At 43.8% G+C, this 57,671-nt stretch carries 55 protein-coding genes and 5 tRNA genes; 36 read left to right on the forward strand and 24 right to left on the reverse strand.

All coding sequences use genetic code 11. The features are described from left to right. Positions 1-13: 13 nt before the first annotated feature. Positions 14-184: a transposase gene (locus B050_RS23040; RefSeq protein ID WP_083923254.1), complete on the reverse strand. Its 171-nt coding sequence runs from the start codon at positions 182-184 to the stop codon at positions 14-16. Between the two features lie 410 nt (positions 185-594). After that, a complete protein-coding gene (gene xerD / locus B050_RS0104540; RefSeq protein ID WP_018472706.1) occupies positions 595-1,506 on the reverse strand; it encodes a site-specific tyrosine recombinase XerD in 912 nt (303 codons plus the stop codon). A gap of 233 nt (positions 1,507-1,739) precedes the next feature. On the opposite strand from xerD, the gene aroQ reads away from it, so the two are divergent. The 5 genes from aroQ (at position 1,740) to B050_RS0104565 (ending at position 5,113) form a co-directional block, all read left to right on the forward strand. Continuing rightward, complete coding sequence (aroQ, locus tag B050_RS0104545) at positions 1,740-2,165, forward strand: type II 3-dehydroquinate dehydratase (protein WP_018472707.1); 426 nt, start codon at positions 1,740-1,742, stop codon at positions 2,163-2,165. Between the two features lie 7 nt (positions 2,166-2,172). Continuing rightward, positions 2,173-3,228, forward strand: coding sequence for an aminotransferase class V-fold PLP-dependent enzyme (locus tag B050_RS0104550; protein WP_018472708.1), 1,056 nt, complete (start codon positions 2,173-2,175; stop codon positions 3,226-3,228). 58 nt (positions 3,229-3,286) lie between these two features. After that, entirely contained in the window at positions 3,287-3,865 is a 579-nt protein-coding gene (locus B050_RS0104555) for a MarC family protein (protein WP_018472709.1), read from the forward strand. Between the two features lie 67 nt (positions 3,866-3,932). Further along, positions 3,933-4,388: a ribonuclease HI gene (gene rnhA, locus B050_RS0104560; protein ID WP_018472710.1), complete on the forward strand. Its 456-nt coding sequence runs from the start codon at positions 3,933-3,935 to the stop codon at positions 4,386-4,388. Between the two features lie 5 nt (positions 4,389-4,393). Next, positions 4,394-5,113 (forward strand): tRNA1(Val) (adenine(37)-N6)-methyltransferase, encoded by a 720-nt coding sequence (locus tag B050_RS0104565; protein WP_018472711.1) that lies wholly within the window; start codon positions 4,394-4,396, stop codon positions 5,111-5,113. 188 nt (positions 5,114-5,301) lie between these two features. On the opposite strand, the gene B050_RS0104570 is transcribed toward B050_RS0104565, so the two are convergent. Beyond that, a complete protein-coding gene (locus B050_RS0104570; protein ID WP_018472712.1) occupies positions 5,302-6,642 on the reverse strand; it encodes a saccharopine dehydrogenase C-terminal domain-containing protein in 1,341 nt (446 codons plus the stop codon). A 402-nt stretch (positions 6,643-7,044) separates the two neighbouring features. Between B050_RS0104570 and B050_RS0104580 the strand changes: the two genes are divergently transcribed. Next, the gene (locus B050_RS0104580) at positions 7,045-7,527 is read left to right on the forward strand and encodes a cytidine deaminase (RefSeq protein WP_018472714.1); all 483 of its coding nucleotides are present in this window, start codon (positions 7,045-7,047) and stop codon (positions 7,525-7,527) included. A gap of 201 nt (positions 7,528-7,728) precedes the next feature. On the opposite strand, the gene B050_RS0104585 is transcribed toward B050_RS0104580, so the two are convergent. The 5 genes from B050_RS0104585 to B050_RS0104605 form a co-directional block, all read right to left on the reverse strand. Beyond that, positions 7,729-8,523, reverse strand: a complete 795-nt coding sequence (locus tag B050_RS0104585) for a hypothetical protein (RefSeq protein ID WP_157492573.1) — start codon at positions 8,521-8,523, stop codon at positions 7,729-7,731. Between the two features lie 354 nt (positions 8,524-8,877). Continuing rightward, positions 8,878-9,645 carry a ThuA domain-containing protein gene (locus B050_RS0104590; RefSeq protein WP_018472716.1) on the reverse strand — a complete coding sequence of 256 codons (768 nt, stop codon included), beginning with the start codon at positions 9,643-9,645 and terminating at the stop codon, positions 8,878-8,880. Positions 9,646-9,674: 29 nt separating this feature from the next. Next, positions 9,675-10,436, reverse strand: a complete 762-nt coding sequence (locus B050_RS0104595; protein WP_018472717.1) for a M15 family metallopeptidase — start codon at positions 10,434-10,436, stop codon at positions 9,675-9,677. Between the two features lie 2 nt (positions 10,437-10,438). Beyond that, positions 10,439-11,194, reverse strand: a complete 756-nt coding sequence (locus B050_RS0104600) for an SDR family NAD(P)-dependent oxidoreductase (RefSeq protein WP_018472718.1) — start codon at positions 11,192-11,194, stop codon at positions 10,439-10,441. 203 nt (positions 11,195-11,397) lie between these two features. After that, positions 11,398-13,761, reverse strand: a complete 2,364-nt coding sequence (locus B050_RS0104605) for a glycoside hydrolase family 95 protein (RefSeq protein WP_026235632.1) — start codon at positions 13,759-13,761, stop codon at positions 11,398-11,400. Between the two features lie 288 nt (positions 13,762-14,049). On the opposite strand from B050_RS0104605, the gene B050_RS0104610 reads away from it, so the two are divergent. The 8 genes from B050_RS0104610 (at position 14,050) to B050_RS0104650 (ending at position 23,717) form a co-directional block, all read left to right on the forward strand. Continuing rightward, positions 14,050-15,105: a quinone-dependent dihydroorotate dehydrogenase gene (locus B050_RS0104610; RefSeq protein ID WP_018472720.1), complete on the forward strand. Its 1,056-nt coding sequence runs from the start codon at positions 14,050-14,052 to the stop codon at positions 15,103-15,105. Positions 15,106-15,213: 108 nt separating this feature from the next. Continuing rightward, complete coding sequence (locus tag B050_RS0104615) at positions 15,214-17,718, forward strand: FtsK/SpoIIIE family DNA translocase (protein WP_018472721.1); 2,505 nt, start codon at positions 15,214-15,216, stop codon at positions 17,716-17,718. Between the two features lie 34 nt (positions 17,719-17,752). Next, entirely contained in the window at positions 17,753-18,406 is a 654-nt protein-coding gene (locus B050_RS0104620) for a LolA family protein (protein WP_018472722.1), read from the forward strand. A gap of 275 nt (positions 18,407-18,681) precedes the next feature. Continuing rightward, a complete protein-coding gene (gene pyrF / locus B050_RS0104630; RefSeq protein WP_018472724.1) occupies positions 18,682-19,500 on the forward strand; it encodes an orotidine-5'-phosphate decarboxylase in 819 nt (272 codons plus the stop codon). 327 nt (positions 19,501-19,827) lie between these two features. Then, positions 19,828-21,123 (forward strand): DUF2851 family protein, encoded by a 1,296-nt coding sequence (locus tag B050_RS0104635; protein WP_018472725.1) that lies wholly within the window; start codon positions 19,828-19,830, stop codon positions 21,121-21,123. A 55-nt stretch (positions 21,124-21,178) separates the two neighbouring features. After that, positions 21,179-21,817, forward strand: coding sequence for an acetyltransferase (locus B050_RS0104640; RefSeq protein WP_018472726.1), 639 nt, complete (start codon positions 21,179-21,181; stop codon positions 21,815-21,817). 60 nt (positions 21,818-21,877) lie between these two features. After that, positions 21,878-22,861 (forward strand): oxygen-dependent tRNA uridine(34) hydroxylase TrhO, encoded by a 984-nt coding sequence (gene trhO, locus B050_RS0104645; protein WP_018472727.1) that lies wholly within the window; start codon positions 21,878-21,880, stop codon positions 22,859-22,861. Beyond that, entirely contained in the window at positions 22,854-23,717 is an 864-nt protein-coding gene (locus B050_RS0104650; RefSeq protein WP_018472728.1) for a nucleoside phosphorylase, read from the forward strand. Before trhO ends, B050_RS0104650 begins: the two co-directional genes overlap by 8 nt. 197 nt (positions 23,718-23,914) lie before the next feature. On the opposite strand, the gene B050_RS0104660 is transcribed toward B050_RS0104650, so the two are convergent. From B050_RS0104660 to ubiE, 5 genes are all read right to left on the reverse strand, one after another. After that, on the reverse strand, positions 23,915-24,946 hold the full coding sequence (locus B050_RS0104660) for a flavin-containing monooxygenase (protein ID WP_018472729.1): 1,032 nt from the start codon (positions 24,944-24,946) through the stop codon (positions 23,915-23,917). Between the two features lie 2 nt (positions 24,947-24,948). Beyond that, complete coding sequence (locus B050_RS0104665) at positions 24,949-26,853, reverse strand: ABC-F family ATP-binding cassette domain-containing protein (protein ID WP_018472730.1); 1,905 nt, start codon at positions 26,851-26,853, stop codon at positions 24,949-24,951. A 148-nt stretch (positions 26,854-27,001) separates the two neighbouring features. Further along, entirely contained in the window at positions 27,002-27,316 is a 315-nt protein-coding gene (locus B050_RS0104670; protein WP_018472731.1) for a hypothetical protein, read from the reverse strand. A gap of 89 nt (positions 27,317-27,405) precedes the next feature. Then, positions 27,406-28,194, reverse strand: a complete 789-nt coding sequence (gene porT, locus B050_RS0104675; protein ID WP_018472732.1) for a type IX secretion/gliding motility protein PorT/SprT — start codon at positions 28,192-28,194, stop codon at positions 27,406-27,408. Next, complete coding sequence (gene ubiE, locus B050_RS0104680; RefSeq protein ID WP_018472733.1) at positions 28,143-28,865, reverse strand: bifunctional demethylmenaquinone methyltransferase/2-methoxy-6-polyprenyl-1,4-benzoquinol methylase UbiE; 723 nt, start codon at positions 28,863-28,865, stop codon at positions 28,143-28,145. Before ubiE ends, porT begins: the two co-directional genes overlap by 52 nt. Before the next feature lie 125 nt (positions 28,866-28,990). On the opposite strand from ubiE, the gene yihA reads away from it, so the two are divergent. The 3 genes from yihA (at position 28,991) to B050_RS0104695 (ending at position 30,466) form a co-directional block, all read left to right on the forward strand. Then, the gene (gene yihA / locus B050_RS0104685) at positions 28,991-29,596 is read left to right on the forward strand and encodes a ribosome biogenesis GTP-binding protein YihA/YsxC (RefSeq protein ID WP_018472734.1); all 606 of its coding nucleotides are present in this window, start codon (positions 28,991-28,993) and stop codon (positions 29,594-29,596) included. Positions 29,597-29,656: 60 nt separating this feature from the next. Then, complete coding sequence (locus tag B050_RS0104690) at positions 29,657-30,085, forward strand: DUF5606 family protein (RefSeq protein ID WP_018472735.1); 429 nt, start codon at positions 29,657-29,659, stop codon at positions 30,083-30,085. Between the two features lie 81 nt (positions 30,086-30,166). Continuing rightward, a complete protein-coding gene (locus tag B050_RS0104695) occupies positions 30,167-30,466 on the forward strand; it encodes a hypothetical protein (protein WP_026235634.1) in 300 nt (99 codons plus the stop codon). A 219-nt stretch (positions 30,467-30,685) separates the two neighbouring features. Here B050_RS0104695 and fbp read toward each other — a convergent pair whose 3' ends face one another. Beyond that, on the reverse strand, positions 30,686-31,714 hold the full coding sequence (fbp, locus tag B050_RS0104700; RefSeq protein ID WP_018472737.1) for a class 1 fructose-bisphosphatase: 1,029 nt from the start codon (positions 31,712-31,714) through the stop codon (positions 30,686-30,688). Between the two features lie 58 nt (positions 31,715-31,772). Here fbp and B050_RS0104705 point away from each other — a divergent pair, with 58 nt between their 5' ends. Continuing rightward, on the forward strand, positions 31,773-33,044 hold the full coding sequence (locus B050_RS0104705; protein WP_018472738.1) for an aspartate kinase: 1,272 nt from the start codon (positions 31,773-31,775) through the stop codon (positions 33,042-33,044). Between the two features lie 195 nt (positions 33,045-33,239). Here the strand turns inward: B050_RS0104705 and B050_RS0104710 are convergent, their stop codons facing one another. The 3 genes from B050_RS0104710 to B050_RS0104720 are packed head-to-tail and all read right to left on the reverse strand — an operon-like array spanning position 33,240 to position 35,582. Beyond that, positions 33,240-34,112, reverse strand: coding sequence for a fructosamine kinase family protein (locus tag B050_RS0104710; RefSeq protein ID WP_018472739.1), 873 nt, complete (start codon positions 34,110-34,112; stop codon positions 33,240-33,242). Then, on the reverse strand, positions 34,105-34,590 hold the full coding sequence (locus tag B050_RS0104715; protein WP_018472740.1) for a low molecular weight protein-tyrosine-phosphatase: 486 nt from the start codon (positions 34,588-34,590) through the stop codon (positions 34,105-34,107). The genes B050_RS0104710 and B050_RS0104715 overlap by 8 nt, the downstream gene beginning before the upstream one ends. A gap of 2 nt (positions 34,591-34,592) precedes the next feature. Further along, a complete protein-coding gene (locus tag B050_RS0104720) occupies positions 34,593-35,582 on the reverse strand; it encodes a DUF6588 family protein (RefSeq protein WP_157492577.1) in 990 nt (329 codons plus the stop codon). Positions 35,583-35,731: 149 nt separating this feature from the next. On the opposite strand from B050_RS0104720, the gene B050_RS0104725 reads away from it, so the two are divergent. Both B050_RS0104725 and B050_RS0104730 read left to right on the forward strand, forming a co-directional pair. Further along, complete coding sequence (locus B050_RS0104725; RefSeq protein ID WP_018472742.1) at positions 35,732-36,145, forward strand: Fur family transcriptional regulator; 414 nt, start codon at positions 35,732-35,734, stop codon at positions 36,143-36,145. A 46-nt stretch (positions 36,146-36,191) separates the two neighbouring features. Next, entirely contained in the window at positions 36,192-36,821 is a 630-nt protein-coding gene (locus tag B050_RS0104730) for a peroxiredoxin (RefSeq protein WP_018472743.1), read from the forward strand. Positions 36,822-37,051: 230 nt separating this feature from the next. Here B050_RS0104730 and B050_RS0104740 read toward each other — a convergent pair whose 3' ends face one another. Continuing rightward, positions 37,052-38,437, reverse strand: a complete 1,386-nt coding sequence (locus B050_RS0104740; RefSeq protein ID WP_018472745.1) for a hypothetical protein — start codon at positions 38,435-38,437, stop codon at positions 37,052-37,054. Next, complete coding sequence (locus tag B050_RS0104745; RefSeq protein ID WP_018472746.1) at positions 38,437-39,165, reverse strand: ATP-binding cassette domain-containing protein; 729 nt, start codon at positions 39,163-39,165, stop codon at positions 38,437-38,439. Before B050_RS0104745 ends, B050_RS0104740 begins: the two co-directional genes overlap by 1 nt. A 388-nt stretch (positions 39,166-39,553) precedes the next feature. On the opposite strand from B050_RS0104745, the gene B050_RS0104750 reads away from it, so the two are divergent. From B050_RS0104750 to B050_RS0104775, 6 genes are all read left to right on the forward strand, one after another. Next, entirely contained in the window at positions 39,554-40,066 is a 513-nt protein-coding gene (locus B050_RS0104750; RefSeq protein WP_018472747.1) for a hypothetical protein, read from the forward strand. 72 nt (positions 40,067-40,138) lie between these two features. Beyond that, positions 40,139-41,392: a 3-deoxy-D-manno-octulosonic acid transferase gene (locus B050_RS0104755; RefSeq protein WP_018472748.1), complete on the forward strand. Its 1,254-nt coding sequence runs from the start codon at positions 40,139-40,141 to the stop codon at positions 41,390-41,392. Continuing rightward, positions 41,389-42,312, forward strand: coding sequence for a ribosome small subunit-dependent GTPase A (rsgA, locus tag B050_RS0104760; protein ID WP_026235635.1), 924 nt, complete (start codon positions 41,389-41,391; stop codon positions 42,310-42,312). Before B050_RS0104755 ends, rsgA begins: the two co-directional genes overlap by 4 nt. A gap of 87 nt (positions 42,313-42,399) precedes the next feature. After that, positions 42,400-42,903, forward strand: a complete 504-nt coding sequence (locus tag B050_RS0104765; RefSeq protein WP_018472750.1) for a phosphoribosyltransferase family protein — start codon at positions 42,400-42,402, stop codon at positions 42,901-42,903. A 50-nt stretch (positions 42,904-42,953) separates the two neighbouring features. Further along, positions 42,954-43,775, forward strand: a complete 822-nt coding sequence (gene panB, locus B050_RS0104770; RefSeq protein WP_026235636.1) for a 3-methyl-2-oxobutanoate hydroxymethyltransferase — start codon at positions 42,954-42,956, stop codon at positions 43,773-43,775. Between the two features lie 400 nt (positions 43,776-44,175). Beyond that, complete coding sequence (locus tag B050_RS0104775; protein WP_018472752.1) at positions 44,176-46,419, forward strand: NADP-dependent isocitrate dehydrogenase; 2,244 nt, start codon at positions 44,176-44,178, stop codon at positions 46,417-46,419. Positions 46,420-46,730: 311 nt separating this feature from the next. Here the strand turns inward: B050_RS0104775 and B050_RS0104780 are convergent, their stop codons facing one another. From B050_RS0104780 to B050_RS0104795, 4 genes are all read right to left on the reverse strand, one after another. Beyond that, complete coding sequence (locus tag B050_RS0104780; RefSeq protein WP_026235638.1) at positions 46,731-47,480, reverse strand: 3-keto-disaccharide hydrolase; 750 nt, start codon at positions 47,478-47,480, stop codon at positions 46,731-46,733. 56 nt (positions 47,481-47,536) lie between these two features. Beyond that, positions 47,537-47,956: a c-type cytochrome gene (locus B050_RS0104785; RefSeq protein ID WP_018472754.1), complete on the reverse strand. Its 420-nt coding sequence runs from the start codon at positions 47,954-47,956 to the stop codon at positions 47,537-47,539. Positions 47,957-47,979: 23 nt separating this feature from the next. Continuing rightward, a complete protein-coding gene (locus B050_RS0104790; protein ID WP_018472755.1) occupies positions 47,980-49,032 on the reverse strand; it encodes a sugar phosphate isomerase/epimerase family protein in 1,053 nt (350 codons plus the stop codon). Positions 49,033-49,190: 158 nt separating this feature from the next. Then, positions 49,191-50,357 (reverse strand): Gfo/Idh/MocA family protein, encoded by a 1,167-nt coding sequence (locus B050_RS0104795; RefSeq protein ID WP_026235639.1) that lies wholly within the window; start codon positions 50,355-50,357, stop codon positions 49,191-49,193. A gap of 310 nt (positions 50,358-50,667) precedes the next feature. On the opposite strand from B050_RS0104795, the gene B050_RS0104800 reads away from it, so the two are divergent. The 5 genes from B050_RS0104800 (at position 50,668) to B050_RS0104820 (ending at position 56,043) form a co-directional block, all read left to right on the forward strand. Then, positions 50,668-51,906 (forward strand): nucleoside permease, encoded by a 1,239-nt coding sequence (locus B050_RS0104800; RefSeq protein WP_018472757.1) that lies wholly within the window; start codon positions 50,668-50,670, stop codon positions 51,904-51,906. A gap of 39 nt (positions 51,907-51,945) precedes the next feature. Continuing rightward, positions 51,946-52,779 (forward strand): hydroxypyruvate isomerase family protein, encoded by an 834-nt coding sequence (locus tag B050_RS0104805; RefSeq protein ID WP_018472758.1) that lies wholly within the window; start codon positions 51,946-51,948, stop codon positions 52,777-52,779. 38 nt (positions 52,780-52,817) lie between these two features. Then, positions 52,818-54,497 carry a GMC oxidoreductase gene (locus B050_RS0104810; protein WP_018472759.1) on the forward strand — a complete coding sequence of 560 codons (1,680 nt, stop codon included), beginning with the start codon at positions 52,818-52,820 and terminating at the stop codon, positions 54,495-54,497. Between the two features lie 19 nt (positions 54,498-54,516). Further along, on the forward strand, positions 54,517-55,068 hold the full coding sequence (locus B050_RS0104815) for a gluconate 2-dehydrogenase subunit 3 family protein (protein WP_026235641.1): 552 nt from the start codon (positions 54,517-54,519) through the stop codon (positions 55,066-55,068). 66 nt (positions 55,069-55,134) lie between these two features. Further along, positions 55,135-56,043 carry a sugar phosphate isomerase/epimerase family protein gene (locus tag B050_RS0104820; RefSeq protein WP_018472761.1) on the forward strand — a complete coding sequence of 303 codons (909 nt, stop codon included), beginning with the start codon at positions 55,135-55,137 and terminating at the stop codon, positions 56,041-56,043. An 82-nt stretch (positions 56,044-56,125) separates the two neighbouring features. Here B050_RS0104820 and B050_RS0104825 read toward each other — a convergent pair whose 3' ends face one another. Next, positions 56,126-56,647, reverse strand: coding sequence for an SH3 domain-containing protein (locus B050_RS0104825; protein ID WP_229802446.1), 522 nt, complete (start codon positions 56,645-56,647; stop codon positions 56,126-56,128). A 322-nt stretch (positions 56,648-56,969) separates the two neighbouring features. On the opposite strand from B050_RS0104825, the gene B050_RS0104830 reads away from it, so the two are divergent. The 5 genes from B050_RS0104830 to B050_RS0104850 all read left to right on the forward strand — a co-directional run bounded on the left by B050_RS0104830 (position 56,970) and on the right by B050_RS0104850 (position 57,664). Further along, positions 56,970-57,042, forward strand: a tRNA-Lys gene (locus tag B050_RS0104830). A 96-nt stretch (positions 57,043-57,138) separates the two neighbouring features. Further along, positions 57,139-57,213: transfer RNA gene (locus tag B050_RS0104835), tRNA-Pro, on the forward strand. 28 nt (positions 57,214-57,241) lie between these two features. Continuing rightward, positions 57,242-57,315 (forward strand) — tRNA-Arg (locus tag B050_RS0104840). 33 nt (positions 57,316-57,348) lie between these two features. Next, positions 57,349-57,421, forward strand: a tRNA-Lys gene (locus B050_RS0104845). 170 nt (positions 57,422-57,591) lie between these two features. Next, positions 57,592-57,664: transfer RNA gene (locus B050_RS0104850), tRNA-Lys, on the forward strand. Positions 57,665-57,671: the final 7 nt, after the last annotated feature.

Below are 57,671 nucleotides of genomic sequence, written 5' to 3' on the forward strand. Positions count from 1 at the left end.
GGGGGCAATTATTTCAAGCATAAATTTTTGACAATCTAAATAGGAAGAATTCGATATTCGTGACGCCTCTGAATTGTGCTCTGAAAGCTTTAATTTTTGCATTGAATGACTCCGCCGAAGCATTGGTACTACGGTTGTCACTAAAAGCTAAGGATAGAGGTAAAGTGATATTGATGGATACCAGACTACCGCTTTCTTGGAATAAAAGTGGCTTTTCCTATTGGGTTATTAAATTGGATTGCCTATTCCAAACATCTCATTTTGCCTGAATGTTGTAAGTGCTAAACTTCCTATTATAAAAACAAGGCAAATAAACCTGCAAAGATGTAGGAGAAAATACGAGATTCCTTTCTCAAGTCTATACTCAGAAATTCACCCTTCAACCAAAGTGTATTACCTGTTTTTGAAATAGCTTTAATATCCTGAATAGGTACCGTATTTTAGGGTGATTGGTTTTGCGCTAGCGTACCCCCTCCTTTTTCTGATCTTATACCTCCTACTTTATTTTTTAGAACTATTAGACCTTTTTATAAGAGGTGCCACGTGCTTATCAATAGAAGAGGTGCTTTTCCCTTTGAACTTCTGATTCCTACCTCACTCTTGACTACGTGGATGGAAATCCGTCAAAACTTGTCTTAGGTATTCACGGTCCAGGTGCGTATAGATCTCCGTGGTGGTAATGCTTTCATGCCCCAGCATCTCCTGAACCGCCCTCAAATCTGCTCCTCCCTCAATTAGATGGGTCGCGAAACTATGGCGGAAGGTATGGGGACTTACATTCTTAGGAATACCTGCCTCAGCAACTAGCTTTTTGATAATGGTGAATATCATCACTCGGCTAAGCTTTTTCCCTCTGCGGTTTAAGAAAACAATCTCCTCATGACCCGCTGCAATCTTCTGCTTTGACCGGATTTCTTTCAGATAAATAGCTACATATCTCAAAGCTTCCCTTCCCACAGGCACCAGCCTTTCCTTATTCCCTTTGCCAATAACCCGCAGAAAACCAATTTCCTCATATATCTGACCCAATTTTAGATCCACCAATTCACTCACCCGCAAACCACTACTGTATAGCATTTCCAACATGGCCCTATTCCTATGCCCCTCAGGAGTCCCCAATTTTATCGCCTCCAAAAGAGTATTGATTTCATCATAGCTAAGTGTGTCAGGGAGCTTTCTTCCAAGCCTTGGGGCCTCTAGCAAAATCGATGGATCTTCAGTCATCTTGTCCTCATAAACCATAAACCGGTAAAAAGCTTTTATGCCGGAAATGATCCTTGCCTGGGTATAATCAGAGATGCTGAGTCCATAGAGCTCATTTACAAATTCCCGCAGGTGAGGAAGCTGAATCTCCTCCGGACTCAATTGTGGAAAGGTCTTCTCACAGTATCTGGCAAGCTTGTCCATATCTTGCGAGTAGGCGATGATAGAATTGTCACTTAAGGACCTTTCTATTTTTAAGTAGTGCCGAAATTGCCTCGTATATGAAGTCCATTTGCTAACCATTATCTATTGCTTTGCTCATTATAATTATACCTGCTTCGCATAGCCTAATTTCATTATGATGATGGGCTGGATTTGGCCGACTCGTCCTTGATATAAGTCCGGCCAACCTTATTCATGCTATTGAAAGCGTTATCAAATATAAAATTAAAGGAGTGCAAATGTATCTAAATCTATTTTTCAATGATTAACTTTGAGGAAAATTTTGACACCTTAATTTTAAACCATTTAAAATTTTGAAAATACTTATTATCAATGGCCCAAACCTAAACCTTTTAGGGAAAAGAGAGCCTGAAATATATGGGAGCCAATCTTTTGAGGATTATTTTGAAACCTTGCAGACCAGCTTTCCCTCTGTAGAGCTTACTTATTTCCAGAGCAATATTGAAGGAGAATTGGTGGGTAAGATTCATGAAGTTGGATTTGATAATGATGGAATTCTTCTGAATGCAGGAGCATATACTCATACTTCTGTGGCTATATCGGATGCCATAGCAGGTGTGACCAGCCCTGTTATGGAGATTCATATTTCCAATATTTATAAGCGGGAGGAGTTTCGACATAAAAGTATCATCTCCAAAGAGTGTATTGGCATGATCTCTGGCTTAGGATTGAAAGGTTATGAATTGGGCCTACAGTATTTTCTATCTAATAAACCATAACAACACCATGATTACATTTGCACCAGGACCTTCAAAAGTATTTGACCAGGTAGGTCAATACCTTCAAGATGCTTTTCAGACAGGTATATTAAGCGCCAATCACCGAAGTGCTGCTTTTATGAATTTATATCAGGAGACAGAAACTTTATTTAAGGAAAAGCTCCATGTTCCTGAGGATTATAAATTATTATTTACCTCTTCTGCAACGGAGAACTGGGAGATCATCGCTCAGTCTATAGTGGAGAGCTCTAGTTTTCATATTTATTCAGGCTCTTTTGGGAAGAAGTGGTATACTTTCGCGCAGCACCTAAACGAGGCGACGGGTTCTCATAAATTGGGAACGGAAGATGCCTTAGATGTTGCAGGTTTGGAGATCGACGGCAAGCACGACTTGATCGCTATAACCCAAAATGAAACTTCCAATGCCACAGAAGTGAGTCAGGAATTGTTAGGGGCACTTGGGGAAAAATATCCAGATAAGATGATTGCGGTAGATACCACAAGCTCTATGGGCGGGATTGCACTGGATTTTTCTCTGGCTGATATATGGTTTGCATCTGTACAGAAGTGCTTTGGACTGCCTGCAGGTCTTGGAGTGCTCATCCTATCACCAAAAGCTATCGCTAAATGCGAAAGTAAGGGTGAGTCAGGAAGATATAATAGCCTTAGCTTTATGCTTGAAAATGCTAAAATTTATCAGACTCATTATACTCCAAACGTTCTAGGAGTGTACCTGTTAAAAAGAAGCATGGAAGATCATCCCGAAATACAAGTGACCGATGCATTGGTGCGTAAGCGTATGAAGGAGCTAGAAACAGTAATTGCTCAATCCAAAAAACTGACCATGCTGGTTCAAAATTCCGAGACGCGGAGCAAAACCGTAATGGGAATTGCAGGCGAAGAGCTGTTCATCAAAGAATTTAAAAAAGCTGCCGAACAAGCAGGGATGCAAATGGGAAGTGGTTATGGCCCTCTGAAGCCTACTAGCTTTCGTATTGCTAATTTCCCAGCCATCACTGAGCAAGAGTTTGAAAACCTATTGAAATTCCTTAAAGAATATTAATTTAAAAAACGAGATTAATCAAAATTTAAATTTTATATTTGCGAAAAAAATTTAGAGAATGTTTGATTTCAAGGAAATTTTATCTGTTTCATTAATCTTGTTTTCGGTGATCGATATATTGGGTTCTATCCCAATAGTAATCAACCTGAGAAGGAAGGCAGGCCATATTCAATCCGAAAAAGCTACCATCGTAGCGGGGATACTTATGGTGCTGTTTTTATTGCTGGGCAAGAATATCCTCAATCTCTTTGGGATAGGGGTGGCTGATTTTGCGATAGCTGGGGCGCTTATCATATTTGCTCTTGGAGCTGAGATGATCCTAGGCATCGAGATTTTCAAGCCAGATCCTGAGGCGGATGCTTCAAGTACTTCTATTGTGCCGATTGCTTTTCCATTGATCGCGGGAGCGGGGACAATGACGACTATCCTGACCCTGAAGGCCGAGTTTAGCCAAGCTAATATTGCCGTGGGGATTTTGATAAACCTTGTCGTGGTATATGCCGTGCTGAAAAGTACCACATGGCTGGAAAGGAAATTGGGAAAAACAGGTCTGGATGTCCTGCGAAGGATATTTGGGATCATTCTACTTTCCATCGCCATTAAAATATTTAAAACTAACCTGTTGGAGAATTTCTAATCCATATAAGGTGTGAAAACTTAAAATGTCAGCTAGTAATAGCTGACATTTTTTTTACTTTTGAATTATGATTTTAATATATACAGACGGCGCCGCTAAAGGTAACCCTGGAAATGGCGGTTATGGAACCATCATGAAATACCGCCAGCACGAAAAGGAATTATCGGAGGGCTTTAGGTTGACCACCAATAATAGGATGGAGCTGCTGGCAGTAATCAGGGGGCTCGAAGCCATAAAAGTGGAAGGTATTCCCGTTAAAATTTACTCTGACAGCAAATACGTTGTGGACTCCATTACCAAAGGCTGGATTTGGAATTGGCAGAAGAAAGGATTTAAGGATAAGAAGAATGTGGATCTTTGGAAAAAGTATATCCCCTTACACAATAAATACAAACCGCAATTTCAATGGGTAAAAGGGCATGCTGGCCATCCGGAGAATGAGCGTTGCGACGAATTGGCGGTGGCCGCGGCTGAGTCGGGTCAGCTGAAAGTGGATCAAGCCTACGAAAATGAAAATAGGTAATCCGAATGGGAAGAGGGTACTTTGAGTTCAAACAATTCACCGTCCACCAGGACCAGTGTGCGATGAAGGTAAATACCGACGGGGTGATTCTCGCTGCCTTGGTGGAAAATTCATGTACCGATACTTGCTTGGATATAGGAACTGGAACAGGGCTTATCGCCTTGATGATGGCTCAGCGGTTTAGCCAAGCCAAGATTACCGCGGTGGAGATCGATGGTTCAGCCGCCAAGCAAGCCTCGGAGAATTTTGCCAATAGTCCCTGGTCCGGGCGACTGGAACTCACAAATAGTTCTTTCCAGGAATTTAAAGAGTCTGAACAAAATCGCTACGACCTCATCGTATCCAATCCCCCCTATTTCCCCGACCATAATAAATCCACAGATAGCCAGAGAAATCTAGCTTTGCATAATGATGCTTTATCCTTCGGGGATTTGGTGAAGGGAGTCGCAAAATTACTGAAGCCTGAAGGTGCATTTTGGCTGATCTTGCCCCCCCGACAAATGCAGGATTTAGAAAAGATCGCCAATTTTTTCGACTTGTTTTCCACTGCCGAATTCCTTCTAAGCGATAGGCCAGAAACTAAGGTGCTTCGAAGTATAAGGCGATTTGAAGCGCGGGAAGCTCCATGTGACCATCTGCCTCAGGCCATAAGTATTAAAAATACAGACCATTCCTATAGCGAATTTTATGCTAGGGTATTAAAGGATTTTCTATTGATTTTTTGAAAAGTGGATTTTTAGGAGCTGATCTTATCAGTTCGATACGGATGATTTTTGGTTCAAATTGATTTTTATTTGAACCTAAACCTAAAGTATTTTTAAAAATAGAACTAAGGTTTAATTATAGGAGGGTAAATTGAGTTTCCTCAGCTTGATCGATTTCTATTGTCGCGGGCATCTTCATTCTCCTATGCTTATTCAAGAGGGTATCGTTCTTCTTTAAAGACAATCCCTTCATTTTCCAGTGCTTTCAATATTGGGGTATAGATATAGGGATGGACGGGCAGCAGCATACCTTTGCCCTTGATGGTGCCTTCCATGAATAAATCAACGGCAATAGCCAAGGGCAAGCCAACGGTTTTGGACATGGCAGTTTTGCCGTCTTGATCCCCATGAATGACCATGCTGGAGATTATTTTTTCTTGGTGAAGGTCTGGGTGAGTAATTTCAAATTGATGCTGCAAGACCACCATATCACAGTCCAAGGGGCCAAGTTTCCATTTCTCTTCAAGTATGGCCTGTAATATTTCGGCAGGACTGCCACTGGTACTTGGCAGCGGAGCATGACTGAAAAGCCCTAGCCATTCTAATTTTGAAAGGCTTTCCACTGAGATTTCTGGAAACATCATCTTCAGCTTATCTTCCACCTTGTGAAAAGGATCATAAGGCAAGAAGGTATTCAGAAACATCCTGTAAGTATAATCCCCAGGAAGGTCCACTTGGAAGGAATTGTCAGTCATTCCTAGCTGCACCAGTACATCCCAACTTTTGCAGAAGCCGGCTCGGCGAAGGGTTCCTCTGATGAGGGTGGGGATTTCCTTTATCCCATAGATCTCGCGGTATTGCAGAGAGTCACGATTGGGGTAGGCGTCAAAATCGCCCACATCCCTGAAGGTCACACGCTCAGTGCGCCGAAATAGCATAGGATAAGGGATATATTTGATCTTACCATTTCGGATAAATCTCGAAACACCTTGTCCGGCCAGCACGACATTTCGCGGATTCCAGGTGAACTTATATCGCCAGGGATTATCCATCTCGAAGGCGGGTGAAAGAAGCCCACCACAGAAACTCTTAAAAAGCGTGATTTTTTGATCTTTTGCCTGGCAATCATGGATGATCTTCATCGCTGACATATGGTCAATGCCCGGGTCCACCCCACATTCGTTCAGAAAAAAAAGCCCTGAGCTTTCCACATCCACCGCTATCGCTACCATCTCCGGGGTTTGGTAGGAAGCGGAGAAAAAGTGTTTTTTGAGCCTTAGGCATTGCTTAGCCACTATATGGTGAAGAAATGCAGGAACCATCGATACGACCAGGTCCGCCCGGCTTATGGTTTCTATCAATGCCTCTTCATTTGATATATCCAGGGCAATGCTGCTTCCAAAAGGGTGCTGATGAACCCTTTGCTCGGCCATATTGATGTCAGAGTCAGCCACTATTACCCTTCGATCCTTTTGTTGACTCTGCTTAAGAAGGTAGTCGATCAAGACCTGAGTGGATTTTCCTGCACCTATGACTAATATCGTTTTCATGATTACCTGGGTATGACTCTTTTTTTGATCGAGCCTAAGCCAATTTAAGAAGTTAATCCTGAATTTCTAATTTACCACCATCCATAGGCGAAAGTAAATTAAACTTGACTTGGCAATTTATTTCTTAAGCAGCCAGCCAAATTGGCTTTAGATTAAGCTAATAGCCTCATGAAAGAAGGCTAAGTAGGCATTTCCTAGTCCTTAATTGGGCTTATAGCTGAATTTCTCTCAATAGATTTGCCTACAGCATAGCCCTGGGACTTGGTGTGTTTCGTGAGTGGGCATTTTTGATTTTGAAAGAAAGTCAATGCTTCTTTTACCCATGAGGAGGCATTGAAGAGGGATAATATTATTTCATAGTATATATCAATTTTCACTACATTGTCCCAAACATCTATAGGTATGAAGAGAATAATAGAGCAATCAGTCATTTTGGAGGTATTGGAGCTTGAAGACCTCGGAAAAGAAGAGGTGAAAATGATGGAAAAAGCCTTGGCTTATTTAGAAAATGCCTATGCACCTTATTCGAGCTTCTTTGTGGCTGCGTCGGTATTATTGGACAATGGTGAAATTCTCACTTCTACCAACCAAGAGAACGCTTCGTTTCCTGTGGGGGTATGTGCAGAGCGGTCTGTCCTTACCTATGCCGGGGCCAATTTCCCCGGAGTGAAGCCACTAAAAATAGGAATTGTAGCGAAACGCCGAGGGGAGGGTGGATTTGCGACGGTGAGCCCATGTGGTCTATGCCGACAGACGATTAGTGAATACGAACAGCGCTACCAAACTGAGATTGAAATCCTCATGCAAACCCCCGATGGGAATTTTCTCAAAGCTGCGAATATAAGTCAGCTTCTGCCCTTTAAATTTACGGACCTCAATAGCTAATTCTTGTTCGCAATTCTTTCTGCTTCCTAGTAAAAATGTCACGCTTAGCCACTTCTGAACGGTGGTGACGGGGAAGGACTATTCCAGAAAATATAGCACCGCAGGCAATGCTATTAAACGCATTATAACTGATTTTCTAACTGCATTTGCCACATCCTGACATAGTACTTGGCATAATAATTTGAGAAAATGGCTATTTGCCTAGTTTATAGTAGGGAGTTTTGAGCTAAGCTGGCTGATGAAGTAACTATCGGGGTAGTTGGCAAGTCCTTCTTTATAGTATTTTTTAGCAAGGTCATATTTCTCCGCCTTTATATAGAGTTTGATTAGGAGTTCATAAGATTCTTCCTTTCCCCAGGAGGGCAAATAGGGCTTTTCTGAAGTTTGATCGGCTAGAGAAATGGCTTTCAGCAGGTACTGTTCGGCACTTTTGCCGCCGCCATATTTCTCAGGAGTATAGTAATCATTGCTCGCATACACATAGTAAGCTCTTTGGTTAGTGGAATCCTGCTCCAGTGCCTGTTTCAAATTGCTTTTGATGTCCATTGCTAGGAATATCACTTTTAAACTTTTGAACTGAATACTGAAGCCTTGCATCATGGCAAGAAGGGCATTATCTTCTGAGTTACGCCTCTCCAGATCTTCCATCCAGTCTATTCCCTTGTCAATTTCCCTTTCCGCTTTTTCTTCATCCCCATTTTTAAGATGGAATACTGAAATATAAAATTGAAGATAAGCACGCCAATAAATGATGATCGGTGGGTCTTCAGTGGCATCTAGCGCTATTAGTTGATGGCTTAATTTCATAAGCTCCTCCTTATCCCGAGCATTCATACTATGGACAAATGCCTGGTAGATTTTTTCTTGAATTCCATCCAGTGATGGTTTGGGCGGGGCTTGCTGGGCCTGCTCGTTTTCCCTCAATTTCTTTGCAAAAGGGGAAGTATTTCCCTTGAAGGACACAAGAACTAAGAAAATAAGGAATAACCGTAACATAGTGTGGCAGTTTTAATTTTCAACGAATAGTCGATTCATAGGCTTTAAAAATATAATATGGATGCCTTATTTCAAGGTGATTTTACGCTCGATTATCTTCATTTTTGCATTTACCCCTCTTCCTAATGAATCGGTCGGGCTAAAATCAATGGGCCCATAGCTAACAATCAAACCTATCGGTCGAGGGGATAGTAAATAGAAATGCCATATTGCATGAGCATCATTCCTTTTGAGGATTAATTGATTTCCAGTGAAGAATTGAGTGAAAATAAAAAAATGTTATGACCTCTTAAGGTCATAACATTTTAAAGATCCCATTGGAAGGGAGGCTCCGGGGCTCGTAAATTTAAGGTTTTATTGGATGGGGTAGCCCATAGCTGCCCACCAGATTCCACCGTAAAGGTGTTTAAGGAAATCGGCATCTTCGTAGGCGCCATCCACATGACCTAGTGCGGTATAGAATATTCTTCCTCCGTCATATTCATGATACCAAGCCATAGGGTGTACGTCTCCCATTCCCATGGATTGCCCATTTTTGCTTCCTGGATCATAGGTTTTTTCATTAAGTTGAATTAAGATATTCACGTCCTCATTGAAGTTTTTGAAGGCATACCATTCATCTGTCCACAACCATTTTTTTGGAAGGTGATAGGTGGAAGGGTGGTTTGAGTCCACCACGTCGAGGATGGCTGACTGCTGATGCGGGTGATGCATAAATTGCCCACCGATTAGCTTAGTGTACCACTCCCAGTTATACTCGGTATCGGTGGCGCTATGGATTCCCACTACGCCCTTTCCGCTTTGCACGAATCGTTTAAAGGCTTCTTTTTGTTCATCATTTAGGATGTCTCCGGTGGTACTTGCAAGGATGATGACATCAAATTTCTCCAATTTTTTGTCAGTAAACATCGTAGCATCCTCGGAGGTGTACACACTAAAGACATTGTCCTTACTCAGATCCTGGATAGCTCTCACCGAGGTGGCGATAGACTGGTGCCTGAAGCCCTGGGTTTTGCTAAATACTAGCGCGTTAAACTGCTGCGCCATGGTGTCGGTGAAGGTTCCTAAGAATAATAGGGCGATGATAAATCCTTTTAGGATCAATTGGTTCTTTAGGTTCATGATAGTTTATGATAATATTTAAGTTAAGGTTATTCCACAATTTTAAATTTTTCCTTGGCTACTTTTAGGCTGAACGCATTGAAATGCCACCATTCCGATCCGATTGGGCTAAAGCCTGCAGCGGTCATGGCCTCTCTGAGAATCAGACGGCGGTCAAGGTGATCCTGGGAAATTTTCCCCTCACGGAGCATTTGCTGCTCTCGATCTGGGTAAGCAGGGTAGCCAAAGTAATCATAATGTGTTCCTAAATCTAAGGCTTTTCCACTGGCGGCATCAGCCAAGGTTAAATCCACTGCCACGCCATAGTTATGCAGGCTTCCCCGCTGAGGATTGGCTACATACAGCGGTTTGAGGCTGTCGGGTTTGTCTAGACTGTCCCATAGAATCTGCTGCACACTTCGCGGTCTCACCCCATCATAAACTAAAAAAGTCAATTCAGGATGGTTTTTTTGTAGCTGCACTAGTGCCTTTTGAAGCATATTGGTCACTTCTGGTTGAAGATAGCAGTTTTCTAAGTCGCCATAGACATCCTGCTGGAAGAAGTTGTCTGTGGTACTATATTTCAGTTCGACGAAAACCGCTGGGATTTCTGTTTTAATATTCGCCAGGCCAGCGTCGATAAGACTTTGTTCCAATGGCGAGGGTGCCTTTTCTGGGGTGACGGGAGTTTTCGTTTCCTGTATCTCAGACTGTGGCATAGTCGGGGCGTTTTTTGCTATAGTTTCGGTATTATTTTTATTGCCGCAGGCAAATAGATTTACCAAAAGAAGAATAAAAAAGGTGTATTTCATGCCTATTTATCTTTATATACCGTGGTACTATTAGCTTGAGCACCAGCCAATACCGTGATGTCTGTCATGACAACGTGGGCGGGTCTGGAGACCGCAAAGCCGATGATTTCGGCAATATCCTGAGCTTTTAAGGCTTCAAATCCCTGATAAACTTTTGAGGCTCGCTCTTCATCGCCTTTGAATCGCACGAGGCTAAATTCAGTCTCCACCAGTCCTGGGTGGATGCCTGTCACACGGATATTATGCTGAGTGAGGTCCAGCCTCATGCCTTTGGTAATGGCATCCACGGCATGTTTTGATGCGCAATAGACATTGCCATTGGCATAGACTTCTTTTGCAGCTATGCTGCCAATATTAATTATATGACCCGTTTTTCGCTCAATCATCTGAGGCATGATAAACTTGGATACATAAAGTAAACCCTTTACATTGATGTCGATCATCGCATCCCAATCTTCAATTTTTCCCTGATCAATAGCATCCAGGCCATGGGCATTTCCTGCATTGTTGACCAGTATATCGATGGCTTTCCACTCCGGGGCTAGGGACGTGATGGCCGCATGAACGGCGTCCTTATCCCGGACATCAAACACCAAATAGTGGTATTTCACCATAGCTGAGATTTCCGCTTTCAATTCCTGCAGCCTGTCCTCTCTTCTGCCGGTGGCTATGATATTATATCCCTGACGGGCAAGTTCGATGGCGGTGGCCTTCCCAATTCCCGAAGTAGCACCAGTTATCAATGCAATTTTATTCATCGGGGTAATTTAGGAGGAAAGTCCAAAACTTGAAAGTTTTGGACTGCTAAATCTATTCATCGATTCATATTTTGCCCGGCAGGAATATATTAAATGGCTTAGATAAGCAGGTAGCAGTATCAATACACTGCTCAGTAAACAACACCATGATAAAATTTCCCTAAATTCTAACCATTATCATCATTTCATCCTTTCTTTTAGCCCTAAAGGTCGATGGTTTTGGTTTCTGATTTTTTGAGGTTGATGGTATGCATTTCTCCCAAATAGAGGACTTTTATGCTTTGGTCTGCTGGTGATTTAAAACGGATTTGTTTTGCCTGGCCATTTTCCCAGGAGATATCGATGATGATATTTCCTCTCGCCACCAGACCTTTGATAGCCCCGTTTTTCCAGCTTGGAGGCAGGGCAGGTAGGATTCTTATGAACCCTTCATGAGATTGGAGGAGAAGCTCGGCCAGCCCCGCGGTATAGCCGAAGTTCCCGTCAATCTGAAAAGGAGGGTGCTCATTGAATAGGTTGTTGCCAGTGGAGATTTGCAATAGCTTATATAAATTGTCCTCCGCAGAAGTGGCATCGAGAAGGCGGGCGTTGAAATTGATCATCCATGCCCGGCTCCAGCCTGTGCCGGCACCACCATGCTGAAGGCGGTAATCAATGGTCTTTTGAGCGCCCTCAAATTCGGCTTTATTGTTTTCTGTGATATCATCTCCCGGGTGCAAGGCATATAAATGGGACATATGACGATGGCCTTTTTCTGGCTCATCATAGGGCTCATTCCATTCCAATATTCGGCCGTCAGGCCCTAAGGATACTCCAGAGAATAGATTGTCAAGTCTCTCTTGGACTTCTGCGGTAAACTCATCGTCAATCCCCAACACATGTGCTGCTGCAAGAGTGTTTTGAAATACGTCACTAATGATCTGATGTCCCATAGCGGAGCCATAAGAAAGTGCTGCAGGCTTGCCGTCAGCTGCATAGTAGGAGTTTTCCGGGGATGACTCGGGACTGGAGATATACTTCCCTGTTTTTGCGTCCTTCTGTAGCCAGTCCACATAGAAGGATGCGATTTCTTTTAATGCTGGGTAAGCGCGATTTTCAAGGAAGGTGGTGTCAGCGGTGAACTGATAATGCTCCCAATAATGTCTGGAAATCCATCCACCACCGTGAATCCAGGCTCCCCAATACGCCCTTTTGGCCCGCATCCATGGCGCCGCCCATAGATCACTGGTATGATGAATAACGGAGCCACGACTGATGCCATATTGCTGCCTTGCAGTGATTTTTCCTCGCTCGATCATCCTATCGATAAGGTCAAATAGTGGAAGCTCCATCTCCTGAAGTTGAGTAGGGCCTGCCGGCCAATAATTCATCTGCAAATTGATATTCAAATGATAATCAGCATTCCATGGCGCCACTATATCCTTATTCCACAGCCCTTGTAGATTGGCTGGATTGGTACCTGGACGGGAGGAGCTAATGAGTAAATACCGACCATAGTGGAAAAGTTTGGCAGCTAAGTCAGCATCTTTATGGCCTTCCTTTAGTCTCTGAAGCCTCTTGTCGATGGGTAGGCGATTTAGCTCTGTATCCCCCAGCACCAGCTCCGTTCTATTATAATACCTTGAGAAATCTTGAATATGGCTTTTTAATAATTGATCGTAGGTCTTGAAACTTAATTGATCCAGCTGGACCTGATTTCTATAGTCGATATCAGTTTGGTGAAAAGAGGTGTTAGCGATAAGCAATAGAGTGAGCGTACGAGCCCCCTTGATGTGCAGAGTTCCCTGATCAGAAGAGGTCTTTCCATCGGTTTCATGCACTTTTACTATTGTTTTGAATTTCACACCATAGTCCAGGGGCCTTGATTCGCTGTCCTTTTTGGCTCCATATTGGGTGATTTCCCCAGTCATCATTATTTGATCTGAAGCGTCACTGTGGACTTTTACGGTTTGGTGGCCTTCATCCAATGGCCTTTCCATATCAATGGCAAGGCTGAAACCTTCGGGAAGGTCGGTGCTGAGGTGGATCACCATGACATCATCAGGAGCAGAGGCAAATACCGTCTGCTCAAAGGAATGACCGCCCACTTGGTAGCTAACCTTCGATACACCTGTGGACATGTCCAGTTGTCTTTGGTAATTGGTGATCTCTTTGGTATGATCAAAATTGAGATAAAGATCCCCCATAGTCTGGTGAGATCGTATGACATCTCTATAGGAAAAGAATTCGATGATCTTCTCATCGGCCTCATGGACCTGGCCATTGAGGATCAGCTCTCTTAGCTTGGCGAGGTCCTGAGCATTGCCGCGACCCTCGCCCCAGTCTGCCGCTCCTGGCCATAGGGAGTCCTCGTTTAGCTGGATATGTTCGGTGGAAGGCTGGCCAAAAACCATTCCTCCCAATCGGCCATTCCCCACTGGAAGGGCGTCTTTCCATACCTCTGCGGGATTCTCATACCATAATATATGCTGAAGTGGATCCTTATTGGATTGGGCCATGGTATCCTGGCTTTGACCAAAGCTAAAGATCGTGAGGCAAATAAAAAGGAAACAAAATTGTATTTTCATGAATTGAGGCGTTTGAGAATTGACTATTAAATTGTGTCAGCTATATAATACGAAACTATAAAAGTAACGATTCCTTATTTATACAGCGCTCAAATTGTTCTCCTATTCATTGCCAAATATCTATATTATGTTTGCAGAACACTTTATATTCTAAAAGTGAAGATAAGTTCTTGGCAGAAAGGGCTTGCTTAGCGGCATTCATAAATAATTCGTGAACTGTCGGGGAAATAAGGTGTAGCTTTCGTCTAATTCAATTAATTTAGCGGTCAAACTAATCTAGAATATCAAGTGTACAAGTCCCTCCTAAAGCCATATTTGTTCAAGAAAAGTGCTGAAGAAGCCCATCATTTCACATTTTCCCTGACTAAGACCACGTTTAATTTGCCTCTGGTAAAGTCTGTGATCAAGGGGATGTATGGATTTCAGGACCCTTCATTGGAGCGGGAAGTGTTTGGGTTGAAGTTTCCAAATCCCGTTGGATTGGCGGCAGGCTTTGATAAGGACGCGAGGTTGATTGACGAGATGGCGATGTTAGGGTTTGGTTTTATAGAGATTGGGACGCTGACACCTAAGCCTCAGGAGGGAAATCCCCAGCCTAGATTATTCAGGCTTCCGGAAGATGAGTCTTTAGTAAATAGGATGGGATTTAATAATGGTGGAGTAGAGGAAGCCGTCCAGCGGTTGAGGAAATTAAAATCGCATGTGCTGATAGGAGGGAATATTGGCAAAAATAAAGTCACCCCAAATGAGCAGGCTGTCGAAGATTACCTGTATTGTCTGGATGCATTGCACCCTTATGTAGATTATTTTGTGGTCAATGTAAGTTCTCCAAACACTCCAAACCTTAGGGATTTGCAAGAAAAGGAGCCACTCAAAAAGCTATTGCTTGCGATCGTGGAGCGGAATAAAACCAAGCCGCATCCTAAACCAATAGTATTGAAAATCGCCCCAGACCTTACCGACGGGCAGCTCGATGATATTATAGCTATTGTCCAGGAAACCAAAATAGCGGGGGTGATAGCCACCAATACCACCATAGATCGCTCTAAGCTCAGCACGCCAGCCGAGGAAGTGGAGAAGATCGGCGCTGGAGGACTGTCAGGCAGAGTGCTCAGCAGCCGCAGCACCGAGGTGATCAGGTATTTATCAGAGAAATCGGGTAGATCTTTCCCTATTATTGGAGTAGGAGGGATATTCACCGCCCAAGACGCCATTGACAAACTGGAGGCTGGAGCCTCATTGGTGCAAGTATATTCTGGGATGATCTATGAAGGGCCGGGAATAGTAAAGAATATCAAAAAGGGATTGGTAAAATACTTCCAATCCAAAAAAGCCACTTCATGATCTCTTAGCGGGGGATTTTGGAGGATAGGCCAGGAACACCATTGTGGCTGGAGGAGTCATCCTCAGCCGATATTATATATATTGACATCAGGGACATATTAAAGCATTATGGCTTCTAATACTTATAAGACGAATTCATTTAGACCTAAAGATTCTAAGGAGAAGGCTAAAAAGAAAAAAACTTCCTTTAATTTTTCATTTGCAGCGCTCAAAGACAAAAAGATTGGATTGTCCTTGGGCATTTTGCTGATGATGATTGGTTTGTTTTTGTTTTTTGCATTCCTTGGATATTTATTTTCGGGTCCGGCAGACCAAAGTGTGATCTCTGCGGATCCAGATGTTCCACTGCGTCAGAATGCTGCTGAGGCGAGAAACTGGCTGGGATTTGCTGGAGCCTATGTATCTTATTTCCTGATTTTCCGTTGGTTTGGAATTGCAGCTTTTTTGATCCCCCCATTTTTATTTATTATGGGATTCCGTTGGGCATTTAAGAAGACACTAGTCCCGCTGGTACAATATTCTGCCTTTGGGGTTTTCTTTATCTTTTGGTTGGGCTTGCTGCTTGGTTATATAGTGCATATCGTGGATGGCCTCCGCTATCTGCAATTTCTCTCAGGAGGATTTGGCTACGAGCTAGCGGTATTGAGTGATGATTTTCTGGGTTGGGGTACTTTTATTTTGATCTTGGGTTCATTCCTGATATTTGTAGTTTTCTTCTTTAATATCACACAGATCGACTGGCTTAAGAGCGAAAATGTGGTGGAGGGACCTGAGGATCTACTCGACGAGGAGGAGCCAGTCATTAGCAGCAAGATAAAATCCACCGTGGGTTCCCGGACTAAGCCCGAGCCCGTAGTCAAGGACCTGGAAGAAGAGCCGGGGCTTTTTGATGAGGAGGAAGATGAGCAAGAGGATGATGATGAGGGCCAAAGCTGGACCATCAAAGATAAGGAGCCAGAAAAGAAAAAGGCTTCCAAGGAGCCTACCTTTAATATAGAGGATATTCCGCTGCCCGAGGAGCCAGCAGAGCAGCCTGAGGCGCAAAAGAAATTTACCGTCGCGGCGGCCGCTGGAGAGGAAAAGGAAGTGAGCGAAGTTCAGAATCTCGACCCTTATGATCCTACCTTGGATCTGGCCAGCTATCAATATCCAAGTATCGACTTGCTAAATGAATATGATCAGCAGAAGGTTACCGTGTCTCGACAGGAGTTGGAGGAGAATAAAAATAAGATTGTAGAGACCTTAGTCAATTTCAAAATAGGGATTCAGGAAATTAAAGCCACGATCGGGCCGACAGTCACGCTATATGAAATTGTGCCTGATCCAGGGGTGAAAATCTCCAAGATCAAGAACCTTGAGGATGATATTGCCCTTAGCTTGGCGGCATTGGGGATACGGATTATCGCTCCTATTCCGGGTAAAGGCACCATCGGTATAGAAGTGCCAAATAAAAACCGTGAGCTCGTGGCTGCACGATCTGTGCTGGGTACAGAGAAATTCATGAAAAGCGATAAGGATTTGCCTGTGGCTCTGGGCAAGACTATCTCTAACGAGGTGTTTGTATTTGACTTGGCCAAGATGCCTCACTTACTGATGGCAGGAGCCACCGGCCAAGGGAAGTCGGTGGGACTGAATGTCATCCTAGCCTCTTTGGTTTATAAAAAACACCCTTCCCAGTTGAAGTTTGTATTGGTGGATCCAAAGAAGGTGGAATTGACCTTGTTTAATAAGATCGAAAGACATTTTCTTGCCAAGCTTCCCAATGCTGAGGATGCTATCATTACGGATACTAAGAAGGTTATTTATACGCTAAACTCCCTTTGTATCGAGATGGACAATAGGTATGATCTTTTAAAAGATGCTGGCTGTAGAAATCTTAAGGAGTACAATGCCAAGTTTGTTGCACGGAAATTGAATCCGGAAAAGGGCCATAAGTTCATGCCATATATTGTATTGGTGATAGATGAATTGGCAGATCTGATGATGACGGCTGGCAAGGAGATTGAGGCGCCTATTGCAAGGCTGGCGCAGCTGGCTCGGGCGATCGGGATTCACCTGGTGGTAGCCACCCAGCGTCCTTCCGTGAATGTAATTACGGGTATTATCAAAGCCAATTTCCCTGCAAGGTTGTCCTTTAGGGTTACTTCCAAGGTGGATAGCCGTACGATTCTGGATGCAGGAGGTGCTGAGCAGCTGATTGGGATGGGGGATATGCTCCTTTCTCAGGGCTCTGAGGTGATCCGTATTCAGTGTGCCTTCCTGGATACTCCGGAGGTGGAGCGGGTATGTGAATGGATCGGCGAGCAGCGAGGTTATAGTGATGCGTATTTATTGCCTGAATTTGAAGGCGAGGATGGAGATAGTGGCGTGGGCGAGATAGATCTTTCGGATCGTGACCCGTTATTTGAGGATGCGGCAAGATTGATCGTGATGCACCAGCAGGGAAGTACTTCCCTTATTCAGCGTAAACTAAAGCTGGGTTATAACCGTGCAGGGAGAATTATCGATCAGCTGGAAGCCGCCGGAGTCGTAGGATCTTTTGAAGGAAGTAAAGCGAGGGAAGTATTGATACACGATGAAGTAAGTTTGGAACAGTTATTGAATAGCCTATAGCGAGGCTCAAAAAGCTGCTAAACAATTAATTGCCATGTTAAGAAAAATCATTTTATTAAGTATATTATTCCTTGGAGGGCTGTCAGTAAGTATGGCCCAAAAGGAACAAAGTGCCAAAGTTTTACTCGACCAGGTTAGTGAACGATATAGGTCACTGGACGGCCTACAAGCCAGTTTTGAATACCATTATTATAATGACTTGGATGGCGCTAGCCAGAGTAGTCAGGGTGAGGTGGCCGTGAGAGGTGAGCAATATAAGCTCGTTCTTCCTGATCAGGAAATCTATAATAATGGAAAGACCGTATGGACTTATATCAAATCTGGAGACTTCAAAGAAGTAACCGTGAACACCGTTAGTAGAGGAGAAGATGAACTTACCCCTTCTAGTATTTATAATCTTTATAAAAAAGGCTATAATTACAAAATTCTTGGCGAATCCACCAAAAATGGAAAAGCCGTGCAAGAGGTGCTATTAACTGCTGAAAAGGCCCAAGCTCAATTTCAGAAAATTAAACTTTTCATCGATAAATCAACCAAGGATTTGACCGCATGGGAAGTGTCTGACTCCGACGGTGGAGTATTCAAATACCAGTTTAAGAAATTGGATACTGATGTGGAATTAAGCTCCTCCTTCTTTACCTTCGACCCAAAAAGATATCCAGGGGTGGAGGTGATCGATTTGAGATGAAGATAGATCCATTTATATATTCCCCTCTTATAGCAGGGACCAAAACAGCAGGAGACTGCTGTTTTTTTTATGCTTTTCCCGAAAAAGGTAATGGTCGAAAAGACTTCTAAGATGCGTGCTACTGCTTTTGGAGCCTAGCGATTAAAGCAGCAGGACTATTTTGTTGGATCTATTCCCTGGGAGTAAATGAATTATTTGTACCCAATGAGGTATTTCTATTCCCGAAGTCGGGATTATCTAGCTTGTTTTTTTAATTTTGTCAAAATATTTCACCTATGGATAAGCAAACTCTTTACAATAATATAAAACAGAAGTCCTCCTTTTTATGTGTGGGTTTAGACACTGACCTGGAAAAAATCCCTTCTCACTTGCTTAAGGAAAAAGACCCCATATTTGCCTTCAATAAGCAGATTATAGATAATACGGCGGATTATGCGGTAGCGTATAAGCCAAATATCGCTTTTTATGAGGCCTTAGGACCTTCTGGATGGGAGAGCTTGCAGAAAACCTTGGACTATATCCCCAAAGATATTTTTACCATCGCCGATGCCAAACGTGGGGACATTGGGAATACTTCAAAATTATACGCTAAAGCTTTTTTTGAGGTGATGAATTTTGATTCGATTACTGTGGCGCCATATATGGGAGAGGACAGCGTAAGTCCTTTTCTGGAATTTGAGGACAAATGGGTGATCCTTTTAGCCTTGACTTCCAATGCAGGCAGTCATGATTTTCAAGTATTGAATAGCGAGCAGAACAAGCCTTTATTTGCACATGTGCTAGAGAAAAGTCAGCAATGGGGCACAGACCAAAACATGATGTATGTAGTGGGAGCCACGAGAGGAGAGAAAATCGCCGAGGTGAGAAAATATGCGCCAGATCATTTCTTTCTGGTCCCAGGGGTAGGTGCCCAGGGAGGAAGCTTGGAGGAAGTCGCAAAATACGGCATGAATAGTACGTGTGGGCTTCTGGTGAACTCCTCACGGGGGATTCTATATGCTTCCTCAGGGGATGATTTTGGAAATGCTGCCTCTAAGGAAGCACAGAAATTGCAGCAGGAAATGGCGAGTCTTTTGGAGCAATACTGCTCCTAAATAGCTGGCATATTGGAGCAGTAGGTTATTGAGGATATCGCTTCATCCGGCTTTTCAGGTAAATCTTACGAGCATTATATTCGGCAATTTAAAATTATGCCTTGTGGCTCTTCCTTTCATTTTTAGGGTGAGGAAAATTCCATGAAGGAGAAAACTTTTTGTGTAGCTATAGATAGGAGGATTTTCCTAGGTATAATTGACCAAAATACTATGGTTTGATCACTAAAGTATTGACTATTTGATACTTGTGTTTTTGATTTCTGAATATTGGATTAAATTATGTCCATAACTTCATCAGGAGGTTATGAGCGACATAAATGTAAACCTATGGATTTCAATGAAGATTTTGTGCAGGCGGTTTGGAAGTACCAGTACTTTGAGAAGCGGGATTTGGAAACTACCCATGGGCAGTCGCTCATCATCCAAAAGATCGGCTTTCAAAATAACCATGAGGGTCCGGATTTTTTAGAATCGCAGGTGGTTTTAGACAAGGTGGAGTTTTTTGGAAATATTGAAGTTCATGTGAAAGCTTCAGATTGGCAAATGCACCGTCATCAGGAGGATAGTAAATATGATTCGGTGATTTTGCATGTGGTATGGGAGGATGATATGGAGGTCTTTAGGAATGACGGAAGTAGGATTCCCACACTTGAGCTGAAGGGCAAGGTTTTATTGGATGTTATCCGGAATTATAGGCGCTTGGCCAGAAGTCGTAAGAAGCTGCTTTGCGGGGATTTTTTGCCTGAGGTGCAGAGCATTATCAAATTTTCCATGTTAGAAAAAGCCTTGGTGGAGCGTCTTCACGAAAAGTCCACCTTGATTCGAAATCAAATTCAGGATACCGCCGGAGATTGGGAGGAGGTAGCTTATCGCTGGTTATTTTATTGTTTTGGATTTAAGGTCAATAGTGATGCTATGCTGAAATTGGCTCAAACTTTACCCTATAAGATTCTCAAGAAGCATGGAAATCAACCCTTAGTTCAGGAGGCCTTATTGCTGGGGCAGGCGGGTTTCTGCTACCCTTCCGAGCCCGATGATTATACGGCTTTTGTGAGGAGGGAATATGAGTTTTATAAGAAGAAATACTCACTTCCAGAACCGCTTTATCCTTCAGAATGGAAGTTTATGAGGGTGCGGCCGACAAATTACCCTTCCATCCGTATCGCGCAGCTGGTGGCGGTTTTGAATCAGTCCTCCAATCTATTTTCCCTTTTGACCAGCTCGGTGAGCAAAATAGAAGACTTGATAAAGCTGTTTCAGGTGACTCCTCATCCTTACTGGCAGCACCACTATCAGCTGAGTAAAGAAAGTAAGCGGCAGCAGCCAAAGATGCTAAGTAATCAGATGATCCAATTGCTGGGAATCAATTTTGTGGTTCCCTTATGGTATGCTTATGGGGGCTATATCGATGATTCCTCCTGGAAGGAGCGATGCTTTGATTTCTTGCAGCAGATTCCCGCCGAGGCGAATAGGATCATTGAGATGTATCAGGTGGAGGACTGGTCGCCCGAAAATGCATGTGATACTCAAGGGATGATAGGCCTTCATCATAACTACTGCAATCCCAAAAAATGTCTAAACTGCAAAATCGGGCAAAACCTCCTGAGGCCAAGGAAGTCCTGATTTTTGGTTAGCTGTAGAATTTGCAGTAATTTTGCATGCTAAACAAAAAATAGTAATGGACAAACCCGTAATCATATTAGGAGCGAAGGGAATAGCACATCCTGCTTTGGAGATATTTAACAGCAACCAAGTAGTGACTTATGGTTTTTTGGATGAAGATACTGAGCTGCATGGCACAGAGATCAATGTGATCCCTGTCTTGGGAAATCCGGAAGATGATGGATTCTTAAAGCTAATAGGGAAAAAATGCGAGGCCTTCGTGGCGGTGGATGATAATCAATACCGACAGTTCCTTGTAAAACTGCTTAATGAGCGCAGGAAGGTTCAGCCTATTAATGCCATTCACAAAACGGCTTATATCTCCACTGATGCCGTCATAGGCCATGGCAACTTCATCAATGCCAGTGTTCAGATCGGTGCAGGCGCGGAAGTGGGGAGTCATTGTATTTTCCATTCTGCTGTGATCATAGATCATAAGGTGAAGGTAGGCGACTTTGTGCAAGTAGGAGCAGGCGCAGTGATCAATTCTAGCGTGACCATCGGCAAGGGAGCCTTCATCGGCTCGGGTGTGACGGTAGTTTCTGGAGTGACGATTGGCAAAAATGCCCGTATAGGAGCTGGCTCTGTCGTGATATCTGACGTGAAGGAAGACAGCACGGTATTTGGCAATCCTGCCACCCCCATCAAGAAATAATTTGTAAATTTTAGTTTAACTATAAAACCAAAACACCCTGTCGGAAACAGGGCACTTGTTATGGAAAATTTAGATTATAGCGTATTACTTTATTACTGCTATGCCGAGATCGAGGATCCCGATGCATACAGAGAAGAGCACCATTTATTTTGTATAGAAAACAATATTCGTGGTAGAATTATAATTTCGCCCGAAGGGCTAAATGGAACCGTGTCTGGCCTAAAAGAAGACTGTGAGAAGTATATGGCTTATGTCCAGTCGGATGCCCGATTTGCTAAGACAGAATTTAAGGTGGACTATTTTGATAAGCATGCCTTTACCAAAATTCATGTTCGTGTAAAGCCTGAAATTGTACACTCTAGCCTAAGGCATATAAACCCTACTATCCGTACGGGGAAGCATTTGGAGCCAGAGGAATTTAAGGCATTGAAAGATCAGGAGGATGTGGTCATCTTGGATGTGCGCTCCAATTATGAGCATGAACTCGGGCATTTCAAAAATGCGGTTCGCTTGGATATTGATAATTTCCGTGATTTTCCAGAGAAGGTAAAGGAGCTGGAGCACCTAAAAAACAAAAAGGTACTGACCTATTGTACAGGTGGGATCAAGTGCGAGAAAGCCTCTGCTTTTCTCCTCGACCAAGGATTTGAGGATGTGTACCAATTGCATGGCGGGATCATCAAATACGGTATAGAAGCTGGTGGAGAGGATTTTGAAGGGAAATGCTATGTGTTTGATAATCGCGTCGCTGTGGATGTCAATAAGGTGAATCCCAAGGTGGTGTCTAAATGCCATTGCTGCAAGACCCCTTCTGACCGAATGGTAAACTGCGCCAATCCCGAATGTAATATCCATGTGGCCATCTGTGAGGAGTGCGGCTGGAAATATGAGGGAGCGTGCTCCGAGGAGTGTAAAGGCCATCCGGAAAAGCGACCTTATGACGGTACGGGCTATTATCAGAAAAATACCAATGGTTACAATCCATATAAGGGCTTGTATCGCCAGCCTGATGCAAGAAAGATAAAATCGACAATCCATGAGTAATTTTATTCCTGAATCAGAGTTGATCATTAATCCGGATGGGAGTATATATCATCTGAATTTGAAGCCAGAATTTCTGGCTTCAACCATTCTTACGGTGGGCGACCCTGATCGAGTGGCTCAGATCTCTAAGCATTTTGATGAGATAGAATTTCAAGGTTCCAAGAGGGAATTTGTGACTCATACAGGAACCTATAAAGGTAAAAGACTGTCAGTGATGAGCACTGGGATGGGGACCGATAATATTGAGATATTCATGACCGAGCTGGACGCGCTGGTCAATATAGATCTGGAGACTCGGCAAATCAAGGCAGAGCATACCCCGCTAAATATCGTGCGAGTGGGCACTTCAGGAAGCATGCATAGGGATATCCCCGCGGGAGCGATGATCGCTTCTGACTATGCCGTAGGCTTGGATACGCTCATGCAGTACTATCGGGCTGACTACAGTCCCCAGGAGTTGGCGATCGGTCATGCCGTGCAGCAGGCTTTGGCTTTGCCTTTTAGGCCCTACTGTTTTGCTGGCTCAGCATCACTCCTTAAGCGCCTCCAAACGGGCAAGGTGATCAAAGGAAATACAGTAACTTGCCCAGGTTTTTTTGGCCCTCAAGGCCGGGAAGTCCGCTTGAAACCCGCAATTCCTAATATCATCGAATTACTTGCCTCCTTGGAGGTAGATGGAGTAAGGCTTACGAATTTTGAGATGGAGACTGCCGGTTATTATGCCATGGGCAAAATGCTTGGACATGAGGTGCTCAGCCTAAACGCTATCGTAGCCAATCGCATTACACAGGAATTTGTCCAAGACGCGGGCGCAGTAGTGGATGAGCTCATTCTTCATACGCTGGATACGATTTGATCTGGTAGTGATTTGCATTTTTATTTGCCAGGGCAAATAAATGATCGGCTCGAAGAGAATGCGTACTAAGCAGCTATTTATTCTTAACAGAAGATATTTCAAAATAAAGAAGGCCCTGATTTATGGGGCCTTCTTTATTATTTTTCTAAGTAATTTTTTACCCTCAAGGGTTAAAATAGTAATGCTATCGTCTGCTTTTAAGCTGGTGTATATTTTTTGAGACTCTCTTGGATGATGAATTCTGCATCTCTCTGACTGCCCCATATTAAATGGGAGCTCATGGATCTTTGGGAAGGAATGCCAAGAAAATAGAGACCATCCACCGCAGATATTCCATCTTGCTTTCGTAGCTCGGAGGCGTCTCCCTCAAATCCCTCAATATCTATAAACCTATAATCAGAAGTGAACCCGGTCGCAAATAATATAAAATCGAATTCCATCGAGGATTGATCTTCAAAGGTAATCCTATTTCCCCCGGCGGCTGTGACGGCTCCATGCTGTTGCGCTTTTTTCAGCTTAGCTTTAAGGTCATCGTAGAGGTAAATCGGATCAGTCTGGTGAAGCTGTTTTTCTTTGGGCGCTTTTTTTAGCTTATTAAGCTTGTCTCCCCACCATAGGACATTTTTCCCAAGGACATATAGAGGTTTCATGGTTAATTTATCCTTGATAGACCAATGAACGTCAAAGTAAGGGGTAAGCTCCGCAATGATCTGCGCGGCGGAATTTCCTGCCCCCACCACCAATACTCTGTTCCCTTTGATACTGACAGGGGTTCTGTAATTGCTGCTATGGATATAGGGGATGGATAGGTTTTTGGCCCATTCGGGAGCGGTTGGTTTATTGCAGCCATTAGCGATGATCACCTGTTTGGCATAGATATCCTCATAGCTCGTTTTTGCTATGAAGTACTCGCCCTCTTTTTGAAGCTTAGTGACCTCATTTTGGGATTGTACCTGAATGCCAAAATGATTGGCGTAGCGAGAGAAATAGTCCGCCATTTGGTCCTTGGTTGGTCGTACAGGTTCTGGAAGTGCCATAGGCAAGTCCGGCAGCTGGCTGTACTCCGCAGGAGTAAATAGCCTCAGAGAGGAATAGCGATTCCTCCAAGAGTCCCCTATATCTGGATGCTTATCCAGAATAATAAAGTCCTTTTCTGCCTTCTGCAAGTACCTTGCGGCACTAAGGCCACACTGTCCCGCTCCGATGATCAAATAGTCCGTTGTTTCCATATTTAATCCATAATTCCATCGAGCTCGCTTAATTCGAGCCATCTGAATTCCAGATTTTCAAGTGTATCATCTATCTCCTGGATGGCCTGAGACCAGCTCATAAGTTGTTCATGATCCTCTGTTCCCGCATTGATCTTCTCAATCAGCGCTTTCTTCTTTTCTTCGTTCTCCTTGATTTCTGCCTGGATAGCGACAAATTCCTGTTTTTGCTTATAGCTGGCCTTGGCGGTATTTTGCGCTTTAGGTTCCTCTGCTTTTGGGCTAGCCTCTTTTTTGGTGGTCTGGCTAGTCGCTAATGTTTTTTTACCTGCTTCTTCTTTTTCCCATTCTCTGAGATCGGTATAGTTGCCAGGGAAATCCTTGATTTTTCCTTCTTCCTGGAATACGAAAAGGTGATCCACCAATCGGTCCATAAAGTACCGGTCGTGAGATACGATAATCAGACAGCCAGGGAAGTTGTCCAGAAAATCCTCCACCGTATTTAAGGTGACGATATCAAGGTCATTGGTAGGCTCATCGAGGATCAGGAAGTTAGGAGTCTTGATCAAAACCATGAGCAATTGTAATCTCCTTCGTTCTCCACCGGAGAGCTTGGCGATAGGGGTATGTTGCTGTTTTGGTGGAAAGCCAAATTGATTCAGAAACTGCGAGGCAGTGATCACGCTACCATTGGCAAGGGTGACCACTTCGGCGATTTCCTTTACAATATCAATCAGTCTTTTTGCCTCGTCGAAGCTGTCTTCTTCTTGTTTATAATACCCAAAAGCGGTCGTTTGGCCTTTAGTAACCAATCCGCTATCTGGGGAAATTGCTCCGGTAAGCATATTCAGGAAGGTGGTTTTTCCCGCTCCATTGGGGCCTACAATCCCTATTTTATCTCCTTTTTTGAAGATATAGGAAAATTCGTCCAGGATAACCTTGGCGTCAAAGCGCTTGCTGAGTTTATCAAGTTCAAGAATCTTGCTGCCTAGACGACGAGAGGATACCTGAAGCTCCACTTCCCGCTCTTCGCGATGCTGGAAAGCTTTGCTTTTGGTTTCTTCAAAGGCGTCCACACGGTATTTGGCTTTGGTACCTCGTGCTTTTGGTTGTCTTCGGATCCAGTCCAGTTCTTTTTTATAGAGGCTTTTGGCCTTTTCCTGCTCGGTTGCTTCGATTTCTCTTCGCTCTGCCTTTTTGATCAGAAAGTAGCTATAGTTGCCTAGGTATCTATGGATGCTTCCAGCGTCCAATTCCAGAATTTCGTTGGTTACTTTCTCTAGGAAGTACCGGTCGTGAGTTACCATCAGCAGGGCTAGGTTGGCTTTGGACAGATAGTCTTCCAGCCACTCGATGGTGGCGAGGTCCAGGTGGTTGGTAGGCTCATCCAGAAGTAGGAGATCGGGCTTTTCCAGGATAGCCTTGGCTAATGCCACTCTCTTACGCTGACCACCAGATAGCTGCCCAATGGGGAGCTCTGTGTCATGAAGACCTAGTTTTCCCAGGACTTCTTTCACTTGGTACTCATAATCCCAGGCTTGGAGGGCGTCCATTTGCTCCATCAGGACATTGAGATCATCACTGTTATCCTTGCCGGTTTCAGCCACGAGCAATGCTTTTTGGTATTGGTCGATGACATTCAATACCTCACTGGTGGATTCAGAAAAAATGGTTTGGTATATGCTCAGCTGTCCATCGAACACGGGGTTTTGGTGGACATAGGCTACTTTAATGGTTTGATTGAAAACCACTTCGCCAGCATCAGCGACTTCCAGTCCCATAATGATCTTCATTAGGGTGGATTTTCCGGCACCATTGATACCTACAAGAGCGATTTTTTGCCCTTGATCAATGCCGAAAGAGATTTCTTGAAATAGTGATTTATCTCCAAATGACTTGGAAAGCTTATCTACGGAAAGGTAATTCATGACCAAAATTAATTAAAAAATAATTGTATAATACCACAAATGACCTGAAACAAATAAATGAATAGGTTATATATTGGATTTGATGGGATGAGTGGATTTTTAAGGGCCGATCAGAAAGGCGATGTTGTGGCCATTAATCGTAGAATTTTTAGTTGCGGAGAAGAGTTTTTACGGCATCTTTAAGCTCCTTAAGGGCAGCGAGAAAATGCTCTCTGGATTTTTCGAGCATAGGACTGATCGATTCTTTATGCTGCTGGTATTTTTCTTCAAATTCCCTCTTACGTCTTTTAAACTCACCCTCTAAGCCATCTTTTTCTCCTTTCAGCTCATCGATTTTCTTTTCTACTTCCACTTTTGCATCGCCGGTCATTTCGGCGCCCTTGGTGATCAGCTCTTCTATTTTGTTGCCGATTTCCTGAAGTAATTTTTCTACTTCGTCAAAAGATTTATTATTGGTGGCCATGCTGCTTAGGTTTAGTGTGGGATTGATTGTTTTTATGACCTAAAGCACTAAATGCTTCGGGAGTCAGGAAAAATTATCTTGAACTAAAATTACTGAAAATTAAGGTATAAGGTAATGTTTTTTCGACGAAGTTCTTCAATAGCACCTGCAAAGTTCGGATTGGAAGCTTCTTCCCGGTAGATATTTACCATACCATGGGAGAAGCGGAGCTCGGGAGAGAATTTGAAGAATTTAAAATAAAAATCAAAGCCCATTCCTAGCTCCAATGCGATATCGGTACTGTTTAGTACTAGTTCGTCACTATCCGCTTCATCCTGAGATTTTGTACGGAACATAGGATTGGCCCCGCCCACAAAAAACATCCGTGTATTGTCAAAGCGAATGGATTTATACTTGATGAGCAAAGGAAGCTCCACCATGGTGGTCTCTGTGATCAGGGACTTGGAATACGGTCCATTTACTAAATTCCCGATGTTTATCAATTCATTTTCTATAGGGAAATAGGTGAGATCAGTCCGGTATTCATAGAAGCCCACTTTAGGAGTGGCCAGGAGGGTTACTTGATCATGGAGGCGCATTTTGATCAGGAATCCCAAAGAAAACCCTGGTGAAAACACCGGCTGGATGCTTTGGATATGCGCATAAGTCGGGTTAGTGGGGTCCATGAAGGCATTGCTATACTTCAGCCTTAAGGTGGAGGTATGCGCTGCCAGGAAGAAGCCATAGCTGATAAACTGATTGTCATCACCAGAAAGGCTGATTGGCTTATACCTGTTTTGGGCTTCGGCTTGTGCCAAGAACACAAAACCAAAGCCAATCAGGAGAACTATTTTTCTCCAATATAAATTGAGCTGATGCCAAAGGTCAAAGGTTTGCATTTTGTGTTTTTAAACCCAACTTTATTTAATACCTCAAGAAAATCTTTTCCATCAGGGAATGCCTGAACCGATTCTGGCAGGTAAGTATAGGCGGATTGGTCTTTAGAAATTAACTTTCCGATCTGAGGTAAAATATACTTGAAATAAAAGTTGTATCCTTGTTTTAAGGGGAACTTTTTAGGCTTCGAAAATTCTACGATGACTGTTTTTCCGCCTGGCTTGAGTACTCGGTACATATCGGCCAGCCCTTTTTCTAGGTTTTCAAAGTTTCTTACACCAAAAGAAACGATGACAGCGTCGAAATTATTATCATCAAAAAGTAACTTTTCGGAGTCTCCCATCTGCAATTCGATAAGGTGATCCAGTTTTCTGTTCTTTATTTTCTTTTTGCCTTCATTAAGCATTCCTTCGGAGATATCCACGCCGATCACTTTCTGAGGCTTGAGGGCCAGGGCTTCGATGGCGAAGTCTCCGGTGCCGGTAGCAATATCCAATATGAACTTAGGCTGGTCCTTTTGGAGTAGTTTTATGGCTTTCTTTCGCCATATGATATCAATTCCCATGCTCAGCAGGTGGTTGAGCAGGTCATACCGCTTGCTGATATTGTTAAACATATTGGCTACTTGAGCCTTTTTGCCATCTTGATTGTCTTTGTAAGGAACTACTGCCATGGGAATTTATGCTGTTTGAGTGCGCAATATTACTAAGTAAACACGAGCAATGGAAAAATGTTAAAGATTAATTGATTTAAGGGTTTTGGCAGGAAACCATTACCTTTGTAAAAAACTGCCATACAATGATCAAGAACGCAACCTTTCTGACGAGTAATTCCGACTATAAAAAATGCCCGGAACCTAAAAAACCTGAATTTGCATTCATAGGCAGATCCAATGTGGGCAAAAGCTCGCTGATCAATATGCTGACTAATCATAAGAGTCTGGCAAAAATCTCAGGTAAACCAGGCAAGACTCACCTGATCAACCATTTTGAGGCTAACGGAATGTGGTGGATCGTCGATCTGCCAGGCTATGGCTATGCTCAGGTGAGTAAAAACCTTAAGGCTGATTGGGAGAAGATGATCCGTGGTTACCTCACCAGTCGCCCTAATCTTCTCGCTACCTTTGTCCTGATCGATTGCCGGCTGGAGCCCCAAAAGAAGGATCTTGAGTTTATCCTCTGGTGCGCACAGAACGAAGTACCAATTGTATTAGCCTTTACCAAAGCGGATAAATTATCCGTAAGCAAAGCCAAGGGGAATATAAATCAATTCCTGGCAGCCACGAGTAGTATATTTGAGGAGCCTCCTTTGTACTTTGTCACTTCCGCCTCCAATGGTGTGGGAAGAGAGGAACTTTCTGGTTTTATGGAAGATTTGAGTGAAGAATTTATCGCAGAAGGGTAAATTCCCTTGGGCATTAAATGTGAAAGTCTATATTTGCAAGCTGATTTTAAAAGAAGAATTATGGAATTTAAAGAAATAGCTACTGTAGCAGGAAAACCAGGCTTATACAAGGTGCTTAAGCCTAGTAGAAGCGGAGTCATCCTAGAATCAATGGATGCAAAAAAATCCAAATTGGTCGTAGGTGCTAATCACCGCGTGTCTATCCTCAGTGAAATATCTATTTATACCCTCACAGAGGAAGGCTCCACGCCACTTCAAGAGGTGATGATCACCATCGAAAAGGAATTTGAAGGGGATACAGGACTCGCCAAGGGTGCTGACAACGATGAGTATATGGCTTTCATGAAGCATATCCTTCCCGAGTTTGACGAGGCTAGAGTGTATCCTTCTGACATCAAAAAATTGATCTCTTGGTATCAGATTATCAGAGAATTTGCCCCTGAGGTTATTGCAGAAGGCGCTTCAGAAAGCGAAGAAAAAGAAGCTTAAGCAGGCTTTTTGATTATTCAATTTTAATAAAGCTGCTTTTTGGACCTTCTTATTGTGTCCAAAAAGCAGCTTTTTTTACTTATGGAAATAAACTATATCATCGAAAGTGCCCAGCTGCTACAAAAGGACTTTGAGCTGGCAGCGCCCTCCGAAGGGATGAGCCGTGAGGACCTGATCGCTGCGCTTACGCCGCTCGTGAGCCAGTTGCTCAATAGGGAATTTGAGAGGCTGCTTCAGATTTGCTATCGAATCGATCTTGGGGAGCATCGGTTAAAGAAAATCCTTCACGAATCCAATCCTGAAACCATGGCGGCTGAGCTGAGTGAAGCCTTGGTCGATAGGCAGATCTTGAAGGTGGAAATCAGACAGAAATACCAATAAATTAAGGTGAATAATTTTTCGGATAGGGACGCATCTTTTTTGCCGCAGGCGGAATAAAAAATCGGCATGCTGTGATGCTCTAGTAAGTCACTTACTAGAGAAATAGTGATTTTGCCCGGAAGGGATAAAAAAAAGCTTGGCAGTTTCAGTGAAGATTGAGATTAATTTTTACCCAAAATCACAAAAAACTACCAAGCTAACAAACCTATAATCTAATTTTTAATGCACTTTAGCCTCTCTGAGGGTCTGCTCTGCTGTTTTTACCATTTCGGTGGATCCAATATAAAGCGGAGTCCTTTGGTGCAGCGAATCAGGGATAATATCCAGGATTCTGTTCTCACCGTCAGAAGCGGATGCCCCAGCTTGCTCAGCGATGAAAGCCAGTGAATTGGCTTCATATAGCAGTCTAAGCTTACCTTTGGGAGCTTTGGTGGTGGATGGATAGATGTATATGCCACCCTTCAATAAGTTACGGTGAAAGTCAGCTACCAAGCTACCAATATATCTTGCGCTGAAGTTTTTGGCCTTACAGTCTGCAATATACTGCTTCAGGCCTTCGTCGATTTGAGAGTCCAGGCCTTCATTGATGCTGTAAATTTTCCCATCTAATGGGGCTTTCATTTTTGGATGGCTGAGGAAGAACTCTCCCAGGGAGTGCTCATACGTGAAGCCATTTACGCCTCTGCCGGTAGTATATACCAGCATGGTGGAGGATCCGTAGAGGACATATCCTGCAGCCACCTGCTTATTGCCGGGCTGCATGACGTCTTCCAGCTGTATAGGACTGCCCAATGGAGTGACCCGTCTGTAAATGGAGAAAATGGTACCTATAGAGATATTGACATCAATATTGGAGGATCCGTCTAAAGGATCCATGGCGACCACATATTTTCCACTGCTGTTTTGCAGATCTATGACTTCATCATCTTCCTCGGATACGATGGCACAGACTTCTCCTCCTTTGGTCAGGGCACGGCAGAAACGGATGTTGGCGACAACATCCAGGTTTTGCTGCTCTTCACCTTGGACATTGGTACTGCCATAGGCGCCGCTGATATTGGATAATCCTGCGCGATTGATCTCGCGATTTACGATTTTGGAGGCAAGTGCTATGTCTCGAAGAATCTGAGATAGCTCTCCTGAAGCAAATGGAAAATCGTCCTGTTTACTCTTGATAAATCGGTCAAGAGTAATGCCTACTGGCGAGCCCAAGGACGAATTATTAGGCTGGTATGGTTTTGTATTCATATCTTTGAAAAAGTACTTTTAGAAATATAACCCGTTGTAAAGTACTACATAAAAATTTATGAGAAAAGCAATTATCTATAAATTTGGAGGTGCCTCTGTAAAAAACGCTCAAGCAATCAAAAACCTCTCTATTATTCTTTTCAATCGATTGCAGGCGCCCATGGTTATCGTGGTTTCGGCCATCGGAAAAACCACCAATGCCCTTGAGGAAATAGTAGAAAAAAGATGGAAAAACGAGGATTATCATGAGCCACTTCTCACCCTTCGCCAAACCCATTTAGCAATATGCAGAGACCTGTTTCCACAGGAAGATTTAATTCATGGAGCCATTCATAATGTGTTTCTGAATTTGCAAAGAGAGCTGGAGCCAAGCATTGATAAGGACAATTATGACGAGATGTATGATCGGCTGATTGGATATGGAGAACTTCTTTCCTCAAAAATCATCCAGGCTTATTTATGTCATGAGAAATTATATTGCATCTGGCAAGATGCCAGGGAGCTCATCCTGACGGATCAGTCTTTTCGTGCGGCCCGCGTCCTGTGGGAGGATACCAACCTGGCGATTCAGCGTCAATTGCTGCCCAAGATGAAGCAGCTTCCCATCGTCACCCAAGGGTTTGTGGGGGCGAGTAAATCGGGTAAGCGAACCACCTTGGGTCGGGAGGGTTCTGATTTTTCGGCCGCTATATTTGCCTCTTGCCTGGACGCCAGAGAAGTGACCATCTGGAAGGATGTGCCCGGAGTGCTCAATGCCGACCCTAAACTCTTCCATGATGCGTTGTTATTCGATGAATTGGATTATAAAGAAGCCGCAGAGATGACCTATTATGGAGCCTCAGTGATTCATCCGCGTACCATCAAGCCTCTGGCCAATAAGGAAATTCCCCTGAGAGTAAGGTCATTTGTTGATCAGGACCTCAAGGGGACATTGATCCATCATATCGAAGGATTCCATAATCATACGCCCATATATACCGTCAAAAAGGGTCAGCTGCTGGTGACCTTGGAGGTGACTGACTTTACATTTATTAACCAGCAGCAGCTTTTGGAAGTCTATCAGTCTCTCCATCGCCTGGGCCTGCGCACCAATCTTCTGCAAACCAGTGCCATATCGATCTCCATCAGCATGGATGATGATAGGATCAAACGAGAGCGGTTTCTGGAGGAGATGAGCTTGCACTTTAAGATCAGGTATAATGAGGGGTTGCAGCTGGTCACCGTCAAGCATTATAGAGAAGAGGCAAAGGCACAGTTTGAGGCCTGGGGTGAGATCATCCTTGAGCAATGGACCCGGTCCACGATGCAGCTCGTGATTAAGGCGAAATAAACGGGTACATTTCACCTGTAAGAGCAGGAGGGAACTTAGATTGTGATCTTATTATGCTCCAATTGGGAAGTAGGTATTTGGGGAAATTGTATCCCATAAAGCAGAGGGTCTTGATCTAAAAGTGATTTAGGGGGCAGTTTTAAGATGATGTGTTCTGTGAAGATGAGTAGGGTGTTAGGGTCCGATTAGCGACTTTTACAGGTACTTATTTACCACTTTTTTGATGCCGGGAAGGTAGCTTAGCCCAAATAGATTGAGATGTACCAATAAGGGGTAAAGATTATGGATATCGGCTCTTTCTTCGAATCCCGGCTCTAGGGGGAATACATCATTATAAGCCTCGTAAAATTCAGTTCGGAAGCCACCAAAAAGCTTTGAGAAGGCCAGGTCCATTTCTCGATGTCCATAATATACGGCAGGGTCGATCAGGCAAGGGTGGCCTTTTTTATTGACGATGACGTTGCCAGACCATAGGTCTCCATGAAGAAGTGCTGGTTTTTCTTTAGGCATTAGCGCCTCCAGTTTGGGGTATATCGTTTGGAATTTCTTATAGAAAGCCTTGTTTACTAAGCCATCATAATAGGCTTTGCCAATCATGGGTTCGAGTCGCTCCTCGGTATAGAATTCTGACCAAGAGGGGTGAAAGTTGTTCTTTTGGGGCAATATGGCAATATAGTTATCCTCTTCCAGTCCAAACTGCGGGGCAGTAGCGATATGAAGCTCGGCGAGCCCTCGTCCGAGGTCAAACCAATAGTTTTCATTGGGGTAGCCCCCATGTATCCACTCGATGAGGATATAGTTTTGGTCGCCTATCCTTCCTGCTCCGATGGTCTTGGGGATCTGAAGAGGGGAGTGCTTATGCAAAAGGGTGAGGCCTTTGATTTCCTGCACGAAAACATCGGAGGAGGGGAGGTGATTTGATTTTAGAAAAAAAGAGCCTTTGTCGGTTTCCAGTAGTACGCTTTGGTTCATGGTGCCGCCGGAGATTAAGCGGACCGAATTGAGCAAGGTGGGGTCGGGTATGGCATCCAGCAATACTTCCTGATAGAAAGACTGTGGCTTATGCATATACCTGATGTTCTTTTTTAAGTTGGAGGATAAATTCTCTTATGGATTCATCTAGGATCTGATACACTTTCTCGAACCCATCTTCGCCGCCATAATAAGGGTCAGGCACCTCGTCGGAGTCTGCCTGAGGCTGAAATTTTCGCATCAGGAGGATTTGGCTATGGCTTAGGTTATAGCCTTCCATCAATTTGCGAATATTCTTTACGTTGGAGTGGTCCATGGCTATGATATAGTCAAAGTCCCTAATATCAGCATGGTTTAATTGGCGACCGCGATGGTTGATGGAGATGCTGTGTTTTTGGGCGGTGGTAATACTTCTTTCGTCGGGAAGCTCACCGATATGGTAATCAGAGGTGCCACAGCTATCACTGGAGAACTTATTATTAAGTCCCTCTTGGGTGATTTGGTGGTTGAATATGGCTTCCGCCAGAGGTGATCGGCAAATATTGCCCAAGCAAACGAATAATACTTTAATCATCTTTATCTAATTGATACTCCAAGTCCTACATTCACAGTATTAAATTCCTGAAAGGTATAGTCGGCATTCAGAAACATCGGGCCAAACTTTAGTCGTGCACCGAGGCTCGCCAATAGTCCCGCTGCATCATAACTTAAATTTACCGGATCTACAAATTTTTCCGAAGTCCCGTCAATCTCATAGGTGCCTAAAAGGTTATAATTGGAGGAGCCAGAATTGTAACCCAGCGTTCCATATACTGTCAGGATGGATATTTTTTTGCTTAGCAGGCCTTGGAAGGTCCAGGTACTTACGTCCATGGAGGCGAGTTGGGTTTCATTATCATTAAGATAATAGGAAGCCTCGAGCTTATTATAAGCTACCAAAACGGAGAAGTCCACGGGGATCATGCTGAAGGTGTTGAAGTACTGCATGATATCATGCTTAAAGCCAAGACCCCATTGGGACATTTTGGCATCGTCGAATTGCACCTCGGGGATGAACCGCCCGATGATCTCGGTGCCACCAGGAAGACCCAGAGCACCCTGAATAGCCGGCGTGGGGATGTACCTTACCGGAATGTCAAGCCCCGGTGGGATGTCTGCTTCGGCGATGACTATATCCTGCTCCACGATCTGAAAAGTCCCTCCATGGTCTGAATTGCCAAACATGGTGGGCACGGCGGTAGTGCCAGTGGCTCCTTTTATTCTTAGTTTCTCAAATTCATTGGGGTCAAAATCAAAGGTCTCATAACGACTGGGTACTGTGGCGCCGCTAACAGAAAACTTGAGGTCAAATCCCCAGGCCTCATGGGGCTTGGCAGTCTGTGCCCAGCCAGCACTGGAGCTATAGATAAAGCCCTTGGCTGCAGGCTCCACATAATAACCCATATAAGTGTTAAGATCCTTAACTCCTGCTCGTAAGATATGCTCTATGTCTATGTCTGTCTGGCTATATGAAGGGAATGCTCCCAGCATGAGCCCTCCTAAACAAAAATATAATAGTTTTTTCATCAGAAGAGTTGGTTTTCGAACTTAAAGGTAGTGAAATTTACCCAAAAGGAGGAAGTCGAAAAGTGCCGTGAGAAATAATTTTTGTTTTTTCAGCAAACTTCCATAGTTTTGCGGAACTATTACTAACTGATAATCATTCTTAACAACGAATGACTACTGAACAGACCAGGGAAATATTGTCAAAAGGTGGATTGAAGTTCACGCATCAGCGTATGGTGATCTATGGCGCAGTATCCTGTACCCATAATCACCCGACGGCGGAGTGGGTGTACGAGCAGATAAAATCCGATAATCCATCCATTTCTCTCGGGACGGTGTACAAAACGCTGGACACCTTCGTAAATGCCGGAATCATCCAGAAATTTGTTGACAATAAAGGTGTCATGCGATTTGATGGAATCCTGGAAGCACATAGTCATTTATATGATAACGAAACTAATGAGATCAGAGATTATCGCAATGAAAAGCTCGAAAGGCTAATTAAAGAATTCTTTGCAGAAAATCAGATCAGCGGTTTCGAAGTAGAAGATATTTCTGTGGTCATCAAGGGCCACAACAAATAATATATTATAAAAATCAATCAGACTAAATTAATTAAACGTAACAATTATGTCATTAGTAGGAAAAAAAGCCCCATTATTCAAAGCTCCCGCAGTTATCAATGGTGAAGAGATCGTAGAAAACTTCTCTTTGGAGCAGTACATCGGTAAGCAAGATGTGATTTTCTATTTCTACCCAAAAGATTTTACTTTTGTTTGCCCTACCGAAATCCTCGCCTTCCAAGAGAAGCTTGCTGAATTCGAAAAAAGAGGCGTAGCAGTAGTAGGTGCCTCTTGTGATACAGAAGAGACTCACCTTGCATGGTTGGCGACTCCAAAAGATCAAGGTGGTATCGAAGGTGTAGTTTACCCTTTGGTTGCTGATCCAGCAAAAACCATCGCTCATAACTTCGGCGTATTGGCCGGTGAGTGGAACTATAATGAAGAAGGTGAATTGACTTATGTTGGAGCTCCAGTGGCTTTCAGAGGTTCATTCCTTATCGACAAAGAAGGTGTGGTAAGACACGAAACCATCAATGACCTTCCTCTTGGAAGAAACATCGATGAGATGATCCGTTTAGTAGATGCCCTTCACCACGTAGAGAAATTCGGTGAAGTATGTCCTGCTAACTGGGAAGAAGGAAAAGAAGCAATGAAAGCTACCAAAGCTGGTGTTTCTGAATACCTTTCTAAAAACTAATTAAAAAGCTTTAATAAGCTATTTAGGCTGTGTTTTTATCCTCATGATAAAGGCACAGCCTTTTTTTTGCCTTAATTTTCCAACTATCCTTAGTAGATTATTACCCCACTCACCGCCCGGTTCCATTGTGCCCTAGGCATTGTCTAAGGGCAATATAACCTTGTGTTTCTTTGTTTTTAATTCCAAACGAATTGGTTTGGTCATCAATCTGGCCTGAGTATTCTGCTTTATTACAAATTAAAAATATTGATAAAAGGAGAGTTCGTCAAACTGCTGGTGAAGAGGATGATATAGATAATGTCTATAGCCATCGCACTTTTGAAGACCCTTGAGCTTCCCACCACCAGAAAGGCTAATAAGGTGAAGTTTACCATAGTGATGCTTCCCTCGCTGAATGGCAGCTGACTGAGTAAGGGGATCAGTGCGACAAAATAGCACAGCAGGACAATGATGAATCGCGAAAATATTACTTCCCGCCCTTTATAGATACTTAGTTTTTCGTAATAAGTACAGTTGTCATTCTGATGAAGTTTAAAGCAGAAAGAATTCAATTTCATCAAACTGAGAAAGAGCAGCGAATCGGTGAAATAGTGATATTCTAAAGGGATGAAAAATGACAGAGCCCAAAGCAATAAAATAGATAGTTTTTGACGAAGGGACAGCATTCTGCCTAATAAAAACAACTCATTTTGGAACAGGTAAGGGAGCTGTCTTTTTAGGTTTATGGTCGATAAGAGGCTTGATGGTCTCGGATTTTTAGCTTTGGTTCGTTTAGAGATTGATGGGTTTACCGTAGGTGCATTTAATTTTTTTAATAAGGCCGGTGCGCTGGAGGATATTCCCAGGATGAGGCCAAAGGTGATTAGTATACAAGCGATTTTGGTCCATATGAAAAGTGGCTGGGCGGGAGCCGCTAATGCTAGGCTGGCCATCAAAGCCTCCTTGTTCAAATACCCCATGGCGTAATAATTGGGGACCTCTTGAATGTTTGAGACATACAGGAAGAGCTCATTTAGCCCAATCAGGTTGAAGAGGTTCTTGTCAAATAGAATGAGAGTAAAATAAACTAGAAAGTAAATCCCAAACTTCTTCCAGTTTTGCTGAATGGAGAATTCGATGAAATAGGCGAAAGTACAGGTCAGGAAAATAAAGGATACATTATAATAGAGCAGACTTTGAACATGGTAAAGGAGAGCACTATTGGCAAAATTTGACAGTACCACCGAAAAGTTGAAGAGCAAAAGTAAAATAATCCATATGATAAATAGACCTAAAATCCGATGCAGATGGATGATAAAGTGGGGGCGGGTGCTAAGGCTCGAGTAGGATAGAGTGGAATTCTGATTATCCTCTTTTCTTGCATTAATGATAGTAAAAATAACTAAGGGGAATAAGATGACATTGGACATGACCGCGGCAAAAGGAGCCAGCCAATACTCATTGGGTACCACGCCATAATTCCCGATATAAAACGTAACATAGGCCGCTTGATCATTTGGGATCAATAGAAAACCCAGGAATGATAAAATGGCAAACTGGACAATAAACTCCCGCTTGGCTAGGAGTGATTGGCTATAAATTTTGGTCAGTTTGAAAAGGTCGAGCAGCTTAGACATTATAAATGAGCATAATAATGATAGGCTTCAAGAAAGCAGGAAAGGCTGGGCTCCTCCGTAGTTTGTCTAAGGAATCCTTTTTGATCCCCAAAGTAGGTTTTCTTTCCTCCATTCAAACACAGGATATGGGTGCTTTTTTGGAATATTTCATCGAGTATATGAGTGGATAAGATTACTATTGACGTTTTTAGATGTTCCTGAATATAGTGGAGGAATAGCTGACGTTCCGTATAACCCAAGTTATTGAAGGGTTCGTCAAGGACCAAGAGGCCTGGGTTTGGGATAAGGGCGATGATCAATCCGATCATTTGGTACTGGCCTCCGGATAAGTTTCCCGCCTTTTCCTTTGCAATAGCTGTTAAATTAAATTCGTGCAGGAAGTAACTCATCTGCTGGAGGCTATCGGAATGATTGCAGCCTTTGAGGACGCTGAAATAAATAATATTATCTTCCACGGATAGGTCACGCATAAGCCCTACCTTCTGCGGAGTATAGCTCAAGGCGGCCAAATACTGCTTTATATTACTTTTGTCCAGCGGCTGGCCTTGGTAGGAAAGACTGCCTTTGCTGGGTTTTTGCAGGGTGGAGATGATGTTTAATAGCGAGGATTTTCCCGAGCCGTTCTTGCCTAATACCGCACAGACACTCCCCTGTGGAAGGTTTAGCGTGATGGGGCTGAGGATATCTTTGGTGTTTATCCGTAAGCTTATTTCATTGAGAGAAAACATTGGCTAGGTTGTTTTGAGGGTTTTAGTCAGTATTAATGCTTTCCATTTCAAAAAGATGCGATGCGTCTGATCAGGGTAAAAGGTAGTCATAAAGACAAATAGTGTGAGTGATCCTAAACATCCTTTCTTAGTCAAGCTAAGTTATTTTTATTCAAAGAACTAAACCTAGCTATAACCTGGAAGAATTAATATGATATTGATCATGAATGCTATTAATGGTAGAATTATTTTTTAAACCTTATTAATGTCCTTGTCCAAAAGTAATTTTATTAAATGGCCATAGGCTAGCTGTAAATTTGTGAAATACTGGAAAAAATGGCATGAAAAGTGGTTATGTGCTGTAGCGTTTGTTTTAAATTCCTCGTAGAGGCTCAAAAATCATTTTACTATGAAAATACCATACTCTATAATTTTATTGATTTTCACTTTAAGCCTACTTTCTTGCAAAGGGGAAGATGAGGGAACCTCCCTAGATTCAAGTGCCAAAGATTGGGAAGAAACTAAATCCAAGGAAGGAAATAACTATTCCTACCAAGTCGTGAGTCAGTCGTGGACCGGGTACGGGACCAGCACCACGCTGAAAGTGGTAGATGGACAAGTGAGCGAGCGGGAATATACCGCTTACCAAATCGAAGAAGGAGGAGACAGGGTCATCCTGAGTGAGTATTCCGAAAGCATGGACAGCTTGGGAAGCCATGATGAAGGGGCTGGCATCTATACGATCGATGAGCTATACGACCAGTGTGAAGGGGAATACCTGTCTGTGGATGCTGCAAAAAACACCATTTACTTTTCCACCTTCAAGAATGGCCTCCTCCAGACCTGCGGATATGTACCCAGCAACTGCATGGATGACTGTTTTGTGGGATTCAAGATTTCTCTTATCGCCTTTGAGGAATAGACTATACGGCACATTGCTGAACTATTAAAAGGCAAATGGTGCAGAATCCTGTGATATGCTTATTTTTGGCATATGAAAAAAGTGTATAATTTTTCTGTTTGGTTGATTGCTTCCGTATTGCCCGTTTTGGGTGGGGGTAGCAGTAAATTATCCAGGTTGATTCAAGGACGGTCGGGGGTGATGGATAGCTTGAAGGCTTTCCGAGGGAGTCATCCAGGGCGTCTAGCGTGGTTTCATGTGGCCTCTCTGGGAGAGTACGAACAGGCCAAACCAGTAATCAAAACAATTAAGCAAAGACATCCGGGCTGTTTGGTAGCAGTGACCTTTTTTAGTCCGAGTGGATTTGAGAATGTGGTAAATAAGCCTCAGGCTGGAGTGGATTTTATATCGTATTTACCCTTTGATACCAGCACTAATGCCAGCAAATTCCTGGCGATCATGAAGCCAGAATTGGTGTTTTTTGTGAAATACGATCTTTGGGCCAATTTTATTTTTGAGGTAAAGAAACGCAATATCCCATTATTTTTGTTCTCCGCATCCATGCGGGAAGATCAGATTTATTTCAAATCTTATGGTGGGTTTTTTAAGGAGATCATCCAATCTTTTGATTGGATATTTACGCAGAATCAATCAACTATCAGTTTATTACATGGAATAGGAGTTCGCCACAGCAGCCTAGCGGGAGATACGCGCTATGATAATGTGGAGGCGATAAAGTCAAATCCGAGGCATTTTCCAGAGCTGGATCTTATTTTTGCAGGTAAGCCTACGGTGGTAGTGGGGAGCGCTTGGCAGGAGGATATGGATCTGATTATCCCCTATATTCGGAAGAATGATCGCTTTAAGTTTATTATTGTTCCTCATGATATTGATCCTGTGCAGATCGAGGGCTGGCAGCAGCAGATAGGAAAGAAATCTCTGAAATATTCGGAAATAAATCAGGCGGGGACGGAGGAGCTGGAGGTGCTTTTTATAGATAATATAGGCATGCTTTCTTCATTGTATCAGTATGCGCACATTGCCTATGTAGGAGGAGCTTTTGGTCGGGGGCTGCATAATATTCTGGAGCCGCTGGCATTTAGGATTCCGGTACTTTTTGGGAAAGTAAAAAAAGCCTCTAAATTTCCGGAATCGGCCATCAGCAGGGATTATGGATGTGGCTTTGAGGTGGTGGATGACCTGTCTTTTGAGGCTATAATGGCAGGACTGCAGCAGGAGGAAGCTTATGCTAAGGCCGTGAAAGCTGCTGACCTATTGGTGAAGGACAACCTTGGGAGTGCAGAGAAAATTATGAATGGGGTAGATAAAATTGTAAAATGGAAATAAAGGGAAGAGTGATCAAATCCACAGGAAGCTGGTATGAAGTGGAGACCGAGGAGGGAAGGCTGCAGGCCAGGCTGAGGGGGAAGTTTAAGCAAGACGAACTGAAGCTGACCAACCCCCTTTCGGTAGGTGATTATGTCCTGCTTGCCAAGGAGGAAAATCAGGAAAGTGCTGTAATTTCTACGATATTACCCCGGGAGAATTATATTATTCGGAAGTCCACGAGGAAGCAGAAGTTCTCTCATATTTTGGCTTCGAATATCGACCAGGCATTTTTGGTGGTCACTCTCAGTCAGCCAAAAACCTCTTTGGGCTTTATCGATCGCTTTATTGTGAGCACGGAGAGCTTTCGTATTCCCACCACGTTGGTGGTGAATAAGATGGATCTGTTGACCAAAGAAAAGGATATGGACTTGCTGGAGGACCTTAGGGATATTTATGAGCCGCTAGGCTATCCTGTGATAGAAGTATCAGCCATGGAAGACGAAGGCCTAAAGGAGCGGTTATTACCCTTATTGGTAGGAAAGACCACCTTGCTTTCCGGGCATTCGGGGGTTGGGAAGTCCACCTTGCTCAATAGAGTGGTGCCTTCTGCGACGCAATCGACCAAAGAGGTGTCGAAATTCACCTCTAAAGGGGTCCATACCACCACCTTTGCTGAGATGTTTGACCTGCCGGGAGGCGGATTCCTCATCGATACACCAGGTATCAAGGAATTTGGTATCTTGGACATTGAGGATGTGGAATTGTCTCATTATTTCGTGGAGATGAGAAAGTACCTTGGGCAATGCAAATACAATAATTGCAAGCATGTCAATGAACCGGGGTGTAAAGTCCTGGAAGTGTTGGAGGAAGGGTATATCCATCCGTATAGATATGATAGTTATGTGAGGATTATGAATGAGGAAGACACCTTCAGGTGAATTATTTCTGATTTTTAGATCTTATAATTTTTGAAACTAAGCCCTTTTAAACTAATTTTCCCGCTGATAACCGATTGATCAAAACTCATGAGTGAAACAAAAACCTTAGTGCTTAGCCATAAGCAAATCCAGCAAAAAATCATTCGCATAGCTTACGAGATCTATGAAAGGAATGCTAGGGAGGAAGGAGTGGTCTTTGCCGGAGTAACTGGCATGGGCAGCGTGTTGGCGAGATTGCTGGCGGCCAAGCTCAAGGAAATTTCCGAGTTGCAGGTGGATGAGCTTGAGATTACCTTGGATAAGTTTACCAAAAAACAGCCAGAAGTTACCTTTTCGAAGGACGTTGACTTTGATGGCAAATGCCTGATTATAGTCGACGACGTGCTCAACTCCGGCCGGACCCTGACTTATGCTTTGGCGCCTTTTGTGAATTTTGAGGTGAAAAAAATCGAAGTGGCCGTCCTGGTCAATAGAAGTCATAAGAAATTTCCGGTGTCTGCAGATTATACAGGTTATGAACTCGCCACCACCTTAAGCGAAAATATAGAAGTGCATCTGGATGAGCACGATTCCACCGTTTATTTACAATAGATTCCTAACGGTATTTGCTAATTGATTTTTAACACCTTCCCATTATTCCCATGTCTGTACACCAATCTTCTAATCTCAAGCGAATTACCACTCACGTCCTTCAGGAAATGAAAGGAAGAGGGGAGAAAATTTCCATGCTTACCGCCTATGATTTCTCGATGGCGGGGATTTTGGATGCAGCAGGTGTGGATATTATTTTGGTCGGCGATAGCGCCTCCAATGTCATGGCGGGTCACGAGACGACCTTGCCCATCACACTGGACCAGATGATCTATCATGCCAGCGGCGTGGTGCGTGCCGTGAAGAGGTCCTTGGTCGTGGTGGATATTCCATTTGGCTCCTACCAAGGAAACTCCACCGAAGCCCTGCGCTCGGCGATACGTATAATGAAAGAATCCGGAGCCCATGCCGTAAAAGTGGAAGGTGGATCAGAAATAAAGGAATCGGTGGTTCGAATATTGAGTGCCGGGGTGCCAGTAATGGGGCATTTGGGGCTTACTCCGCAGTCTATCTATAAGTTCGGGACCTATACCGTACGAGCCAAGGAAGACGATGAGGCCGGTAAATTGATTGCGGATGCCAAGGTATTGGAAGAATGTGGCTGTTTTGGGATAGTATTGGAGAAAATCCCCGCCAAGCTGGCCAAGCAAGTCGCCGACAATGTCTCCATTCCAGTGATTGGGATCGGTGCCGGGCCGGATGTGGATGGCCAGGTGCTCGTGGTGCATGATATGCTGGGGATCACCCAGGAGTTTAAGCCACGCTTTTTGAGGCAATACGCGGACCTGCGAAGCACCATGACGGAGGCCGTGGAAAACTATATCAAGGATGTAAAAACTAACGACTTCCCAAGTAAAAAGGAAAGCTATTAAGACGAAAACTCTATTTTTTATCTAAGATTATATTCGGTCTAATTCCAATTCGGAATGATGTTTGGTAGAGATATCTTGCTTATCACTGGATGGACCTATTTCCCCTTCTTTATATTGCTAGAAATACCTTTGAATGCGCGATTTTTTGCGTATTTTAGCGGCAAAATCAAGTGCTAAGGCATTTTGACTCGGATGTGTTGATTGGTAGCCGATAGTAAGGCTAAGGGATGTCCGGAGAGAATAAACTCCTCCATGGCATCCAGTTTTTGATTGCGACAGCTATACTTCGTGATCTATGGACTAATGAATACTTCGAGTTTTAGATTAGAAATCATTGTTTCGTAAATAACAGTCGTTTCAGCCACCTGGCTGATTTTAGCTGTGTCCAAATTTTAATAAAATGACCACTACAAAAACACCAAAGATTCTTTACACGCTGACCGATGAAGCGCCAGCTCTGGCAACCTATTCATTGTTGCCTATTATTAAATCATTTACTGATTCAGCTGGTGTGGCAGTAGAAACCAGGGATATATCTTTGTCCGGGAGAATCATCGCTACTTTCCCCGAGTTTTTAAAAGAGGATCAACGCATCAGTGATGCCTTGGCCGAGCTAGGTGAAATCGCCAAAACGCCGGAAGCTAATATTGTGAAACTTCCTAATATCAGTGCATCTATTCCTCAGCTAAAAGCAGCCATAAAAGAGCTGCAAGGGCAGGGATATGCATTGCCAGACTATCCGGATGAGCCGAAAACCGAAGAGGAAAAAGGCATCCAGGCCAAATACGATAAGATCAAAGGTAGCGCCGTAAACCCGGTGCTTAGAGAAGGCAATTCCGATAGGAGAGCTCCTCAAGCCGTAAAGCAATTTGCGAGAAATAATCCTCACAGCATGGGCAAATGGAGTGCGGACTCCAAGTCACACGTCTCCAGCATGCAGGAAGGCGACTTCTATGGTTCTGAGCAGTCTGTAACTATGTCTGCCGCTGGCACTGTGAAAATCCAGCTGGAAGGTGCCGATGGCAAAGTAGAGCTTCTTAAGCCTGAGCTAAAACTTCAGGATAGCGAAGTAATAGACTCCTCAGTATTGAGCGTAAAGAAACTTCAGGAGTTCCTAGCTGAGCAAAAAGCAGATGCCAAGGCCAAAGGGGTTTTGTTTTCCCTACATATGAAAGCCACGATGATGAAGGTATCTGACCCCATTATCTTTGGCCATGCGGTGAAGGTGTTCTTCGCTCCAGTATTTGAGAAGCATGCTGCCACTATTAAGGAAATAGGCGTAGATGTCAATAATGGCTTTGGTGATTTGATCGCCGCCTTGGAGAAGCTTCCTGCTGAGAAGCGCCAGGAAATAGAGGCAGATATCGCCGCTTGCTATGCAGATAGCCCTGATCTTGCGATGGTAAACTCTCATAAAGGAATCACCAATCTTCACGTCCCTAGTGATGTGATTATAGATGCTTCCATGCCTGCTATGATCCGTACTTCTGGTCAGATGTGGAATAAGGAAGATAAACTTCAGGATACCAAAGCGATCATTCCGGATCGTTGTTATGCCGGAGTATATCAGGAGACCATCGATTTCTGTAAGAAACATGGTGCCTTTGACCCCACCACCATGGGTAGCGTTCCTAACGTCGGCTTGATGGCTCAAAAAGCCGAAGAGTATGGCTCTCATGACAAGACCTTCGAAATTCCTTTTGCAGGTGTGGTGAAAGTGCTTACAGCAGCTGGTGAGACCCTTATGGAGCATAAGGTGGAGCAAGGTGACATCTTCAGAATGTGCCAAACTAAAGACGCTCCTATCCAGGATTGGGTGAAACTAGCCGTAAACCGCGCTAGAGCGAGCAAGACGCCCGCCATCTTCTGGCTGGACGAGAATAGAGCTCACGATGCCGAATTGATCAAGAAAGTAAATACCTACCTTCCTCAGCATGATACGGAAGGCTTAGATATAAGAATTATGTCTCCTGTGGAGGCGACGAAGTTCTCTTTGGAGAGAATCAAAGAAGGTAAAGATACCATCTCCGTGACAGGTAATGTGCTGAGAGATTATCTTACCGATCTCTTCCCGATTTTGGAACTAGGGACTTCTGCAAAGATGCTTTCCGTGGTACCATTGATGAATGGCGGCGGTTTATTTGAGACTGGTGCTGGCGGATCTGCCCCTAAGCACGTACAACAGTTTGTGGAAGAAGGACATTTACGTTGGGATTCATTGGGTGAGTTTTTGGCATTAGCGGTGTCTCTGGAGCATCTAGGGTCCACTTTTGATAACCAAAGAGCCATTGTACTCGGTAAAACCCTAGACACAGCTACGGGTAAATTCCTCGAGAAAGGTAAGTCGCCTTCCAGAAAGGTGAATGAGCTGGATAACAGAGGAAGCCATTTCTACCTAGCGATGTACTGGGCAGAAGCTCTGGCCGCGCAGGATGATGATGCCGCTTTGAAAGAGGTATTCGGTAAAGTGGCTGAGGCCATGGCGGAGAAGGAAGACCAAATTATCTCCGAACTCAATAGCGCTCAAGGTAAGCCAGTGGATATCGGCGGGTATTTTAAGCCTAGTGAAGATAAGACTGCTCAGGCGATGAGACCAAGCAAAACCTTAAATGATATTTTGGATATGATCGTGGCGAGTGTCTAAGACATTCCAAATCAATAATAAAAGGGTCGCTGATTAGGCGACCCTTTTTTTGTTTAAACTTATATAAACCTCCTATGCGGCCCCGCCATTGGGGATAGCGTCTTTTGGAGCTTCAGAGATTTCAGCAAGCTATTTGGTTTAATCAATGGACCAATTTGCGAGAGACCCGGCTCTTATAGATACTGAGAAGTGAAAAGTGTATGTACTCAATGAGTACTTATTTTTTTAGGGAAAAGTATTGGGTAGGTACCAAAAAAAAGCCTGACATATAATCTGTCAGGCTTTTTTTTGGTAATCAGTAGAAGCAGTGATTATAGCTTCTTAATCATAATATTCTTAAACCATACGTTGTTGCCATGATCCTGAAGGGCGATTTTACCCTCTTTGTATTGGCCAAAGCCTTTCATGTCCTTAAACTTACTATTGGCGATCAGCTCGTTCCAGCTGTCATCCCAAAGGGTAGTTTCCACGGTGGTCACACCATTCAGGATGAAGGTAAGGGTGTTGTCCTTTACGATGATCTCAGAGGTGTTCCATTCGCCGACAGGCTTTACCGGCTCTTCATAAGACTTGATTAGGTCATAAAGATCGGCGGTACGGTGTTTTTCGATTTTGCCATCCTTATGGCCTTCATTATCAAGGAGCTGATATTCCGGGCCTGTGTTCCATGGGTAGCGCAGGTCATCTACTTCCTGTACCAGGAACATGATTCCGCTATTACCATTTTCAGATATTTTCCAGTCCAATTTAAAGTGGAAATCACCGAATATTTCATCGGTTACGATGTCGCCACCGCCATTTACCTGCCAGTCTTCTTTATTAGAAGCGTCGAGGTAGAGGATTTCGTCTTCCACCTTCCATGCTGGACCCACGGTTTCTTTATTATAGTTGGACCATCCGTCGAGGTTTTGGCCATTAAAGAGGCTGATCCATTCTTCTTCCTGAGGAGCGGTGGTATGCTCTTCCACGGTATTGCTTGCATCTGCTTCACTGTTCTGAGCAGAGCCACCGCAGGAAGCCATAAGTGCTAGCGCGGATAGGGATAATAATGTCTTTTTCATAAGCTAAGGGGTTATTATAAAAGGCCGCTGTGAAACGGCCTTTTGAAATAGCAATTTTATTTCTTAAGCATCAAAATATACTTGACCATCTTCTGAGCATCTTCTTCGGATAAACCTGGGTGAGCAGGCATAGGCACTTGACCCCACACTCCGGAGTTACCATTTACCACATTTGTGGCTAGGGTCTGGATGTTTTCATCGGTGCTTTCATATTTGGCTGCAACGTCTTTGTACGCTGGACCCACGATTTTTCTTTCTACCATATGGCAGCTAGGGCAATCGGATTCTTTTACCAGCGCAAGGCCGTTTACATAGTCAGGGTTGTCTTTGTACATTTCGTCAAAGCTCAATTCCTTTTGCGGCACAGGGGCTGCAGTGGTGGTTTCTTCGGTTTTGGTGTCTGATCCTCCGCCACAGGCGTAGGCCATCCCTGCAAGCGCGATTACACTTGCTCCTGCTAGTTTGCTGAAATTCATTGGTTCTATAGGTTTGTTTAAATTTAAATTCCTAACACTTTTTTATTAAGCGCATCATCGGTACCTGCAGAAGCAAAATCATCAAAGGTCTTTTCGGTCACCCGAATGATCTTTTCACTGATAAATTTAGCTCCCTCAATAGCCCCTGCCTCAGGATGCTTGATCGCACATTCCCATTCCAATACTGCCCATCCGTCAAAATCGTATTGGGACAGCTTGCTGAAAATCGCATTGAAGTCCACTTGGCCATCGCCTAAGGAACGGAACCTTCCGGCACGATTGATCCAGCTTTGGTAGCCACCATATACGCCCTGCTTTCCTGTAGGGTTAAATTCGGCATCCTTCACATGGAACATCTTGATGCGCTCATGGTAGAAGTCTATAAACTGCACATAATCTAAGCACTGCAATAAGAAGTGGCTTGGATCATATAGGATATTGGCTCGTGGATGCTGATTTACCTTCTCCAAAAACATCTCAAAGGTCACTCCATCATGCAGATCCTCTCCAGGGTGCAATTCATAGCATAAATCTACACCATTTTTGTCAAATTCATCCAAAATAGGCAGCCATCTCTTTGCCAATTCTTCAAATCCAGCCTCTACCAATCCCGCTGGACGCTGTGGCCATGGGTAAACCGTGTGCCACATCAATGCGCCGCTGAAGGTAGCATGAGCCGTCAATCCGAGATTTTTGGAGGCTTTGGCCGCATACATCAACTGCTGCGTCGCCCATTTTGTTTTTCCCGGTAAGTCTCCTTTTAGGTCTGCTGGCGCAAATGCATCAAACAGCTCATTATAGGCTGGATTCACCGCCACCAGTTGGCCCTGAAGGTGTGTACTCAATTCTGAAATTTCCAATCCGGCATCATTTACCGTTTTCTTGATCTCATCGGCATAAGATTGGTCCTCTGCTGCTTTCTGAAGATCTATAAATCTGGCATCCCAGGAAGGGATTTGCACCGCTTTATACCCTATGCTCGCGGCCCATTCACAGATGCTCTTGAGGCTGTTGAATGGGGCTTGGTCGTCTGCAAATTGGGCTAAAAATAATGCTGGGCCTTTGATGGTTTTCATATAATAGGATTTTGAAGTTTTATTGATTAATCGTTTTAGCGTGGTTAATGCACTGCAAATTACACTGTTTTAATGTTATTTTATAGAAATGGGCGAAATTTTGGTGAATAATGATCCGAAAATCCTATTCCAAAATCCGCCCATGAGTTCTTTTTTACTTAGGCTTCAAATGATGTCCACTTTTGCTCGGACTGACCACTTTTTACCACCTGCTCTATAAATGCCATTCCTCTGACCCCATCTTCGGCCCCGGGGAAGTCTAACCATTCCTTTTCTGGTGCTGTGCCCTGAAGTTTCGCCTGAAGCGTCCTGGCAAAGTTTCTATAATGGTTAGCGAATGCCTCCAGATAGCCTTCAGGGTGGCCCGCAGGCGTTCGGGTATTGGCCAGCGCGTAGCTGGATAAGTAGGATACATTTCCTCCCGCTCGATAGATCTGGTCGGGCTGCTCAGGATGACGGATGATCAGGCTGTTGGCATCTTCCTGTTGCCATTCCAAGCCTGCTTTGTCCCCAAAAACTCTTATTCTAAGGTTGTTTTCAGCTCCTGTGGCTACTTGAGACGCCATCAGTACTCCCGATGCACCATTCTCAAATCGTAATAGCACGATGCCATCATCATCCAGGGTCCTTCCATCCAGGGTGGTGTTGAGGTCTGCGCACATTTTGGAGAGCTTCTCCCCACTTACATATTCGGCGAGGTTAAAAGCATGAGTTCCGATATCTCCCATGCAGCCTGCCACGCCACTTCTTTTGGGGTCGGTTCTCCATCCTGCCTGTTTGTTTTCTTCCTCGGAGAAGTTTTTCCATAGCCAGCCTTGTGGATATTCCACATAGACCTTTCGGATATTTCCCAAGGTACCATTTGCGATAAGCTGTCTGGCTTCCTTGACCATAGGGTAGCCTGTATAAGTGTGAGTCAGGCAAAATAGCATACCTGTCTCTTCGATGATTTTTTGGAGTTTTTGGGCTTCATCGAGGGTGAGGGTCATGGGCTTATCCAGCACCACATGGAATCCACTCTGAAGGGCCTTGACCGCTGGGTCAAAATGCACATGGTTTGGGGTGACGATACTTACAAAATCGATTCGCTGATCCTCTGGAAGCTGCTTTTCCTTTTCAAACATCTCGTCATAGGATTGATATGTTCGGCTAGGATCTAAGGAAAGCTCCTCTCCAGCGGCACGGGATTTTTCAGGATTGCTGCTGAAAGCTCCAGCGACTAGCTGGATTTGGCTGTCCATGCTTGCGGCGATGCGGTGCACCGCACCAATGAAAGATCCGGGGCCTCCTCCTATCATGCCCATGCGAAGTTTACGATGGCTCATAGTGTTGTTTTAGGGTTTTGAGTTTGATCGGTATAACAAATTGGAAAACTCTTCTCCAATACAAAACTATTCACAAACCTGAATTAAACCTGAGCGATCAAGTTTTAAATTGATGGAAAGTCAAATAGGTTTATGAATGGTAATGGTTGCTGGTTGATATGACTTAACTTGCGCGATTCATCCAGCAGGACTAAAATTAAGCGAAAAACACTAAAATTTAAATTATTATTTAAGTAGTTTGGGATTTTCTTTTTAAGTTGCTGACTAAAAATCAAACAAAAACCTATTTTAAAAACCTATTACAAAACCTATGAATTTCACTACAAAGTTTAAACTGTCCTTTATGATGTTCTTAGAATTCTTCATATGGGGTGGTTGGTTTGTTACGCTTGGGCTTTTCTTAGAGAAAAACCTGAGCACCACCGGAGCGCAAAGTGCCGCTGCCTTTTCCACACAATCCTTTGGGGCAATTATTGCGCCATTTATCATCGGACTGATCGCCGATAAGTATTTTAACGCTGAGCGGATCCTTGGTGTCCTTCACCTGATAGGGGCCGCTCTGATGTTTCAGATGTATAATGCGGAGGATTTTACCACTTTTTATCCTTATGTCTTTGCCTATATGGTGGCTTATATGCCCACTTTGGCCCTCGTCAACTCTGTTTCTTTCAATCAAATGACCAATCCTGAAAAGGAATTTGGTGCGATTCGCGTTTGGGGAACAGTAGGTTGGATCGTTGCCGGCTTATTGATTAGCTTTGTTTTTGGCTGGGATTCCTCAGAAGGTGCCGCCGCAGGGATGTTGAGAAATACCTTCCTGATGACTTGTATCGCTTCCCTGATATTGGGAATCTATAGCTTTGCTCTTCCTAAGACTCCTCCGAAAATCGACAAGAATGAGAAGAAATCCATGGCTGAGATTTTGGGATTGGATGCTTTTGCCTTATTAAAGGACCGAAATTACCTCATTTTCTTCGTGGCTTCCATCATGATTTGTATCCCGTTGGCATTTTACTACCAGAACGCTAGTTTGTTCTTAGGAGAAATCCAAATGACAAATCTTACCAGTAAGATGGCCTTAGGTCAGGTAAGTGAAGTATTATTTATGCTGCTGCTTCCAGTATTCTTTGGAAGATTTGGGATCAAGAAAACCCTACTTGTGGGCATGGTAGCTTGGGTCGTTCGTTATGCTTTATTTGCCTACGGCAATGTCAACGAATTGTCCTTTATGCTATTAATAGGTATAGCCCTGCACGGGATATGCTATGATTTCTTCTTTGTTTCAGGACAGATCTATACCGACTCCAAAGCTGGACCGAAATTCAAAAGTGCTGCACAGGGGATGATCACCTTGGCGACCTATGGTGTAGGGATGCTGATCGGATTCTGGGTGGCAGGTATGATCACTGATGTATATACTACGAGTGATAAGCTTCACGACTGGCAGTCCATCTGGTTGATCCCTTCAGGTATAGCCCTGGTGGTGGCCATCATGTTCGCATTGGTGTTTAAGGAGCGCAAAGCCCTTCCTGTAGAGGCCAAATACTAAGGAGCTATGGAACCTCGAAGAACTGCTATTAAAAAAATCATGTTGGGCTCGGCTGCTTTGAGCAGCCTGCCTTACCTTACTTCACAAGCAAAAAATAAGCAAATAATGCTAAAAGGAAATGTAAACCATTCGGTATGCCGATGGACTTATGGACAGCTTTCTTTAGATGAATTATGTATATTGGTCAAGGAAATTGGATTTAGCGCCATTGATTTGTTGGGTCCGGAGGATTGGCCTACCGCCCAGAAACATGGTGTCTATAGCTCTATGTGCAATGGGGCAGAGATCAGCCTTACCGAGGGATTTAATCATACCGAATACCATGACACCTTGATCAAAAGCTATTCAGAGATGATCCCTTTGGTCGCTAAAAACGGCTATAAAAACCTCATCTGTTTCAGTGGCAATCGCAATGGAATGGACGATGAGACAGGCCTTCAGAATAGCGTCAAGGGATTGGAGAAATTACTGCCTTTGGCGGAGAAGCATGGAGTGACGCTCATCATGGAGCTGCTTAATAGCAAAGTGGATCATCCGGATTATATGTGTGATAAGAGCGTATGGGGCGTGGAGCTCTGTAAGCGTCTGGATAGCGAGCACTTTAAATTGCTATACGATATCTATCATATGCAAATCGATGAAGGAGATGTGATCCGTACGATTGGTCAAAATCACCAGTATTATGGACATTATCATACCGCCGGTAATCCAGGCAGAAATGAGCTGGATGAAAACCAGGAACTCAACTATCCAGCCATAATGAATGCCATTGTGAAGACTGGATTCAAGGGCTATGTCGCTCAGGAGTTTATCCCGAAGAAAGAAGATAAAGCGGCTTCTTTGCGGGATGCTATCGCATTATGTGATGTGTAATTTACCAGAATAACCTAATTAAAACCTATAAATCAATTATGGCAAATCAAGAGTATGATGCAATCGTTGTCGGTTCAGGGATTAGTGGCGGATGGGCTGCTAAGGAACTTACCGAGAAAGGATTGAAAGTTTTGCTTCTCGAGAGAGGACAAAACGTAGAACACATCAAGGACTATAAAAATGCAACTCTGCCCCCGTGGGAAATCCCTCATCGCGGCAGAAGAACCACCGAAATGGTGGAAAACCACCCCAATCTTAAGCGTGATTATGTGCTCAATGAGCAGGTGCTGGACTGGTGGGCACATGAGGATTCCTCTCCCTATGTGGAGGATAAGCCTTTTACCTGGTTTCGCGGATATCAGGTAGGAGGTAGGTCATTACTCTGGGGAAGACAGAGTTACCGTCTTTCTGATATGGATTTTGGCGCCAATGCCAAAGAAGGTATCGCAACAGATTGGCCTATTCGATATAAGGATATCTCTCCATGGTACGATTATGTAGAGAAATTTGCCGGTATTTCCGGAAATAGAGATGGCTTGGACGTGCTTCCTGATGGCCAGTTTATGCCTCCTATGGCGATGAACTGTGTGGAGAAGGATGTAAAAGATAGAATAGCCAAGTCCTTTGGGGGCAAGCGACATTTTATCAATGCCCGTATTGCCAATATTACAGAACCACTTCCTGGACGTCCAGGATGTCAATATAGAAATAAGTGCTGGCTAGGATGTCCTTTTGGGGGCTATTTTAGCACGCAGTCTTCTACACTTCCGGCAGCTGTGGCCACCGGAAATCTTACCCTTAGACCTTATTCCATTGTCCATAAGCTGATGTATGATAAGGATACCAAAAAAGCCACAGGGGTAGAGGTCGTAGATGCTGAAACGATGGAAACCATCGAATACAAAGCAAAAATTGTATTCCTATGTGCTTCAGCCTTTAATTCCAGCCAGATCCTGATGCGTTCTGCCACGGATATCTGGCCTGAGGGATTGGGAAGTAGCTCCGGGGAGCTGGGACATAATGTGATGGATCACCATTTCCGTCTTGGCGCCAGCGGTACCATGGAAGGCTATGAGGATAAGTATTATTTTGGTCGCCGTCCGGGAGGAATTTATATTCCAAGATACCGAAATGTAGGAGACGATAAGCGGGATTACACCCGTGGATTTGGTTATCAGGGTGGAGCCAGCAGAAGTGGCTGGAGCCGTGGTGTAGGAGAGATGAATATCGGTGGCCCACTAAAAGAGGCCCTTACTGAGCCGGGACCATGGAGCCTGGGGATGACGGCATTTGGAGAGATCCTTCCTTATCATGATAATACGATCAAGCTCAGCAAAGAGGTGAAGGATAAGTGGGGCATGTATGCCCTGGTGATGAGCGCTGAGATCAAGGAGAATGAGCAGAAAATGCGTAAAGATATGATGGCTGATGCAGCAGAAATGCTGGAAGCTGCAGGAGCTAAGAATATCCATACGTACGATTCTGGATATACATTCGGTCAGGGAATCCATGAAATGGGTACCGCTCGAATGGGTACGGACCCTAAAAACTCTGTTTTGAATGGGCATAACCAGGTTTGGGATGCGAAGAATGTGTTTGTTACTGATGGAGCAGCCATGACTTCTGCAGCGGCAGTGAACCCGTCTCTGACCTATATGGCACTGACTGCCCGTGCGGCGGACTATGCGGTAAATGAATTGAAGAAAGGTAATCTGTAAGCTTAAAAAGAAGGAAATTATGGCAATGAACAGACGTGACGCATTAAAGAGTGTGGTCCTGATGATGGGTGGTACCATGGTAGGTGCCACTGCCATCCTGACTGGATGCTCTCCGGAGAAGCAAATCGAAGGATTGGACTTTACTCCTGAGGAAATCGCTTTCTTAGACGAAATCGGTGACACCATCATCCCTACCACCGACACCCCGGGCGCCAAAGCCGTGGGTATAGGTTCTTTTATGGTGATGATGGTAAAAGATACCTATTGGGAAGATCAACAAAATGAGTTTATCGATGGCCTTAATAAGCTGAGAGCAGGCTTCAAAGACGAGGTAGGAAGTGATTTTATGTCGGCAAGTGCTGAGCAGAGAACCTCCTATTTGAATAAGCTAAACGCTGATGCGAATAAAGAAGACGGCCCTAAGTATTTCAATATGCTTAAAGATTTGACCGTTTTGGGTTATTTTACTTCAGAAATTGGCGCTTCTCAAGCGCTTAGTTATGTGGAAGTTCCGGGGAAATGGGAGCCATGTATAGATTATAAAAAAGGAGATAAAGCTTACGCGATCTAACCTATAAGAAGGCGGAATGATACCCCATTCCGTCTTTTGCTTTTAATTACTAAATATCCCTATATTATGAAAGAAAGAAGAGCTTTTTTGAAGCTGGGAGCTGCTTTTGCTGCCGGTTCATTCTTGCCGTTGCAATTTTGCGCCTCTCCAAAAGAAGAAACTGCCGAGGCAGTGGCGGGCGAGGCAGTGCAGACTGCTGTTAAGGAAAAATTATCGAAATTTGGAATCCAGCTTTATTCTGTAAAAGAAGAAATGGCCAAGGATGCCAAAGCTGCTATTGAGAAAATCGCTGGATTTGGCTATAATCAAATCGAGGGTTTCGATGGAGGCAAAAGTATTTTCTGGGGTATGAAAAATACCGAGTTTAAGAAATATACCCAGGACCTGGGCTTGGATTTCGTTGCCTCCCATGCCAATGTATTTGAGAATATCGACGAATTAGCGGCTCAGGCAGGTGAGATCGAAATGGATTACCTGATCTCTCCGTATATCGGACCGCAGGATTCTATAGAGGCCTATAAGACCATGGCGGATAAGTTTAACAAAATCGGCGCCGTATGCAAAAGCAATGGGCTGAGATTTGCTTATCATAACCATGGTTACACCTTTGAGGCTATGGATGGTCAGATGCCTCATGATATCTTATTGGAGAATACCGACCCGGACCTGGTGGATTTCGAACTTGATATCTATTGGGCAGTGACTGCCAATGCTGATCCGGAAGCGTATTTTGAGAAATACAAGAATCGTTTCAGGTTATGTCACGTAAAGGACCGTGAGAATGGTGCTGCTGAAGGCCAGGCGGACGCTTCCACTGTATTGGGAAGTGGGAGTATAGATTACTCCAAAATCCTCCGTACAGCCAAAGATAATGGCATGGAGTATTTTGTAGTGGAACAAGAGAAGTTTGCGGGCACGACTCCGATGGAGGCTGCTCAGCAAAATGCCACCTTCATGAAGAACCTGGAAATCTAGTGGTTTCATCCACTTGCCAATAAAGTATCAAAAGACCGGTAAATCCGGTCTTTTTTTTGATCCTAAGGCCTTGTGTATAGAATTACAGGGTTGATACTGCGGATTGCTTCACCCATGCCTCAGCGCCCTCCCATTCGATCTCGTACCAGATGTCTTTTTTAGACTTGATAATCACTCGATGGCCCGGGTTTACTTTTTTGATAAGCTGACCAGCGGCAGTAGGGCTGTCCATGATTATGGTCGGGCTGTCCTTGATGATTCCCGACTTAGAAGCCATGAGCAGGTTATTGCTAGCGAAGACCAAAATGATAAGCATAAAGGCGGGGGTATAATACTTGACTTGGCCCGTTTTCTTCTTTGCGATTAGCAGAATAATGGAGATCACCAATAGAAGGGCAAAGATGCCCGTGATGATTTCCTTATAGTCTATCAGCAGGTTGAAGAATTGGGTGCGGTCAGAGACGGCATAGCCCTTAAGCTCTCGTTGGTCAGTGAGTGCTTTGATCTTACTGATGACCTTCGGATTGGGGTGGAGGTCATAGTATTTGGACAAGTACAGCGAGGCTTGTGCATAATCCCCCATACCCTCAGTGATATAAGCCATTTTTAGGAGCATTGCTGGGGAGTAAGACTGGTCCTTTTGGAGCAAATCAGTGTAAACCTCGAACGCTTCTTGGTAGCTTTGTGCAGAGAATAGGGAATCTGCAAAAATAAGTTTTTCGTTATCTGCTTGACAATTAAAGCTTTGCAGAATTAAAATGAAAATTATTGAAAATTTTACAATAAAGTTTCGTCTGATGTTTGGCATTTTAAATTAGGTCTCTTAAATTTGCAGTCCAATTACGACAAAGATATAACAAAAAGCAAGTCGAAATTGACAAAAAATAAGAAGCCATAAGGGCTTATTAAGATTGAAAATAACAAATGATTCTGTAGCTCAGCTGGTAGAGCAATACACTTTTAATGTATGGGTCCTGGGTTCGAACCCCAGCGGGATCACAATGATAATCAATAGAACGATCGAAGAAGAGTTTCTTTTTGGGTCATGGACTGGTGACAGTTTTAGTTCTTACCTTTACGGTGATTATCGAGTTTCGGGGTGTAGCGTAGCCCGGTCATCGCGCCTGCTTTGGGAGCAGGAGGTCGCAGGTTCGAATCCTGCCACCCCGACAGTATTACTTTGAAATAGAAGTATCCAGGTCCTGTAGCTCAACTGGATAGAGCAACTGCCTTCTAAGCAGTAGGTTAAAGGTTCGAGTCCTTTCAGGATCACTAGGTGACAGACGCGTCACGTGATTTATTTCCGATTCTGTAGCTCAGCTGGTAGAGCAATACACTTTTAATGTATGGGTCCTGGGTTCGAACCCCAGCGGGATCACTTTATTTATTTCCAAGAATCAGGAGCGAGCAATCCTCACGATCAAGCTTGGAGGCAAACGAGAAATCGGGCAGCCATAGGAAATATAAAAGCCTGGCGATTAGCCAGGCTTTTTTTATTACTACTATATCATTCGACTACACACGCGTAGTTATTACCATATTTATTCTGATTCTGTAGCTCAGCTGGTAGAGCAATACACTTTTAATGTATGGGTCCTGGGTTCGAACCCCAGCGGGATCACCTCAAA

Origin of the sequence: Echinicola pacifica DSM 19836 (assembly GCF_000373245.1) — a bacterium.
In the GTDB taxonomy this organism is placed as follows: Bacteria; Bacteroidota; Bacteroidia; order Cytophagales; family Cyclobacteriaceae; genus Echinicola; species Echinicola pacifica.

Excerpts from the sequence above, each read along its gene's own strand:
- xerD (WP_018472706.1), bottom strand. The coding sequence starts at position 1,506 with ATGGTTAGCAAATGGACTTCATATACGAGGCAATTTCGGCACTACTTA.
- B050_RS0104550 (WP_018472708.1), top strand. The coding sequence starts at position 2,173 with ATGATTACATTTGCACCAGGACCTTCAAAAGTATTTGACCAGGTAGGT.
- B050_RS0104555 (WP_018472709.1), top strand. The coding sequence starts at position 3,287 with ATGTTTGATTTCAAGGAAATTTTATCTGTTTCATTAATCTTGTTTTCG.
- rnhA (WP_018472710.1), top strand. The coding sequence starts at position 3,933 with ATGATTTTAATATATACAGACGGCGCCGCTAAAGGTAACCCTGGAAAT.
- B050_RS0104565 (WP_018472711.1), top strand. The coding sequence starts at position 4,394 with ATGGGAAGAGGGTACTTTGAGTTCAAACAATTCACCGTCCACCAGGAC.
- B050_RS0104570 (WP_018472712.1), bottom strand. The coding sequence starts at position 6,642 with ATGAAAACGATATTAGTCATAGGTGCAGGAAAATCCACTCAGGTCTTG.
- B050_RS0104580 (WP_018472714.1), top strand. The coding sequence starts at position 7,045 with ATGAAGAGAATAATAGAGCAATCAGTCATTTTGGAGGTATTGGAGCTT.
- B050_RS0104585 (WP_157492573.1), bottom strand. The coding sequence starts at position 8,523 with ATGTTACGGTTATTCCTTATTTTCTTAGTTCTTGTGTCCTTCAAGGGA.
- B050_RS0104590 (WP_018472716.1), bottom strand. The coding sequence starts at position 9,645 with ATGAACCTAAAGAACCAATTGATCCTAAAAGGATTTATCATCGCCCTA.
- B050_RS0104595 (WP_018472717.1), bottom strand. The coding sequence starts at position 10,436 with ATGAAATACACCTTTTTTATTCTTCTTTTGGTAAATCTATTTGCCTGC.
- B050_RS0104600 (WP_018472718.1), bottom strand. The coding sequence starts at position 11,194 with ATGAATAAAATTGCATTGATAACTGGTGCTACTTCGGGAATTGGGAAG.
- B050_RS0104605 (WP_026235632.1), bottom strand. The coding sequence starts at position 13,761 with ATGAAAATACAATTTTGTTTCCTTTTTATTTGCCTCACGATCTTTAGC.
- B050_RS0104615 (WP_018472721.1), top strand. The coding sequence starts at position 15,214 with ATGGCTTCTAATACTTATAAGACGAATTCATTTAGACCTAAAGATTCT.
- B050_RS0104620 (WP_018472722.1), top strand. The coding sequence starts at position 17,753 with ATGTTAAGAAAAATCATTTTATTAAGTATATTATTCCTTGGAGGGCTG.
- pyrF (WP_018472724.1), top strand. The coding sequence starts at position 18,682 with ATGGATAAGCAAACTCTTTACAATAATATAAAACAGAAGTCCTCCTTT.
- B050_RS0104635 (WP_018472725.1), top strand. The coding sequence starts at position 19,828 with ATGGATTTCAATGAAGATTTTGTGCAGGCGGTTTGGAAGTACCAGTAC.
- B050_RS0104640 (WP_018472726.1), top strand. The coding sequence starts at position 21,179 with ATGGACAAACCCGTAATCATATTAGGAGCGAAGGGAATAGCACATCCT.
- trhO (WP_018472727.1), top strand. The coding sequence starts at position 21,878 with ATGGAAAATTTAGATTATAGCGTATTACTTTATTACTGCTATGCCGAG.
- B050_RS0104650 (WP_018472728.1), top strand. The coding sequence starts at position 22,854 with ATGAGTAATTTTATTCCTGAATCAGAGTTGATCATTAATCCGGATGGG.
- B050_RS0104660 (WP_018472729.1), bottom strand. The coding sequence starts at position 24,946 with ATGGAAACAACGGACTATTTGATCATCGGAGCGGGACAGTGTGGCCTT.
- B050_RS0104665 (WP_018472730.1), bottom strand. The coding sequence starts at position 26,853 with ATGAATTACCTTTCCGTAGATAAGCTTTCCAAGTCATTTGGAGATAAA.
- B050_RS0104670 (WP_018472731.1), bottom strand. The coding sequence starts at position 27,316 with ATGGCCACCAATAATAAATCTTTTGACGAAGTAGAAAAATTACTTCAG.
- porT (WP_018472732.1), bottom strand. The coding sequence starts at position 28,194 with ATGCAAACCTTTGACCTTTGGCATCAGCTCAATTTATATTGGAGAAAA.
- ubiE (WP_018472733.1), bottom strand. The coding sequence starts at position 28,865 with ATGGCAGTAGTTCCTTACAAAGACAATCAAGATGGCAAAAAGGCTCAA.
- yihA (WP_018472734.1), top strand. The coding sequence starts at position 28,991 with ATGATCAAGAACGCAACCTTTCTGACGAGTAATTCCGACTATAAAAAA.
- B050_RS0104690 (WP_018472735.1), top strand. The coding sequence starts at position 29,657 with ATGGAATTTAAAGAAATAGCTACTGTAGCAGGAAAACCAGGCTTATAC.
- B050_RS0104695 (WP_026235634.1), top strand. The coding sequence starts at position 30,167 with ATGGAAATAAACTATATCATCGAAAGTGCCCAGCTGCTACAAAAGGAC.
- fbp (WP_018472737.1), bottom strand. The coding sequence starts at position 31,714 with ATGAATACAAAACCATACCAGCCTAATAATTCGTCCTTGGGCTCGCCA.
- B050_RS0104705 (WP_018472738.1), top strand. The coding sequence starts at position 31,773 with ATGAGAAAAGCAATTATCTATAAATTTGGAGGTGCCTCTGTAAAAAAC.
- B050_RS0104710 (WP_018472739.1), bottom strand. The coding sequence starts at position 34,112 with ATGCATAAGCCACAGTCTTTCTATCAGGAAGTATTGCTGGATGCCATA.
- B050_RS0104715 (WP_018472740.1), bottom strand. The coding sequence starts at position 34,590 with ATGATTAAAGTATTATTCGTTTGCTTGGGCAATATTTGCCGATCACCT.
- B050_RS0104720 (WP_157492577.1), bottom strand. The coding sequence starts at position 35,582 with ATGAAAAAACTATTATATTTTTGTTTAGGAGGGCTCATGCTGGGAGCA.
- B050_RS0104725 (WP_018472742.1), top strand. The coding sequence starts at position 35,732 with ATGACTACTGAACAGACCAGGGAAATATTGTCAAAAGGTGGATTGAAG.
- B050_RS0104730 (WP_018472743.1), top strand. The coding sequence starts at position 36,192 with ATGTCATTAGTAGGAAAAAAAGCCCCATTATTCAAAGCTCCCGCAGTT.
- B050_RS0104740 (WP_018472745.1), bottom strand. The coding sequence starts at position 38,437 with ATGTCTAAGCTGCTCGACCTTTTCAAACTGACCAAAATTTATAGCCAA.
- B050_RS0104745 (WP_018472746.1), bottom strand. The coding sequence starts at position 39,165 with ATGTTTTCTCTCAATGAAATAAGCTTACGGATAAACACCAAAGATATC.
- B050_RS0104750 (WP_018472747.1), top strand. The coding sequence starts at position 39,554 with ATGAAAATACCATACTCTATAATTTTATTGATTTTCACTTTAAGCCTA.
- B050_RS0104755 (WP_018472748.1), top strand. The coding sequence starts at position 40,139 with ATGAAAAAAGTGTATAATTTTTCTGTTTGGTTGATTGCTTCCGTATTG.
- B050_RS0104765 (WP_018472750.1), top strand. The coding sequence starts at position 42,400 with ATGAGTGAAACAAAAACCTTAGTGCTTAGCCATAAGCAAATCCAGCAA.
- panB (WP_026235636.1), top strand. The coding sequence starts at position 42,954 with ATGTCTGTACACCAATCTTCTAATCTCAAGCGAATTACCACTCACGTC.
- B050_RS0104775 (WP_018472752.1), top strand. The coding sequence starts at position 44,176 with ATGACCACTACAAAAACACCAAAGATTCTTTACACGCTGACCGATGAA.
- B050_RS0104780 (WP_026235638.1), bottom strand. The coding sequence starts at position 47,480 with ATGAAAAAGACATTATTATCCCTATCCGCGCTAGCACTTATGGCTTCC.
- B050_RS0104785 (WP_018472754.1), bottom strand. The coding sequence starts at position 47,956 with ATGAATTTCAGCAAACTAGCAGGAGCAAGTGTAATCGCGCTTGCAGGG.
- B050_RS0104790 (WP_018472755.1), bottom strand. The coding sequence starts at position 49,032 with ATGAAAACCATCAAAGGCCCAGCATTATTTTTAGCCCAATTTGCAGAC.
- B050_RS0104795 (WP_026235639.1), bottom strand. The coding sequence starts at position 50,357 with ATGAGCCATCGTAAACTTCGCATGGGCATGATAGGAGGAGGCCCCGGA.
- B050_RS0104800 (WP_018472757.1), top strand. The coding sequence starts at position 50,668 with ATGAATTTCACTACAAAGTTTAAACTGTCCTTTATGATGTTCTTAGAA.
- B050_RS0104805 (WP_018472758.1), top strand. The coding sequence starts at position 51,946 with ATGTTGGGCTCGGCTGCTTTGAGCAGCCTGCCTTACCTTACTTCACAA.
- B050_RS0104810 (WP_018472759.1), top strand. The coding sequence starts at position 52,818 with ATGGCAAATCAAGAGTATGATGCAATCGTTGTCGGTTCAGGGATTAGT.
- B050_RS0104815 (WP_026235641.1), top strand. The coding sequence starts at position 54,517 with ATGGCAATGAACAGACGTGACGCATTAAAGAGTGTGGTCCTGATGATG.
- B050_RS0104820 (WP_018472761.1), top strand. The coding sequence starts at position 55,135 with ATGAAAGAAAGAAGAGCTTTTTTGAAGCTGGGAGCTGCTTTTGCTGCC.
- B050_RS0104825 (WP_229802446.1), bottom strand. The coding sequence starts at position 56,647 with ATGGCTTATATCACTGAGGGTATGGGGGATTATGCACAAGCCTCGCTG.